Annotated in this window: 54 protein-coding genes and 3 pseudogenes (1 of these 57 cut by a window edge); 13 read left to right on the top strand and 44 right to left on the bottom strand. The window is 41.0% G+C overall.

Annotation, left to right across the window (positions count from 1 at the left end; translation table 11 throughout):
* Nucleotides 1–234 precede the first annotated feature (234 nt).
* The 3 genes from sdaAA to GD002_RS14445 all read right to left on the bottom strand — a co-directional run bounded on the left by sdaAA (nt 235) and on the right by GD002_RS14445 (nt 3,844).
* Nucleotides 235–1,797, bottom strand: a complete 1,563-nt coding sequence (gene sdaAA, locus GD002_RS18210; protein WP_153733071.1) for an L-serine ammonia-lyase, iron-sulfur-dependent, subunit alpha — start codon at nt 1,795–1,797, stop codon at nt 235–237.
* A gap of 475 nt (nt 1,798–2,272) precedes the next feature.
* Nucleotides 2,273–3,019 (bottom strand): alpha/beta family hydrolase, encoded by a 747-nt coding sequence (locus GD002_RS14450; protein WP_153733070.1) that lies wholly within the window; start codon nt 3,017–3,019, stop codon nt 2,273–2,275.
* 99 nt (nt 3,020–3,118) lie between these two features.
* The gene (locus GD002_RS14445) at nt 3,119–3,844 is read right to left on the bottom strand and encodes a Fic family protein (RefSeq protein WP_153733069.1); all 726 of its coding nucleotides are present in this window, start codon (nt 3,842–3,844) and stop codon (nt 3,119–3,121) included.
* 89 nt (nt 3,845–3,933) lie between these two features.
* Here GD002_RS14445 and GD002_RS14440 point away from each other — a divergent pair, with 89 nt between their 5' ends.
* On the top strand, nt 3,934–4,131 hold the full coding sequence (locus GD002_RS14440) for a hypothetical protein (protein WP_153733068.1): 198 nt from the start codon (nt 3,934–3,936) through the stop codon (nt 4,129–4,131).
* 136 nt (nt 4,132–4,267) lie between these two features.
* Here GD002_RS14440 and GD002_RS14435 read toward each other — a convergent pair whose 3' ends face one another.
* A complete protein-coding gene (locus tag GD002_RS14435; RefSeq protein WP_228548390.1) occupies nt 4,268–5,506 on the bottom strand; it encodes an ISL3 family transposase in 1,239 nt (412 codons plus the stop codon).
* 173 nt (nt 5,507–5,679) lie between these two features.
* Between GD002_RS14435 and GD002_RS14430 the strand changes: the two genes are divergently transcribed.
* Nucleotides 5,680–7,815: a sensor histidine kinase gene (locus GD002_RS14430; protein ID WP_153733067.1), complete on the top strand. Its 2,136-nt coding sequence runs from the start codon at nt 5,680–5,682 to the stop codon at nt 7,813–7,815.
* 7 nt (nt 7,816–7,822) lie between these two features.
* A complete protein-coding gene (locus GD002_RS14425) occupies nt 7,823–8,527 on the top strand; it encodes a response regulator transcription factor (RefSeq protein ID WP_153733066.1) in 705 nt (234 codons plus the stop codon).
* Between the two features lie 225 nt (nt 8,528–8,752).
* Here the strand turns inward: GD002_RS14425 and GD002_RS14420 are convergent, their stop codons facing one another.
* The 4 genes and pseudogenes from GD002_RS14420 to GD002_RS18200 form a co-directional block, all read right to left on the bottom strand.
* On the bottom strand, nt 8,753–8,986 hold the full coding sequence (locus tag GD002_RS14420) for a hypothetical protein (RefSeq protein WP_153733065.1): 234 nt from the start codon (nt 8,984–8,986) through the stop codon (nt 8,753–8,755).
* 88 nt (nt 8,987–9,074) lie between these two features.
* A pseudogene (locus tag GD002_RS14415) lies at nt 9,075–9,188 on the bottom strand (flagellin); the annotation flags it as partial.
* Between the two features lie 343 nt (nt 9,189–9,531).
* Nucleotides 9,532–9,714: pseudogene (locus GD002_RS18275) on the bottom strand (flagellin); the annotation flags it as partial.
* Nucleotides 9,715–11,721: 2,007 nt separating this feature from the next.
* A pseudogene (locus GD002_RS18200) lies at nt 11,722–12,135 on the bottom strand (flagellin N-terminal helical domain-containing protein); the annotation flags it as partial.
* A 31-nt stretch (nt 12,136–12,166) separates the two neighbouring features.
* Here GD002_RS18200 and GD002_RS18075 point away from each other — a divergent pair.
* On the top strand, nt 12,167–12,298 hold the full coding sequence (locus tag GD002_RS18075; RefSeq protein WP_255425165.1) for a hypothetical protein: 132 nt from the start codon (nt 12,167–12,169) through the stop codon (nt 12,296–12,298).
* Nucleotides 12,299–12,314: 16 nt separating this feature from the next.
* On the opposite strand, the gene GD002_RS14400 is transcribed toward GD002_RS18075, so the two are convergent.
* The 17 genes from GD002_RS14400 to rpsF form a co-directional block, all read right to left on the bottom strand.
* Nucleotides 12,315–12,500, bottom strand: coding sequence for a carbon storage regulator (locus GD002_RS14400; RefSeq protein ID WP_153733064.1), 186 nt, complete (start codon nt 12,498–12,500; stop codon nt 12,315–12,317).
* Nucleotides 12,501–13,318: 818 nt separating this feature from the next.
* Nucleotides 13,319–13,474 (bottom strand): carbon storage regulator, encoded by a 156-nt coding sequence (locus GD002_RS14395; protein WP_153733063.1) that lies wholly within the window; start codon nt 13,472–13,474, stop codon nt 13,319–13,321.
* Between the two features lie 113 nt (nt 13,475–13,587).
* On the bottom strand, nt 13,588–13,698 hold the full coding sequence (locus tag GD002_RS18195) for an S-layer homology domain-containing protein (RefSeq protein ID WP_153733062.1): 111 nt from the start codon (nt 13,696–13,698) through the stop codon (nt 13,588–13,590).
* A gap of 862 nt (nt 13,699–14,560) precedes the next feature.
* A complete protein-coding gene (gene rlmH, locus GD002_RS14385; protein ID WP_153733061.1) occupies nt 14,561–15,040 on the bottom strand; it encodes a 23S rRNA (pseudouridine(1915)-N(3))-methyltransferase RlmH in 480 nt (159 codons plus the stop codon).
* Nucleotides 15,041–15,442: 402 nt separating this feature from the next.
* On the bottom strand, nt 15,443–16,681 hold the full coding sequence (locus GD002_RS14380; protein WP_153733060.1) for a S1C family serine protease: 1,239 nt from the start codon (nt 16,679–16,681) through the stop codon (nt 15,443–15,445).
* A gap of 116 nt (nt 16,682–16,797) precedes the next feature.
* The gene (locus GD002_RS14375; RefSeq protein ID WP_153733059.1) at nt 16,798–17,586 is read right to left on the bottom strand and encodes an MBL fold metallo-hydrolase; all 789 of its coding nucleotides are present in this window, start codon (nt 17,584–17,586) and stop codon (nt 16,798–16,800) included.
* A gap of 11 nt (nt 17,587–17,597) precedes the next feature.
* Nucleotides 17,598–18,410, bottom strand: a complete 813-nt coding sequence (locus GD002_RS14370) for a two-component system regulatory protein YycI (protein ID WP_194841620.1) — start codon at nt 18,408–18,410, stop codon at nt 17,598–17,600.
* On the bottom strand, nt 18,397–19,725 hold the full coding sequence (locus GD002_RS14365) for a YycH family regulatory protein (protein WP_153733057.1): 1,329 nt from the start codon (nt 19,723–19,725) through the stop codon (nt 18,397–18,399). The genes GD002_RS14370 and GD002_RS14365 overlap by 14 nt, the downstream gene beginning before the upstream one ends.
* Nucleotides 19,716–21,539, bottom strand: a complete 1,824-nt coding sequence (gene walK, locus GD002_RS14360) for a cell wall metabolism sensor histidine kinase WalK (RefSeq protein ID WP_153733056.1) — start codon at nt 21,537–21,539, stop codon at nt 19,716–19,718. Before walK ends, GD002_RS14365 begins: the two co-directional genes overlap by 10 nt.
* A gap of 6 nt (nt 21,540–21,545) precedes the next feature.
* Nucleotides 21,546–22,256 carry a response regulator YycF gene (gene yycF, locus GD002_RS14355; protein WP_153733055.1) on the bottom strand — a complete coding sequence of 237 codons (711 nt, stop codon included), beginning with the start codon at nt 22,254–22,256 and terminating at the stop codon, nt 21,546–21,548.
* Between the two features lie 325 nt (nt 22,257–22,581).
* The gene (dnaB, locus tag GD002_RS14350) at nt 22,582–23,928 is read right to left on the bottom strand and encodes a replicative DNA helicase (RefSeq protein WP_408020095.1); all 1,347 of its coding nucleotides are present in this window, start codon (nt 23,926–23,928) and stop codon (nt 22,582–22,584) included.
* A gap of 24 nt (nt 23,929–23,952) precedes the next feature.
* Nucleotides 23,953–24,399, bottom strand: coding sequence for a 50S ribosomal protein L9 (rplI, locus tag GD002_RS14345; RefSeq protein ID WP_153733053.1), 447 nt, complete (start codon nt 24,397–24,399; stop codon nt 23,953–23,955).
* Nucleotides 24,399–26,372, bottom strand: a complete 1,974-nt coding sequence (locus tag GD002_RS14340) for a DHH family phosphoesterase (RefSeq protein WP_194841619.1) — start codon at nt 26,370–26,372, stop codon at nt 24,399–24,401. The genes rplI and GD002_RS14340 overlap by 1 nt, the downstream gene beginning before the upstream one ends.
* An 11-nt stretch (nt 26,373–26,383) precedes the next feature.
* A complete protein-coding gene (locus GD002_RS14335) occupies nt 26,384–27,322 on the bottom strand; it encodes a YybS family protein (RefSeq protein WP_153733052.1) in 939 nt (312 codons plus the stop codon).
* 268 nt (nt 27,323–27,590) lie between these two features.
* Entirely contained in the window at nt 27,591–27,827 is a 237-nt protein-coding gene (gene rpsR, locus GD002_RS14330; RefSeq protein ID WP_153721538.1) for a 30S ribosomal protein S18, read from the bottom strand.
* Between the two features lie 45 nt (nt 27,828–27,872).
* A complete protein-coding gene (gene ssb, locus GD002_RS14325; protein ID WP_153733051.1) occupies nt 27,873–28,385 on the bottom strand; it encodes a single-stranded DNA-binding protein in 513 nt (170 codons plus the stop codon).
* A 48-nt stretch (nt 28,386–28,433) separates the two neighbouring features.
* Nucleotides 28,434–28,721 carry a 30S ribosomal protein S6 gene (gene rpsF, locus GD002_RS14320; RefSeq protein ID WP_153733050.1) on the bottom strand — a complete coding sequence of 96 codons (288 nt, stop codon included), beginning with the start codon at nt 28,719–28,721 and terminating at the stop codon, nt 28,434–28,436.
* Between the two features lie 155 nt (nt 28,722–28,876).
* Here rpsF and GD002_RS14315 point away from each other — a divergent pair, with 155 nt between their 5' ends.
* Entirely contained in the window at nt 28,877–29,419 is a 543-nt protein-coding gene (locus GD002_RS14315; protein WP_153733049.1) for a DUF3267 domain-containing protein, read from the top strand.
* A gap of 66 nt (nt 29,420–29,485) precedes the next feature.
* On the opposite strand, the gene GD002_RS14310 is transcribed toward GD002_RS14315, so the two are convergent.
* The 8 genes from GD002_RS14310 to GD002_RS14275 form a co-directional block, all read right to left on the bottom strand.
* Nucleotides 29,486–30,613, bottom strand: a complete 1,128-nt coding sequence (locus GD002_RS14310) for an ABC transporter permease (RefSeq protein WP_153733048.1) — start codon at nt 30,611–30,613, stop codon at nt 29,486–29,488.
* 10 nt (nt 30,614–30,623) lie between these two features.
* Nucleotides 30,624–31,859, bottom strand: coding sequence for a hypothetical protein (locus tag GD002_RS14305; protein WP_153733047.1), 1,236 nt, complete (start codon nt 31,857–31,859; stop codon nt 30,624–30,626).
* Nucleotides 31,860–31,867: 8 nt separating this feature from the next.
* Nucleotides 31,868–32,746, bottom strand: a complete 879-nt coding sequence (locus tag GD002_RS14300; protein WP_153733046.1) for an ABC transporter ATP-binding protein — start codon at nt 32,744–32,746, stop codon at nt 31,868–31,870.
* A 1-nt stretch (nt 32,747) separates the two neighbouring features.
* A complete protein-coding gene (locus GD002_RS14295; RefSeq protein ID WP_153733045.1) occupies nt 32,748–33,500 on the bottom strand; it encodes a hypothetical protein in 753 nt (250 codons plus the stop codon).
* Nucleotides 33,493–34,026, bottom strand: a complete 534-nt coding sequence (locus GD002_RS14290) for an RNA polymerase sigma factor (protein ID WP_228548391.1) — start codon at nt 34,024–34,026, stop codon at nt 33,493–33,495. The genes GD002_RS14295 and GD002_RS14290 overlap by 8 nt, the downstream gene beginning before the upstream one ends.
* A 200-nt stretch (nt 34,027–34,226) precedes the next feature.
* The gene (gene ychF, locus GD002_RS14285; RefSeq protein ID WP_153733044.1) at nt 34,227–35,327 is read right to left on the bottom strand and encodes a redox-regulated ATPase YchF; all 1,101 of its coding nucleotides are present in this window, start codon (nt 35,325–35,327) and stop codon (nt 34,227–34,229) included.
* A gap of 94 nt (nt 35,328–35,421) precedes the next feature.
* On the bottom strand, nt 35,422–35,619 hold the full coding sequence (locus GD002_RS14280) for a DUF951 domain-containing protein (protein WP_153733043.1): 198 nt from the start codon (nt 35,617–35,619) through the stop codon (nt 35,422–35,424).
* The gene (locus tag GD002_RS14275; RefSeq protein ID WP_153733042.1) at nt 35,600–36,556 is read right to left on the bottom strand and encodes a mechanosensitive ion channel family protein; all 957 of its coding nucleotides are present in this window, start codon (nt 36,554–36,556) and stop codon (nt 35,600–35,602) included. Before GD002_RS14275 ends, GD002_RS14280 begins: the two co-directional genes overlap by 20 nt.
* Nucleotides 36,557–36,678: 122 nt before the next feature.
* Here GD002_RS14275 and yyaC point away from each other — a divergent pair, with 122 nt between their 5' ends.
* The gene (gene yyaC / locus GD002_RS14270) at nt 36,679–37,320 is read left to right on the top strand and encodes a spore protease YyaC (RefSeq protein ID WP_153733041.1); all 642 of its coding nucleotides are present in this window, start codon (nt 36,679–36,681) and stop codon (nt 37,318–37,320) included.
* Here yyaC and GD002_RS14265 read toward each other — a convergent pair.
* The 11 genes from GD002_RS14265 to rpmH form a co-directional block, all read right to left on the bottom strand.
* Nucleotides 37,231–37,935: a DUF554 domain-containing protein gene (locus GD002_RS14265; protein ID WP_153733040.1), complete on the bottom strand. Its 705-nt coding sequence runs from the start codon at nt 37,933–37,935 to the stop codon at nt 37,231–37,233. The two genes, yyaC and GD002_RS14265, sit on opposite strands and share 90 nt — an antisense overlap.
* Before the next feature lie 74 nt (nt 37,936–38,009).
* On the bottom strand, nt 38,010–38,840 hold the full coding sequence (locus tag GD002_RS14260) for a ParB/RepB/Spo0J family partition protein (protein ID WP_153733039.1): 831 nt from the start codon (nt 38,838–38,840) through the stop codon (nt 38,010–38,012).
* Entirely contained in the window at nt 38,833–39,594 is a 762-nt protein-coding gene (locus GD002_RS14255) for a ParA family protein (protein ID WP_153733038.1), read from the bottom strand. Before GD002_RS14255 ends, GD002_RS14260 begins: the two co-directional genes overlap by 8 nt.
* A 417-nt stretch (nt 39,595–40,011) precedes the next feature.
* Complete coding sequence (gene noc / locus GD002_RS14250) at nt 40,012–40,872, bottom strand: nucleoid occlusion protein (protein WP_153733037.1); 861 nt, start codon at nt 40,870–40,872, stop codon at nt 40,012–40,014.
* Between the two features lie 79 nt (nt 40,873–40,951).
* Complete coding sequence (gene rsmG / locus GD002_RS14245) at nt 40,952–41,671, bottom strand: 16S rRNA (guanine(527)-N(7))-methyltransferase RsmG (RefSeq protein WP_153733036.1); 720 nt, start codon at nt 41,669–41,671, stop codon at nt 40,952–40,954.
* Between the two features lie 51 nt (nt 41,672–41,722).
* Nucleotides 41,723–43,612 carry a tRNA uridine-5-carboxymethylaminomethyl(34) synthesis enzyme MnmG gene (mnmG, locus tag GD002_RS14240; RefSeq protein ID WP_153733035.1) on the bottom strand — a complete coding sequence of 630 codons (1,890 nt, stop codon included), beginning with the start codon at nt 43,610–43,612 and terminating at the stop codon, nt 41,723–41,725.
* A gap of 38 nt (nt 43,613–43,650) precedes the next feature.
* Nucleotides 43,651–45,036 carry a tRNA uridine-5-carboxymethylaminomethyl(34) synthesis GTPase MnmE gene (mnmE, locus tag GD002_RS14235; RefSeq protein WP_153733034.1) on the bottom strand — a complete coding sequence of 462 codons (1,386 nt, stop codon included), beginning with the start codon at nt 45,034–45,036 and terminating at the stop codon, nt 43,651–43,653.
* A 284-nt stretch (nt 45,037–45,320) separates the two neighbouring features.
* Nucleotides 45,321–46,199: an RNA-binding cell elongation regulator Jag/EloR gene (jag, locus tag GD002_RS14230; protein ID WP_153733033.1), complete on the bottom strand. Its 879-nt coding sequence runs from the start codon at nt 46,197–46,199 to the stop codon at nt 45,321–45,323.
* Nucleotides 46,196–46,969: a membrane protein insertase YidC gene (gene yidC / locus GD002_RS14225; RefSeq protein ID WP_153733032.1), complete on the bottom strand. Its 774-nt coding sequence runs from the start codon at nt 46,967–46,969 to the stop codon at nt 46,196–46,198. The genes jag and yidC overlap by 4 nt, the downstream gene beginning before the upstream one ends.
* A gap of 90 nt (nt 46,970–47,059) precedes the next feature.
* Nucleotides 47,060–47,398: a ribonuclease P protein component gene (gene rnpA, locus GD002_RS14220; RefSeq protein ID WP_153733031.1), complete on the bottom strand. Its 339-nt coding sequence runs from the start codon at nt 47,396–47,398 to the stop codon at nt 47,060–47,062.
* Nucleotides 47,399–47,496: 98 nt separating this feature from the next.
* On the bottom strand, nt 47,497–47,631 hold the full coding sequence (rpmH, locus tag GD002_RS14215) for a 50S ribosomal protein L34 (RefSeq protein WP_153733030.1): 135 nt from the start codon (nt 47,629–47,631) through the stop codon (nt 47,497–47,499).
* Nucleotides 47,632–48,135: 504 nt separating this feature from the next.
* On the opposite strand from rpmH, the gene dnaA reads away from it, so the two are divergent.
* The 7 genes from dnaA to GD002_RS14180 all read left to right on the top strand — a co-directional run.
* Entirely contained in the window at nt 48,136–49,485 is a 1,350-nt protein-coding gene (gene dnaA, locus GD002_RS14210) for a chromosomal replication initiator protein DnaA (RefSeq protein ID WP_153733029.1), read from the top strand.
* 171 nt (nt 49,486–49,656) lie between these two features.
* Nucleotides 49,657–50,793: a DNA polymerase III subunit beta gene (gene dnaN / locus GD002_RS14205; protein ID WP_153733028.1), complete on the top strand. Its 1,137-nt coding sequence runs from the start codon at nt 49,657–49,659 to the stop codon at nt 50,791–50,793.
* Nucleotides 50,794–50,912: 119 nt separating this feature from the next.
* Complete coding sequence (yaaA, locus tag GD002_RS14200) at nt 50,913–51,152, top strand: S4 domain-containing protein YaaA (protein WP_153733027.1); 240 nt, start codon at nt 50,913–50,915, stop codon at nt 51,150–51,152.
* A complete protein-coding gene (recF, locus tag GD002_RS14195; RefSeq protein WP_153733026.1) occupies nt 51,142–52,260 on the top strand; it encodes a DNA replication/repair protein RecF in 1,119 nt (372 codons plus the stop codon). Before yaaA ends, recF begins: the two co-directional genes overlap by 11 nt.
* A 49-nt stretch (nt 52,261–52,309) precedes the next feature.
* Nucleotides 52,310–54,232 carry a DNA topoisomerase (ATP-hydrolyzing) subunit B gene (gene gyrB, locus GD002_RS14190; RefSeq protein WP_194841618.1) on the top strand — a complete coding sequence of 641 codons (1,923 nt, stop codon included), beginning with the start codon at nt 52,310–52,312 and terminating at the stop codon, nt 54,230–54,232.
* 71 nt (nt 54,233–54,303) lie between these two features.
* Nucleotides 54,304–56,802: a DNA gyrase subunit A gene (gene gyrA / locus GD002_RS14185; RefSeq protein WP_153733024.1), complete on the top strand. Its 2,499-nt coding sequence runs from the start codon at nt 54,304–54,306 to the stop codon at nt 56,800–56,802.
* 205 nt (nt 56,803–57,007) lie between these two features.
* Nucleotides 57,008–57,626, top strand: partial view of an HD-GYP domain-containing protein gene (locus GD002_RS14180; protein ID WP_153733023.1) — the 5' portion only. It continues 431 nt past the right edge of the window; the window shows 619 of its 1,050 coding nt (coding positions 1–619); it begins with the start codon at nt 57,008–57,010; its stop codon lies beyond the right edge, outside the window.

Raw genomic sequence — 57,626 nt, 5'->3', positions numbered from 1 at the left:
TTTTTGAGATTACCATTATAGGAGAGTAGGTAACACGCGTAACCAAATCGAATTGTCTATTTCTTGCTCTATAATAATATCTATCATTTTGTAGCACCCCAATAAAATGATCCAAAATATTGGTACGGCTCGATTTCTTAAGAGTTTAATGGTGAATCTTCATATAAAGAAAATCCTATCCAAGGCTTTACTGTCTTGGATAGGATTTATTCGTTAGGAAAACATACCAGACAACTACATAGTATGAACCAGGACAATTTCATCAATTATCGGTATTTCCATTTTTAGTGAAGATAGAAACGTTTCTTCTATTTTATTGTCGATTTCACAAATCGTTATGGCATCACCATTAATTTTTGATCGTTCATTCGCCATGCGAGCGATATTATATCCATTTCCATAAAGAATTCTCGATAAGTCGGCAATCACTCCCTTTTTATCGGTATGGCGGATCACCAGTGTTGAACGTTCTCCCGAAAACTTTAGCGGATACTCATTGAATTCCTGAACTTCCACCTTTCCACCGCCTAATGAACTGGCCAATACCTTTACAGTACGTGTAGTACCTCTCAATTCAACAAGCACGGTATTCGGGTGATAACTTCCGAGTACGCGTTTCTGGAATTCGTATTGCAATCCATTTTCTTCAGCAATTTCTTTGGCATTCGGAATGCCTTCATCCATTGTAGTCAACCCTAAAACACCCGCTAGTAAAGCTAGGTCTGTCCCATGGCCTTGGTAGGTTTTAGCGAAGGAGCCCATCAGTGAGAACGTTACAGACAGTGGATTTTCATTTAATAGCTGGCGGGCAATATTGCCAATTCTAACCGCTCCAGCAGTATGTGAACTCGAAGGACCCACCATTACAGGGCCGATGATTTCATATGCACTTTGGTATTTTGCTGGCCCCGAACTACTGGCTTTGTCGCCAAAAATTTGCTCTTTTAATTTTTGCCCCGTTGGTGTTCCGGCAAGACCGCCTATCCCGGTTTCCCTTAGCGATTCAGGCATTTGCTGTCCTACTTCATGCATCACATGGATGACTTCATCTGGAAGAATGATGCTTACCACCCCGGCTAACGCCATATCTGCTGCAGCTTGCGCAGTTATTGCATGTAGACCGTTGCGTAATATACAGGGTATTTCCACTAAACCTGCAACTGGATCACAAACCAGCCCAAGTGAATTTTTCAATGCAATACCGACAGCATGTCCTACCTGTGCCGGTGTTCCGCCAGCAAGTTCAACTAATGTTCCTGCCGCCATAGCAGTTGCCGAACCGACTTCAGCTTGGCATCCGCCAGCAGCTCCTGATATCGAAGCTTTATTGGCAATGACTAAACCAAGAGCAGAGGCAGTGAAGATTGACTGGACAATCTGCTCACGGGTGAATTTTCCACTATCAAGCGCATGAACAAGTACAGCTGGCAAAATCCCTGCTGAACCAGCAGTTGGTGTCGCTACAATCCGTCCCATTGCTGCATTTACTTCTGACACTGCCAATGCATTGGCAGCAGCATTCAATGTAATAGGGTCGACAAATGAATTTCCTTTTTCCGCATACTGATAAAGCCGATTTCCATCTCCACCCGTCAAGCCAGTTCGGGACATCACAGGACTCATTGTCCCTTTGCGGACAGCCTCTTCCATAACGGTTAATTGTTCAGACATTTTTTTAATGATCGTTTCCTGAGGTTCACCTTTCTGCTCGACCTCTGTTTGAATCATCAATTCCGAAATGGTTGTGTTCTCTTGCTCCGCTAATTCAATTAATTCTTTTAGACTTGTAAAAGACATATGATCACTCCTCTTAAGAAGATGGTCCATGCGACGCACTCATATACGTCAATTTGGTTTACTTTACTCTATTCTGAAAAAAAGTTCACTATTGTTTTGCAACAGAAAACTAATTGAAATACTTCAAGAACTATATGTAATGAAACATCTAACCAATATTGAGCAGTGTTAATAACGTATGAGTGGAGAAATCAGTACTCGATTCAATCACTTATAGTAAGTACATATTATCTCATTTTTCTTACTTGTTGAAGTGTTTAATTTCCGCTTTTATTGCAAAAAAGAACAGTATAAGTATTTCACTTTTACTGTTCTTCTATTATCTAAGTTATCTATATTCTATTTAACAAGTTATATTCCTTTAGCACTTCCCTGGTATGCTTTACGACTGCTTTCTGTTTGCCATTTACTTATGATAAGGTTCACCGTAACTACTGCGAGTAAGGTTTTTCTAATTAATACCTCTAAATCTTTCCTAGTTTAAACCATCCAAAAGTTCTATAATATATTTTGATGTATCCTTCATCTGCTGTTTATTTGTTATTGAAGATTTCCCGTCACCTTTTTGATGTCCATAATCTCCAAAACCTCCATGATTTCCACCTTTTATTTCTATAAATTCTGAGTCACTTGGCACAACATTTTTAGCCTCTTTTACTTTGTTTAAATCTGCAACTTCATCACGGCTTCCCCATAGTGACAAGACTTTTATCCGTTTACTACTAAGATTTGTTTTAGTTTGGGGATAGGACGCTAACAATACTAAACCTTTTATTTTATCATTTTCAAGTGCATAATCTGATGCCATAACGCCCCCTAAAGAATGTCCTCCGATCACCCAAGTATCAATATCTTGATGATCACTTATTATACTGTGTGCTCGATTAGGTGATAAAATTGCTAGGTTAAATCTCATTTTAGCAATACTCACGGTATATCCTTTTGATGCTATTTCTTTTGCTATAGGTGCATATGCTGAAGCCTCTACCTTTGCTCCTGGATAGAAAATAAATCCTATATTTTTAGCATTAGATACTGGTTCAAATAATATATCTCCATTTTCTTCAACTTTAACTAGAGAGCTGGATTTCAAACTATCCAAAGCTAACGAACTGGCCTTATAGTATGAACTTACATAAATAAAAAATCCTGAAACTACTATTATGAGAAAAATAGCAATTCCAGTAAATATTTTAAACTTTAATGATTTCTTCTGTTTCATCTTCTATCTCCTTTCTTCTGCTCGTTATTATATTTAAATCTGGCGTATATTTTATCATACTTATGATAAGGTTCAACGTAACTAATATAAGTGCGGTTTTTATACTGCACTCAAATATAAATCTAATGATGCTTCAACTTCCTTCGCAACTAGTTCAACAAATTTCGAATAATCCTCTGTCGTATGTTCTTTATCTAAAGCATTATAATACGCTAAACGATTCTCTACACGAATATTAATTGGCGGATAGCCGGATTTCATTAGCTCTAAGTTTAATAAAAATCTTGATGTACGACCTTTTCCATCAATAAACGGATGAATGCCTACAAAAATGGCATGTAGCATTGCACCATGTACAATTGGGTGCAACTGCTGAGCTTCCTCATCATACCATAGCATTAACGCATCCAACTGTTCTTGAATTTTAAAAGGTTCCGGTGGTATATGCATTGCACCCGAAATAAACACTTGCTGATTTCGATACACACCTGCATATTCATCGACAATTCCTTTAAGTACCAATCGATGTGAATTTTTAATTTGCCATTCTGAAAATGGTTCTTCTTTTCGAACAATGTCTTCTACATAATTAATTGCATCTCGGTGGTTAATAACCTCTAGGTGCTCGCGCATGGTCTTCCCACCAACTGTAATACCCTCTAATACAACCTTTGTTTCATTGATTGTCAGTGAATTACCTACGATGGCATTTGAATTATATGTCCATTCTAAAAACAGCTTTTCTCGTAGGCTTTGCACTGTGTATTTCAATAATGGACTTTTGCCATCTAGGCGCGCTTTTTTACCATCGATTTGTTCAAACAAACTATTACTTCCTTCACATTTTTATCTTATACCGATTCTAACAAATACAATAAGTACTTACTGTGAAATCAAACTAGGGGGATGACTAAATGATTGCTTTCAATTATGGGAAATACCAGGTATATACTAAATTAATTCAATTAATCAAATTACAGGAAGCTCTAAATAATGAAAGATTGTTACACTATGGGGATTTGCTTGGCTATTATTTTTCATTGGAATGGCTAGATTCTCGTTACCTGTTCCATTCTTCTTGCTTAAAACTTGGGTTTGCACGGTCACGTTAATGAAACGTCCGGGGGTAGACGATTTTCTTACGTTCAAAAAAGAACCTCATCGTGGTGTTTGTGTTCACCGTTCTGCAAATAATTACAAAGTACATTTTCCTTTATTGGGCTCTTCACCAAAACATGTTCTTGACTATTAGTAATACTGGATCCATTCCATATTGCACTCAAGTAAAATCGACTCTTTATAATGCTCTGGATTACGTGTGAAAAAATGACGATGTTGCAGTGCTTTGATGAGGTTGTTTTTACCCTCCACAGCTGCATTTGTGAAGCGTAACTGATGGTAATTACAGATTTCATCCCGCCAATTGTACATCGTTTTTAAACAATTCTGAACTGTAGGATGATTGATGGCTTCCCCTTTTTTAAGCCAACATTGATAACCTTTTTTCGCGCGCCTATACGACGAACTACAGTCATACCAGTCAATAAACATTTCTTTCCACTCATAAACTCGGCGTAAAATAGGGGCGTATTGAAGAAGTCTTTCTAACACAGCACGTTCTTCCACAGATAGCTGGTCATTTCGTTTTCCAAGAATACGAAAGTGCTGTTTCAAATCTTTTTTCGCAAAAGGAGCCACATCTTTTTGAACAGATCTTCGAATGGTTTGAAGTGCTTCTGTGACATATCGATTTACGTGGAAGCGGTCTGCAATACGGATGGCTTCAGGGTACATACTTTTCGCAAATGTGTGATAAGCTTTCGCTAAATCCATGACAATTGCGCGTGGTTTCAATGCGCAAAGACTATATTGCGTATGAAAATACGTCTCCAATTCGTTGATTGTGCGTCCTTTGATGACATCTAAAAATGTACCATTTCGCAAATCATGTAAACCAGTGTTATACGTATGCCCTTTACGAATCGCAAAATCATCGATGCCGAGTACAAGATTCGGACAGTTTAGTGCCTTCTGTTGACAAGCCTGTTGAACCTGTAAAACCGCTACTTTCTTCCAAGCACGCACGACACGTGTAACTGTAGAAGCAGGTGTTTCAGTCACGCGCGCTGTATGTGTGATTGTCGATCTGATTGCCTGTTTAGGTAAAATAGCTTCAAACGCTTTCGTATAGCGCTTTTTAGGCGCAACAAACGAATAATCACAAACGATGGAAGTCGTACTATCTTTACACGAAAGGCGAATAGCAGGCAATTTCAAGTATACTTGACAACCAAACGCATCCAGGTGGCGCACCTTCCTCGTATAGCCGATGCCACGGCGAATCTTTTGGCATGAGTTGCAAATTGGACAGGGTTGTTTGTGTTCAATCGGCAATACCTCAATGAAAATCTGCTGCTCGACTTTTTCTGTTGTAACAATATTTAACTGTGGTAAATCCCATAAATTCTTGATAGAATGAGAATGCATCTGTATACCTCGCTTGGTTGTTTGGTCGTACTCTCAACTTTAGCGGATACAGGTGCTTTTTTGTACACTTTTTTTATTCAAGAACAGATTTTGGTGAAGAGCCCTTTATTGATGATATTATTTAGATAGTCAAATTACTTATTGCGCTCATGTAGATTGGGGTTGGGTACATAATGAGGGATATTCTCCGATTCGGCTCTTATACAATCTTGCTTCAAATAGCTGCTGCCGTTGTTGTTGGTTTGGTTGTAAGCTATGCCGTCATCTCTGCACCAGAATCCCCTAAGTTTAAAAGTGAGGAAGGTATTCTGGATTTAACGCAGGTTCATGTCAGTGAAAATCCGATAAAGTTAGAAGGGGAGTGGTCATTCTACTGGCAAGAGCTACTGTCGCCTAAGGACATACAGATACGTTCTACAAAGGGCGAAAATCATGACCACTGGATCAACATCCCAGGCTCCTGGCTAGGCTATCGGTTAGATGGTCAGCAGCTGAACGGTACAGGATTTGCGACCTTTCGGGTGGTTATCCAACTTAGCGAGCAGGATAGGAATGAGCGACTTGCTCTGCGACTTCCTACCATCTTTCATGCGTATAAATTATGGATTAATGGTGAGCTGCTGGCGGAAGTTGGTGTAGTTGGTCAGGACAGGAGTGGCGTGACCCCACAACTGGCAACGAGGCTAGTGTACTTCCAGCCCAAGAATGACATGGTGGAGCTGGTTATGCAAGTAGCCAACTTTCATCATGGGCGAGGCGGTATCACCAAGTATATAGAGTTGGGTGGCAGTGATGCATTAACGGTCAAGACAAAACTTAAAATCGCTACTGAAATGTTCATCACTACAAGCCTGCTAGTGATTGGCGTGTATCACCTGCTGTTGTTCATACTGCGACGCAAAGACAGGGCTACATTGTATTTTGGTCTGTTCACCGCGTTGTCTGGTATCCGATCCTTGGTGGTCGGCGAGCTCATGCTCACACAATTGTGGCCAGCATTTCCATGGGGATTGCAGTTCAAAATCGAGTACCTGATTCTTTGCAGCGTTGGTTATATCATGACGATGTACTTTGATAGCATTTTTCCGAATTATGTGTCGCGTTGGTTTCATCTTGTCACGCGGATCGTTACCAGTGCATTCTGTATCGTTGTTGTGGTGACCCCTGCACTTATTTATACAAAGTTATTACTTATAATCGGTGTGATGGTTATTTTCCACATGGTTTATCTGATGGTTGGGCTAGTCCGTGCGGCTGTGTTGCGTATGGAGGGAGCGCTGACCTTCCTGCTGGTTTCGGTGGTTGCTCTTGTTACTGTCATCAACGATTTTTTATATTACAACGAATGGTCGCCGATTGGAAACACATCTCCGCTTGGTCTGTTGGTGTTTACAGTTGCACAGATGATTCTACTTTCTTCAAGGTTCACGAGAGCAGCATCGAACGAGGAGAGGATTGCACGTGAGCTGCAGGATGCTAACAACAAGCTGACCGATATGAATATGAATTTGGAACATGTCGTACAGGAACGCACACATGCTTTATCCGCAGCTCATGACGATCTCCGCATTTCGTATGACCGTTTGCTTCAATCTGAGCAAGGGAGGAAGAAGCTCCTTGCCTATATTACGCATGATCTACGTATGCCGCTATCCGGCATGCTTGGTTATGTAGAAGCTGTGCAAGACAGTGTCAAGCCGGAGCGTAATGAACAGTATCTGAAGTATATCCGGGATAGCACGATAAGGATTAACCGCATGATCGAGGAGTTGTCTTTCTTGTCGCATTTGGAGACGGGACAAGTCTCGTTCCGAATGAAGCCATATTATGTGATTGACTTCTTGCATGGATTTTTTGAACAATATGAGCTAGTTGTGCGTGACGCAGGGTTGGATTTCATATTGGATATCGAGGATGCGGAAGATCAACGACCTAACTTGCCTTTTGTCGAGATAGATGAGCAAAGATTAGATCAGGCTTTGTTTAATCTGGTGTCGAACGCGATGAAGTTCACCCCAAGAGGTGGGTTGGTGCGTATTACGCTAACTGTAGATGAGGTGAATCTCACTCGCTATGCGATCATTAGCGTACAAGATTCTGGCATGGGGCTTCCCCCAGATCAGCTAGAGAAAATCTTCGATCGCAATTATAAATATGATCGACCGGGCATAGAGGGCAGTGGACTTGGACTGGCGATTTGTAGGGAAATTGTACAAGCACATGGTGGGACGGTTCGAGCGGAGAGCGACGGCAAGACGGGGTCAATCTTCCATGTATCGCTTCCTGTTATTGTAGAAGAAGGAAGGTGAAAGTGTAATGGACAAGCACAAAATTATGATTGTTGATGATGATCCCCATATATGTGAAATTGTTCAGGTGTATTGCGAGGGGGAGGGGTTCATATCCTCCTACAGTCATAGCGGGTCAGAAGCCATGAAGCTACTTGAATCTTTCAAGCCGGATTTAATTGTACTGGATGTACTGCTGGCTAATGAAAACGGCATTGATTGGTGCTTGAACGCACGTAGCTACACAAATGCTCCGATCTTGTTTCTGAGCAGCCTTGAGGAAGACGAGGTGAAAATTAACGCATTATCCTATGGCGGTGACGATTACGTGACCAAGCCGTTCAGTCCGGGAGTACTTATGGCCAAGATCAAGGCTCATCTTCGCAGAGTGTCGACGGGCAAAAGGGAACAACTGTTGGAGTTACCGGGTTTGACGCTAGATTTCTACGCACAGTCCGTCATCATGGGTAGTGAAACTATCTTTTTATCTAAAAAAGAGTTCGGTTTACTGTCCTATATGGCACAAAACGTTAATTGTATCGTCAGTGTCGATGCGTTATTTCAGCTCATCTGGGGAACGGAGAGTCTGGAGGATACAAGAACGGTTGCTGTACACATCAGTAATTTACGCAAAAAAATCGAGGCTGTCCCTGCCGATCCTGAGAGAATCGTTACGATTCGGGGGGCCGGATATATGTTGGTTGCCGGAAGTGAGTTGCCAACGCGAATATAGCATTAAGGTTGGTAATGTGACTACGGCTGCCGCTAACACATTACAGTTAGAAGGGCTAGAAGCAAGCTTCATTAAGTATAGTGTGCTGATGTTTACCATACCAAACCCTAAAACTATTTTGTTGGCTTCATCGACCTTGTTGAGTTTATTTTATTTAAGAAGCAGGGCAAGAAAGAGTTAGACGGGTATTATAAAAACTAAAGGTGACCCATTATCGGTCACCTCTTATTTATGATAGGGATGGTTATTGATTATGCGATACGCTCGATAAACCTGTTTAAATTGACGCTTCAACTTGTCAATTTCCAACTGCGTAAGCTCATGATCACGAGTGTACTCGGCAAGTTCTTTCATTTCATAAAGCTTTTCCTCTTTTTCTTCTAAGATGCCATCTTGCTTCTTACACCATTCAATCTGTTCTTCGAGAAACCTTTTCTGCTCTTGCTGATATTTGTCCATTAGTAATCCCCCATCGAACAGTTTTTTACTATTTTCTATGTAAAAAGAGACCCTAGCAATACTAGGGTCCCCAAAAAATATTCTAAAATTAACGAAGAAGTTGTAGAACCCCTTGCGGTTGTTGGTTGGCTTGCGCAAGCATTGCTTGTGCTGCTTGAGTTAAGATGTTGTTCTTCGTGAACTCCATCATTTCTTTCGCCATCGTGCGAACATTTACTTTCATAAATGACTAGACTATATCTTCACCCTTCGATTGCTCGGTAGGGGTCGGGCGCTTCGGATTCACAAGGTACTCATTCCCTGCGTTTCCTATGGGTTTCATCATCATGGCTTGCGCTGTAGATGGTATACCCTAGTCGTTGAACCTTCTCCACTCTTTCGAGACAGGAGCTTGGCTGCTGATTGCCCAATCTCACTTCTTTTCAGCCATTCACGCTTGCCATTTCTAGCTACGTTGTAGGGAAGAGAGTTTAAGGGTTTTCCAGCAATTCACCCGATCGTAATCGCTAACCGTTACCAGTTAGGACGACTGTGTTTGTTTCTGCTTAGGCAGCAGATAAAACATAATCCACGTCACGGATACGAGATTCCGCAGCCGTTAAGTTTTCAGAAGATGTTCCTAAGTTATTGATTGTGTGATCTAAACGGTTTTGGTAAGCACCAAGGTTAGAACGTTGTGCAGATACTTTTTCGATTGCATCATTGATTACAGAAATCGCTGCAGTTGCTTTGTCATGTGAAGAAATATCTAATGAGAGTTCAGTGTTTGTATTAGATGTACCATCTGTAACAACTGCTACTTCAACATAAGAAGCTACTTTACCATCAGAAGACATAATTTGTTTCTCTGAACCATCGCTAGCGATACCAAGAGAGCTAGAACGCATATCTTCTACTTCGATTGTCATGCTTTGGTTGGCATTTGCCCCTACTTGGAAGCTAGCTGTAAAATTCCCTAATGGGGAGCTTGTAGTTGATACTTCTGGTGCGACTTCAGTTGCACGTAATTCTGTTTGTTTTAATACTAGCTCACCGCTATCATCTACTGATGCTTCGTATTTTTCTTTTAAAATTGCATTTTTATTGATTGCATCAGCAAGCGCTGCTACTTGAGCTTGTGGATCGTTTGTTGCTTGAATTGCTGTACCAGCCTCATAACCAACATGTTGGTTTTTGTCAGATACTTTAATTGTTTCACCATCTAATTTAAATGTCGCACCATTTACAAGTAAGCCATCTGCCTTAATCGTGAACTCACCTGGTGTACCTTTTGCAAGAACAGCAAAGTCTGCTTGTTTAAGGTCCTTACCTGACGCTGAAATTTCAGTTAACGTTACTTGTGTACCGCTAGCAGTTGAAACATATTGACCTTTTAATGTTTCGTTTAAGCTAATTGCATCGGCAATACTTGCTGTTTGCGCTACTATATCTCCATCAGAAATGCTGAATTCACCATTACTAGCGTTCGCAGTGCCTTCTACTGCAGTGAATTTTTGACCTTTAATTTCCACTACATCTCCAACAGCAAATGGTTTATCCAAGTCGAAGTTATATTCACCTTTCACTTCAACTGTTCCGCCTACAAATGTACCTTGTGGTTTGTTTAGTGCGTTCCCAAGAATGTTCGGGTCACCATTCCAATTACCTTCTGCTGTTACTTCAAACTGGGTGAAATCAATTCCACTTGCATGAGCACTACCTAAGGCTTGAATTGCTGCTGTAATCTTTTCTACTGTGTTATTAGCTGCAGTTGTTTGATCAAGAGTAATTGTCAAGTTACCACTACCATCAGCAGCTACACCAAAAGCAGCACCTTGTGCTAAAGTTACTGTTGATAAGTTTTGACCATTTTTATTTGTAAAGTTTAGCTTTGTGTCTTGTCCAGAACCATTTGCTACTGGGTTAGATACCTTTGTACCTGTAGCTTTGGTTGCAGCTTCTGTAAGTGTAATTGTACCTGTAGTTGCAGCTGCACCACCAGTAAATCTAGCATCAGATGCAGCAATAGCAGCCGCTAAACTTGCTGCTTGGTCATCTTTATCATCAAGAGCGTCTGCAGTTGCACCAATTGAAAACTGGCCATTTGCAGCTGTAGCAGCACCTATTACAGCTGTATATGTTTTACCATTAACTGTAACTGTATCACCAGCTTCAGTGAATGCTTTTTCTAATTTAAATGTTGACACACCTACTACTTCATTTACCCCACCTACTAAAGTACCTGTTGAAGCAATTGAGCCTAATGCTTCAGAAGTATTTGCAGGTTCTTTTACTTTTATAGAAGTAACAGAACCAGCCGTTAAACCTGCACTAATCTGGTTATATAGCTCACCGCGGTTCGTTGCTAAAGACTTACCATCTGTTGTTTGTCCGATTGTAATTGTAAGCTTATTACCGGCAAGACTTGCAGTAGTAGCACCACCCGCTGTAGTACCTTGAACAATCTCAATCGTTGTACCATTTAACGTATTATTTGCCAAATCACTTTCAAATGAAATACCGTTTGCTAGGCTTACGGATGATTTCACTGCTTTTACGCTTGCTGTAGTTTCTGAAATAGCTGAAACCTTACCTGTTGCAACACTTGTAGCAGCTTGTACTGTTGCTGTAGAAGCTTTACCAACAACACTGCCGTTCACTGTGTTTACATTTGTTAATGCCCCTGTTACAATTCCTGCTTCACCCGTTTTTACTGTTGCTAATTCTGATGCTGTTTCAACAACTGGTGCATCTTTACCTTTTAATAGGCTTTGCGTGTTGAAATCTGTTGAGTTCCCGATACGGTTAATTTCAGAAGTTAGTTGGTTAATTTCTTTTTGAATTTCACCACGGTCACTTTTTGTGTTTGTATCATTTGAAGCTTGTGTAGCTAATTCACGCATACGTTGTAAGATTGAGTGTGTTTCGTTTAATGCACCCTCCGTTGTTTGGATCAGTGAGATACCGTCTTGCGCATTTTTTTGTGCCATATCCAAACCACGGATTTGTGAACGCATTTTTTCGGAGATTGCAAGACCTGCTGCGTCGTCTCCAGCTTTGTTGATTTTAAGACCTGAAGAAAGTTTTTCTAGGTTTTTTGAAGCATTTGTGTTGTTCGCACCTAATTGACGGTGTGTGTTTAATGCTGCGATATTGTGATTAATTATCATTTCTCATTACCTCCATGTGGTGTGTTTTAGGATGCCTATCCGTTTGCATCCTTGTGAAGTGCATAATCCGAACTTACAAGTCATTGATGGATTGCGCGCTAATCCAAAACAAGGATTTGTAAGTCAACTTGTTATCCTCCATGACATCACCACTCGTCCTTAAATGGCGGAGTCTAGACCTAGACCTGTTTTATCATTCCTAAGGCTAAATTGTTTTCTTCCCATAACTCTCCACGAACGATAGGAATATGCTTCGGTGCTTCAATCGCCAAGCGTAAATGGCCTTCATCGCTTTTAACGACCTTTACCATAATGTTGTTGTCAATCACTACATATTCCCCGGGCTTTCTTCCTAACACGAGCATTGACTCATCCCCTTATTTGGCTTATTAAATGTACATAAAAAAATGAGCAAACAGGTCGCTGTCCTTCTTCCTCCTGAAGAATGACGGCGACTTATTTGCTCATCCTAAGTCTCGTAATTATTTTACAAAATATTCAAGTGTCAATAAATGTTACTTAAATTGAAAAAAAGACGAATAAATAGACATCTGTTTCAAGTATTCTTCCTTGAAATTACATGCTTATTTACTCGTCCATGAGTAATCAGATATGTGATTATTTTATATATCGACAATTTACTTGAACTGTTTAGCCTTTGGAGAAATATTTTTTGAAATTGGAGGAGTATCATAATTCGAGGGCCCTACTAGGTTTGAGTTTTTTACGCATGAAAAGAGGAGTGCTTCTACAAATCTCGAAGTGTTAATATAGTTCTACTACACACCTGAGAAAAGATTATGAAGGACTCCAAAAATAGTAGTATTAAACAGGATGGCTTGTTTTCCTTAGAGAATTTTTTAGAAATGCCACTTGCTGAGGTCCATGGTACCTATTCGAAATATTAGGGGATACTCCATTCTTACGAATTGTATCTAGGAAGGCATTTCTAGGACCACCGATACAACTCAATTATGCTACCATCACTATTCATTCGAATCGTGGAGCGGATTTCGACGATTAATGGTCTTTGGAATCGATTGAAGAGAAGTGTAGAATCAGACTTGGATTATGGATTTAATCGAATTCCAAGTAGAGCACCCTATACTCGGCTCATCAAAAAATACAGGAATCCAAGGCGTTCCGAAACGAAATCTTGCATTTAAAACCGAGATACATGTGCTTATTCTTGATTAAACAATTCTCCGCGAACGATAGGGATATCTTTTGGCGCTTCAATAGCCAAGCGTAAGTGCCCTTCTTCACTTTTAACTACCTTTATAATAATTTTTTCGTTGATCACAATATATTGTCCGGGTTTCCTTCCAACGACCAGCATTAGACCCACTCCTTTACCGTGAAGGATTTTTATCTGATTTGAACATCTTTCACTATAATTATAATAATTCACTCAATTTTCACTATCACTTCTGACTTGTCATTTAACCCGAACTATCGGTTCACCAGAGCCATGAATTCTGCCCTTGTGATTGCTCCACCCGGCATAAATGAGCCATCCCCATAACCCTTAGTAAGCCCTTTGCCGATCCAATCCACTAGCATTTTCTCCGCCCAATGCCCTTAGATGTCTGACTTTGTACCCTCGCTTGCTGCGTGGGCAACAGGGAGGGGCAAAATTAGTAGCAACGCTAAAAACAAGCTGACCATTCACCTTTTCATAGAATTTCCCCTCCTAAAACAGACTAAATCATAGCGACTTTCCTCCTTGTATTTTATCACGGTATATTAGCCCATTAAGGTAACTTAAAGAAAACTTTAAGTTCGAGCTCAAGATAAAACATACGCTCGGTGGATTCAGTTCGTTCCTCTCTGAAGTACATAATGTGTGGTAGGATATAGTAAGCAAAATCATGATTCTAGATTCGTTGAGTGCAATACCATCTAGTTGGTTTTTGCGATAAACATCATCTCTTCTGTTATCGGTGTCCGTCTTCTTTACACAAGATGACTTAAAGTAATCCTTGCATTTATTAAAAGTTACTTTGATGAGCCAAGCCTTTAAATACGCTTTTTATCGAAGGGCTTTTTCTGTCACTTAAGTGTCATATAGACCTCTTGAACAATCTCATGAACACGTATGCCAGCGAACGTCTTCATACCCTTCCTCCTTCACTTCAAAATACAATTCATTTTCGTTTATTCGTGCAATAGAGAAAGGAGAGAGAACTTATCAGTAATAGATAAATCCTCTCTCCTTTCTCGTTTATTCACAAATAGAACCTTCAATCGCTTTTTATTCGGTGTACTCTTCGAAAATATACAGTTTTTTCTATTTACCTTCCATATTTTCAACTTATTCATATGAGAAAAACACCAATTGTATAGTGATTAAAAAATTAACCCTCTAATGAGCAGCGTGACCAACTTTTATCCAACCAGTTTTCGTGGGATTTTAAAACCGCACTTACTTGTGGTACGGCTCCCCCTTAATAATCCGAAACCCTCGATACACCTGCTCCACCAACACCAATTTCATCAACTGATGCGGAAATGTCATCTTGGAAAACGACAACTTCTCATCCGCCCGCTGCAACACACTTGTATGTAAGCCCAACGATCCGCCAATCACAAATACAATCTTGCTCTTCCCATACGTCATTAACGATTCTAAACTCGCAGCAAACTCTTCCGAAGTTTTCATCTTTCCGTCAATCGCAAGCGCAATCACATACGCATCTGGAGATATTTTAGCCAAAATACGCTCGGCTTCTTTCTTTTTGACGATTTCCATGTCTGCATCGCTCAATGATTCGGGCGCTTTTTCATCCGCCACTTCAATAAGCTGCATCTTGGCATAGCTATTTAGCCGTTTTGTATACTCTTCAATTCCTTGTTTCAAATACTTCTCTTTTAACTTACCCACTGACACAATTGATATATTCACAGTTTATCCACTCGCTCTCCAAAAGTTATACACAATACTTATACACATATCCACAGACACTTCTACATATTGTGTCCGATTATTTGTTCTCTACTACATATGAAACTCTCTGATTATTCTTACCTTCTTTTGTGGATAACTTATTGTCATTTTATTTCTAAAGGTCCAATTCACAAATTCCTCAATAAAATAGAACTTCTCAAAACGCATACATGCCAAGGCTTTAGACCTTACATCATTTCACTTTTCTATTCGCATATACGCTTTTTCTTTTACACAATATTATACACACTTTTTAGACTTTATCCACAAATGGATAATCCCATAAAAAAATCAGGCATCCTAGCGCATATTCGCTCGATGCCTGATGTGGATGGTAAGTTGTTCACACTGTGGATTAGATTAGAACGTATTCCCGTCTTTCAACACCATCTCTAACTCCACTGGCTTTCCATCTCGATACACTTTTACTTTCAGTTTATCCCCAATTTCTTTTTTATTGTATAAGTATTTACGAAGGCTGACCATATCTGTCACTTTCTCTTCATCCAACTGCACAATGGTATCATATTTCTCTACACCCGCTTCTTTTGCTGGTGAATTCGGCATAATTTCTGTTACGACGACACCTTCTGCTACCTCTTTAGGCAAATTCAATGTCTGTTGTTGCTGTTGAATTGGAATTTGCTGAAGATCAAGTAGCGATACGCCCATTGTGGGACGATTCACTTGCCCAGTTGTTTCTAGATGCTCAATAATCGGTAATGCGATATTAATTGGAATCGCTAATCCGATGCCTTCTACAGTCTCTTGTGAGATCTTCATAGAGTTGATGCCGATTAACTGACCTGCCATATTAATCAATGCACCGCCTGAGTTTCCTGGATTAATCGCAGCATCTGTCTGCAATACGTCCGCTTGCCAATCAATGATGCCATCTTTATTCAGATCCATCGGGATAGAACGATCTTTCCCTGAAATGACACCAACTGTTACCGATCCTGCAAATCCTAGACCTAGAGGATTTCCTATTGCAATGACCGACTCGCCTCGTTTCAATGCATCGGAATCACCGAACTCCACTATGGTATTCACATGCTTTGCGTCAATTTCTACCACCGCCAAGTCAGTCCAAAGATCACTACCGATCAGCTTTCCTTCTGTTTTAGTCCCATCGTCGAAACTGACTTCTAGCTGCTCAGCATTTTCTACAACGTGATGATTGGTCACAATATAGGCTTTGTCACCATCCTTCTTATACAATACACCTGATCCCGTACCAGCCTCTTGTGTAGAAGTTTTGGCTGACCAGAAGTCTTGGACTGTCTGGATATTCGTGATGCCGACAACAGCAGTTGCAACGTCATCTACTACATCTGTGATCTCTGTTGAGATATCCATCGGTATTTGGCTGTGCTGGGAACTGACAGGTCCAGGGCTTTTTTCAACGTTCACGTCATTCGTTGTTTGATTGCCCCCAAACATCATCACCAACCAAACAAGCAAGCCACCTACTAATCCACCTAGCAAGCCCATTACAAATCCGCTTCTTCGTTTTGGCTCCCGTTTCGTTTCTTGCGGTGTAATCGGTTGCCACTGTGTTTCTGGCGATTCCTGTGATTCTCTTCTTTCTTCATCCATTTGTGCATCCCCCTAATCAGAATGTACTCAATTACACACTATGCATTTACTTTACCCCAATCGATCAAGGTCAATGCAAAAAACCTTACTAATTTAGCAAGGCTCTTTGCAATTTTTTAGACCATGACTAGCTCTGTGGATTCTATAGCATCTGTATCACATAAATGAACAAATTCTCCTGCACGAATACCACAACTTTCAAGCGTCTGTGCCACGCTCATTCGAGCCAAATCCTTCATATTATTATCCAAGCTGAGATGGGCCAAATAAATATGCGTATCTTTTTCAGCGACCACTTCACTCATCGCAACGGCTGCGTCTTCATTGGAAACATGGCCGACATCGCTTAAAATACGGCGTTTAATGGACCATGGATATCGTCCCATTTGTAGCATACTGACGTCGTGGTTGCTTTCGAAAACGAAGCTATCCGCACCTTGAATATGCCCTTTCATTCGATCGCTGACATAGCCAGTGTCTGTAATAATAGCTAACTTGCGATCTGCTTCATTGAATGTAAAAAACATTGGATCTGCCGCATCATGTGAAACTGCAAATGATTGTATATCAAGTGTTCCAAATGTTTTTACTGTCTCCATGTCAAAATGAAATCGCTGATCTAGTGGAATCTCTCCAACAAGCCCATCCATTGCTTGCCACGTCTTTGCATTGGCATAGATAGGTGTTTTGTATTTCCGTGCGAGAACACCGATTCCTTTAATATGATCGCTATGTTCATGTGTGACGAAAATAGCATCAATTTGTTTCATGGAGCGATTGATCGATCCGAGCAAGCCTTCAATCTTCTTGCCGCTCATTCCGGCATCCACAAGAAAAGCATGCTCGTCCGTCTCTATATATAGCGAGTTGCCTGTACTGCCGCTCGCCAAAATGCTAAAACGCATGTGGAAAACTCCTATTCTGTCTGTTCTTCTAATAGATCAGGCTGGAACTCAATTACTTTCCCTTCAATTGCATTGATGAAGTAGTTTTCGATTGTTCCATCTTTCAATTTTACCTGAATGTTCCACGTTGGTGCAAATACTTGAGTTTCTGTTAATTGGACAAGGGTGGAATATCCTGACTTAACCTGTATGACGGTGGAGTCTGGTTTTAAATATCCTCGTGTAACGAGTGACCCAACTGCATCATCTGGTGACAGCAAGTCCTTTTTATGATTAAAGCTAACAAAGTCGTCAAGCATTCTCTGTTCATAATGCGTGATTTCTTCATCGTCATCCCAGTGAACGACTAACATGGCATTGGGGCTGTAAAAAATAGTCTCGTTTTTTACGCGTTGGAAAAACACCGCGCGTTGATCTTCTTCATCAATATCCCATAATACGTAACTATCACCTTCCAGAACATACTTCTCTAGGAAACCGGAAAAATCATAATCGTTTTTTTCATCCTTAATCGAGACAGATTTTTTCAGATAGGAAAGCAAACGCGACTTTTCGATTAAAACAAACGACTGGTCATTTAATTCCTTCAATTTATCTTCCGAAAAGGTAGCAATATGGGCCGATAAATAGGAGACCTCTTTTTTGATGAAAGGAATTGGATTATACGTAATATTTTCTAGTTGCAGTGTTTCTTCCACCGAACTCTTTCCGAGGACCTGCATATTCCCGACCCCCATTTGTCGGTCCAAATACAAAAAATACAGGAAAATATTTAATATAGAAAAGACAATGATAAAGATCGTTTTGGTTCTATTCCAATCCAATCTCATCACCTCCTGATGGTCCCTCTGGCATGAAGCGGAACCAATTATCTTTGATGAGGTAATACCAACAAGGTTGCAAGATGAGTAATCTTTGATTGTCATCATGAATCAGAAAATAACCAGGGGTGATTTCATCGATCAGATCGAAATCCAAGTCATCGGAATCTCTCAATGCTTCTGCCACTTCCACGCCTGACGGAAGTTCTACATCCACCGTTTCGACATTCACATCCAGCGTGTAATATGGTCTAAAGTATTGGTAAACTCGCGAATCTCCCCATTTCTGCATGATTTCATTCGTTCCGCTCTGCTCACTATAGACGGGTAATCCGTCGACATACAGCTGAAACTCCACGTGGCGAGAAATGGGATTCATATAAGAATAACGAAATTCATCTGTCCAGCCACCATGCTCATTAATGAAATCAATTGTGTTTACAAGTAACTCTGAAGGAATCGCAATTTCCTGACTTTCCGCAGCGGGCATCGTATATTTTAGCATCTTGGTCTTTGTTAGAACTTTCATGAATGCATGGTCGTCTCCATATTCTTCTTCATTGGAATCGACTTGACTGCGGCGGACTGCATTCGGATCACTGAATAATGCATCTCGAAATCGAAGTGGATTCACTTCTTCCTGATAGTACGTATGGCGCGGGATCGTAATTGGATGTTTAGATACAGTCAAGAATGGTGCATTACCCCGATCAATTTCCGCAAATTCGGCAAACGACTGACCTACATCCACAACATTACGCAAGAAGCTAGATTTATTCGGTAGATTAATTTGTGCTTGATAATGCACACCGCTCGTCTCACTTAAAAAATGGACGGTCGGCAATTGAGTGGATTGGCTCCAGTCGATAATGAGCCGATTAAATGTAGCTTCTGGAATATTGTTATCCTCAATCATTAATACATTATCATACACAAGTATGGGAACTTCTCCAGGGAAGTAAAGTGTCATCTGACTTGGCTGCCGCAATACCTTTGCAACGTCAAACTTTGACATGTCCTGATTCACGAGCTGTAGATCCTTCAGTTGCCATGTACTCATTTCAGAAAGAATTGTATTGATCTTTCTTGATTCCATAGAGCCAAGCACTTGATCTTTCAAGTTTGTAATTATTTTATAAGGTTTAATAATCTCATCAATAGTCTTCTTCTCTGCTATCGAAATATCAACGGTTTGCATTTGTTCCATTGGTTCATAGTTCGGCGAGAATGTCCAAATCGTAAAAGTGAACATGACACTCATGAGAACAAGCAACAGCAGTACAATGGATTTGATTGTTTCGATATATTTCAATCCCACTCACCATCCTCTTGTTGTTCAAATGGTAGCGTGAAGAAAATGGTGGTCCCTTTTCCTTCCTCACTTTGTGCCCAAATCTCTCCTTTATGAGCAGTAATCATTTCTTTTGCGATGGCAAGACCGAGACCTGTTCCACCAAGTGCACGAGAACGCGCTTTATCCGCTCGATAGAAACGGTCGAAAATGCGATGGACATTTGCCTTGGGTATCCCCATTCCGTCGTCTGAGATCATCACTTTGATGTAATCACCTGAAACGGTCACCCCAAAGCGCACTTCTCCACCATCAGGTGAGTATTTCAATGCATTGGAAATGATATTATCAAGCACTTGTGTCAGTTTATCCGTATCAATTTCAACGAATAAACTACTTCCGTATAAATTGCGTGTAAAGTGAACATTTTTTGATTTCGAAAACTCAAAACGCTCAATGACCGCATTAAAGAATCGGTTGAATTCTACCCATTCCGTATTTAACTCGTATTCCTTACTATCCATGCGTGATAGCTTCAACAGGTCGTTGACAAGACGAATCATCCGCTCCGTTTCACCTTGCGTCACGCGCAAAAAATTCGGCGCGATCTCTTCACTTCTCCATGCACCTTCCGCCAATGCATCCAAATAGCTACGCATGGTAGTTAATGGCGTACGTAATTCATGCGATACGTTGGAGACGAATTCACGGCGTTCCATATCGATCTTTTCTTGCTCGGTATTATCATGTAACACGACGATCAAACCATTGACAAAACCTGTTTCACGCTGTGTGACAGAGATGGTCGCACGCAAAATATACGATTGCTCTTCCGTACTGAAATCCAGTGCAATGGATTCTCGTAGCTGAATCAACTCTTCAAAGGTGTATTCCGATTCAATCCCAAGAATGCTAGAAATCGGTCGATTAATTACTAAATCTGTAGTAACTCCAAGCATCTGTAATGCCGAGTCATTGATGAGGCTGACACGTCCTTTACGATCCGTTGCGATGACACCATCAGTCATATTCTCTAGGACAGATGCTAGCTTCCGCCTCTCACTTTCGGTCGTCGAGTGCGATTCTTGCAATTGATTGGTCAAATGATTAAACGCAATCGCCAACTGTCCCAGCTCATCGGTCCCATACACTTTAACTTTCCGCATGAAGTTTCCATTCGCCATCGCTTGAGCCTGACGCCGCATATCGGAAATCGGACGGGTGAACGTACGCGCAATAAAAATCCCGACGATAATGGTGATGATCAGTGAAACGGCTGCACCACCAGCTAATATCCGGTTAATTTCTTCAATTTGCTGAAATACTGTTTCAATATTGGCTTCTACGTATAGTGACCCGATAATTTCATTACCGTTAAATATGGGCTGTGCTACCGAAAGTACACGTAAGCGAGTTTGACGATCAAGTATGATCACATCCTTAATTGTCTCGGAAGTGATCGATTTCCGAACACTATCATTGGTAGAATGCTGTCCAACCCGCATTTGGTTTTCAAATGAAGACGTTGCAAGAATGCGGTACTTTGAGTTAATGACCCGTATTTCCTTAATATCATCTGAGGTAAACTCGATGAGGACGTTTTTCAAGCTTTGTTCGAGTGTGGGATCACTATCTTTACGCTTTTTCGTAATTTCTTCCCGCACATTGAACTCCACCAAATTCATCCGGTCTACAATCGAGTTCGTAAAATTCTCTTTTAACGTTTCTTCTAGCCCACGAGCAAAATACAACCCGATAATCTGCATCGCTACGAGAATAAGCAAAACATAGATCAAGACAAACTTGACATGAATGGACCGGAAGAAACCTACTTTCTGCATAGTGGTTTACTCCTGTTCCGGATCGCGCAAGTAGTAGCCTACGCCTCGTCTTGTCACAATCCAACTAGGATGACTTGGCGTATCTTCGATTTTTTCACGCAAACGACGAATGGTCACATCGACAGTCCGAACATCGCCAAAATAATCGTAGCCCCAAACCGTTTGCAATAAATGTTCACGTGTCATCACTTGCCCAATATGTTTTGCCAAGTAATACAGCAACTCAAACTCTCGGTGTGTCAGCTCTATTGTTTCGCCACGTTTCTGTACGAAATAGGCATCCGGTTGAATCACCAGCTGACCAACCGTAATATCATTGGTTGCTTCTTCTTGATCCTCTGCCAACGTCTTCGCATGGCGTCGTAAATTTGCTTTTACTCGTGCGATTAATTCACGGGTACCAAATGGTTTGGTGACATAGTCATCCGCGCCAAGTTCCAGTCCGAGTACTTTATCAATTTCTGAATCCTTAGCTGTCAACATAATAATTGGAAAATCATATTTTTTTCGAACTTCACGACAAACTTCCATACCATCTCGTTTCGGCAACATGATATCGAGCAGCATGAGATCCGGTTGAATCTCTTCTACACGGTTAATGGCATCTTCTCCATCGTACGCGCAAAAGACCGTAAAACCCTCCTTTTTCAAATTAAATTCTATGATATCTGCGATAGGTTTTTCATCGTCTACTATGAAGATGGTTTTATTTTGCATAGTCCATTCCTTTCCCGCCTCATTGGCGATCAGTTTTATAGACAGCTAGCTAGCTATCAAACACGCTTCAGTGTGATTGCCTCTGGATTTTGAAAGTGCTTGTACATGTAACTTCTTTCAAAATCCAAGACACCCACCAGAGGCTTTATCTGATTCAGATAATATTTCTTTCCATATCCTTTAACTCTATCATGATTACATCCAAATCGCACTTTTTTCAAGTAGTTACCACTTGTTGTTATTTCCCGGGTAATATACATTCGAACGTTAGAGAAAAAACAACACTTCCTTTTCTACATGAAGAGAGAAAAGAAGTGTTGTTATGTTAATAGGATGGAGGTGCTTCATGCTGGCTCCAGTCGATATTCAGAAACTTATTGTATTCCTTCGCAAATGCCAATGTCACCGTGCCGGTCGGACCGTTACGTTGTTTAGCAATGATGATTTCAATCATGTTCTGCATTTCCGTTTCTTTGTCATAATAATCTTCACGATACAGGAACGACACAATATCGGCATCCTGCTCAATACTTCCTGATTCCCGCAAGTCAGACATCATCGGTCGCTTATCTTGCCGCTGTTCTACTCCCCGCGATAACTGGGAGAGGGCGATCACTGGGATCTTCAATTCACGTGCCAAGGCTTTCAATGAACGGGAAATCTCAGAAACTTCTTGCTGACGGTTATCACTGCCACGCCCGCTTCCCATGATGAGCTGTAGATAGTCGATCATGATCATTCCAAGTCCGTGCTCCTGCTGTAGACGCCTACATTTGGATCGGATTTCATTAATGCGGATCCCTGGACTGTCGTCAATAAAAATTCCTGCATTGGACAAGGAGCCCATTGCCATCGTTAGCTTACGCCAGTCATCCGCTTCCAAATTACCTGTCCGGAGAACTTGTGCATCGATATTGCCTTCCGCACAGAGCATCCGCATGACAAGCTGCTCAGCACCCATCTCTAGACTAAATATCGCAACATTTTCATCCGTCTTCGTAGCGACGTTTTGTGCAACATTCAAGGCAAATGCCGTCTTACCGACAGAAGGACGGGCCGCCACGATGATCAAATCATTACGCTGAAAGCCTGCCGTAATCTTATCCAAATCACGGAAACCAGTCGGTATACCTGTCACTTCACCTTTACGAGTATGCAACAATTCGATGTTATCGTACGTCTCTACTAAGACATCTTTGATATGACGGAAGTCACCGGCATTTTTCCGATTCGATACTTCCATCATCTTTTTCTCAGCTTCACCTAGAAGAGCTTCCACTTCATCTTCTCGTGTATAGCCATCTTCAACAATGCCGGTTGCTACGCGGATAAGTCGACGCAATAAAGACTTCTCTTCCACGATATTGGCATAATGTACGATATTGGCAGCAGTTGGTACAGCATTGGCAAGCTCCGTCAAATAGGAGATGCCCCCGACATCTTCAAGCTCGTTTTTCACCTTCAACTCTTCTGTGATCGTGACCAGGTCGATTGGTTGTCCTTTATCGCTTAGAACGAGCATCGTCTCAAAGATCTTCTTATGAGCGATTCGGTAAAAGTCATCTGGCAATAATATCTCTGATGCGGTAATCAGTGCTTGCGGTTCTAAAAATATGGCTCCGATGACCGACTGTTCGGCTTCATTGTTATGGGGAGGAGTACGCTCGATCATCTGGTTCAAGCTAGTATCTCCTTATCATTCTTCTGTAACATGCACTTTTAGAGTTGCTGTTACATCAGGGTGTAATTTAATTGGTACATTCGTAAAGCCAAGTGCACGGATCGCGTCTGGCAATTCCATTTTTCGGCGGTCCACTTTGATTTTGAATTGCTTTTCCAATGCTTGTCCGATTTGTTTTGATGTGATGGAACCGAATAGACGGCCACCTTCACCAGACTTGGCCTTTAGTTCAACAGTCAAATCATCAATCGTTTCTTTCAGCTTCTTCGCTTCTGCTAATTCAGCTGCCGCATCTTTCTTTTCGCGATTCTTTTGACCTTCAAGTTGACTGAGACTGCTTGCTGTAGCCTCTACTGCCATCTTATTTTTCAGCAAAAAGTTTTGTGCATAACCCGTTGAAACTTCCTTTACTTCACCTTTTTTACCTTTTCCTTTAACATCCTGCAAAAAAATCACTTTCATCATTCATTTCCCCTCTCAACGTATTGATCTACTGTATTCTTTAACATTTCTACTGCTTCTTCCACCGTCTCTACTTTCAACTGGCAAGCTGCGTTCGTCAAGTGACCGCCACCACCCAAATCTTCCATGACGACTTGGACATTCAAATCACCTAATGACCTGGCACTAATTCCAACTTTCCCATCATCACGCTGGGCCACTACAAATGAAGCAGAAATACCTTGCATCGTGAGCAAAATGTCAGCTGTCTGTGCAATGAGTACTGAACTATGAATTACCCCGTCAACTCCTTTGGCAATTGCGATATCACCATCACCAACGAACTCTACCGTCTCAATCAATTTCGAGCGTTCAATATACGTTGTAATATCTTCTTTCAGCAAACGTTGCACCATAACGGTATCTGCTCCATTGGTCCGTAAATAGGAAGCTGCCTCAAACGTCCGCGCACCGGTCCGTAACGTGAAACTTTTCGTATCTACGACAATACCCGCGAGCATTGCAGTCGATTCCAGCATCGATAGTTTTTCATTCTTTGGCTGGTATTCCAGTAACTCTGTGACCAATTCAGCCGTAGAAGACGCATACGGCTCCATATAGACGAGCATCGAGTTATTGATGAATTCCTCTCCCCGGCGATGATGATCGATCAATACAACCTTTTCCGCTTTCTCCAAAATGCGTTCATCAATGACCATACTCGGCTTATGTGTATCTACGATTACAACCAATGAACGCTCAGTCATCAATTCTAATGCTTCATCAGGCATCAGCAGATGGTCGAAAAGTTCTTCGTCTTTTTCAATTTCATCCATCAACCGATTGACACTCGCATCCAACTCATCAAAATTTACGACAACATAGCCTTCCACATTATTCATGCGTGCCATTTTTCGCACCCCAATGGATGCACCAATAGCGTCCATATCCGGCATTTTATGACCCATTACAAATACACGGTCACTACCTTGAATCAAATCACGCAATGCATGGGAGATAACGCGTGCTCGGACCCTCGTTCGTTTTTCCACAGGATTCGTCTTACCACCATAAAATTTCAACTTCCCGTCCTGGTGCTTGATTGCCACTTGGTCGCCGCCCCGTCCGAGAACCAGATCCAAACTGGATTGAGCCAGCTCGCCCAACTCTGTCAGTGACGTGGTGCCTGTTCCGACGCCAATACTCAATGTTAGTGGTGACGTATGCTTCGATGTATTCTCGCGGATTGTATCCAACAACGCAAATTTCGTCTTCTCTAACTTCTCCAATGTTCCCTCATTGAACACCGCCAAAAACCGGTCAGATGAAATCCTCTTAACGAAAATACCGTTATCTTCTGCCCATTCGTTTACTAGCGAAGTAACTAGAGAGTTCATCTGACTCCGTGTCTGATCATCCATTGTTTGCGACAATTCATCGTAATTATCTACCAAGATGATCCCGATGGTCGTTCGATCAGCATAATAAAGTGATTGAATTTTTATCCGTTCTGTTACGTCAAATAAATAGAGTAACTTCTCCTCGGGTTTATAGTACACCCTGTATGAACGGCCATTTAGCACGATCACTTCCTGCTCATGATCTTCTTTTGTGATTTGGCGAAATCCTTCATTCATTTCATATAGATCGCTTCCCACCCATGAATCTTCGGGAAAAATGGACGAAACAAACGGATTCACCCACTCGATCTGATGCTTGTCATTCAGCAAGATTATCCCAATGGGAAGTTCTAATAACGCTTCTTCTCCGACTTTTTTCATTCGGTACGATAAGGTTTCAATATATTTTTCTGTTTCTTGATAACTTTCATTTTCTATCCTCCAAGCCATGCCAAGTGCCAGTGCAAAACTTAGAGCGAAAAATAATCCGATCCAAAATTGGTAAAGCATTAGCAACACGGCACCCACTGCTCCAAGGAGAGACAAGAGTGCCAGCGGAATACGGACTGCTCGTTTTTTATAAAATAAATTCAACGTTTCATCTCCTACCCTCTCTTGTCTTTACCTATCCAAGCACGAATGTTAATGGCGACATCTAAACTACCTAGCAATACGGTAAACGGGCTTAGAAATAATGCGAGCATTGTAGCAAGTACATTAACAATTCTCGGCAATTTCATCGTTTGTAATGCAAAGTAAATCAACGCCAAACCTTGTAAGAAGAATAAGAATCTAAAGATGAGAATGGCATTCGCTTCCATCAGATATAACGTAGTTCCTTGTTCCGTTTGTGAGAAGATGGAAAAAAGCAATAATCCCACATAGACTACAAGCGTCATAAACGGTAAACGCATAGTTACAAAAGAAGCAAATTTCGGTACCTCAAAACGCAAACGCTCGGCAATTGCCAAAATCGGCATAACAAACAAATAAGCCGCTATAAAAACCGATAAGATAAATAGTGAGGGGACGATGGTTTGGTAATATGTAAATGACTCCGCCACTAGCCGTTCTACGTCTCTTGTCGTATTCCCCATCCCTGTCAGAATGGTCAACGCTTCTTCCTGAACAGCCTGAAACTGTTGCAGTAACTGATCAATCGGGTTGATCTTAAAAAACCAAACGGTACCTAGGTACATTACACTCAAAGACACGAGTAGCGTCAATCCGGTTGCCATAAATACATATAGCTTTGACTTGCTTGTCCGAACAGTGTCTCCTATCACAAATCCCACCATGCTCAACACGATGGCGGACGGTATAGAAAGCAACCCACCGATTAGTAACGTAATGAGCCATGTACATGCGGCTACTAGTAATGTAGAAAGCCGATCATAACGCAAACGATACAACGTTATGGGTAGCGGTATAAACAGCAACGTCAATACGCCAAGTAATGGCACGTACATTGTGAACGCTAATAAAATAGCGAACAGCGCTACCATCATCGCGCCATACGTAATTCTCCTTGCTTGATCTTGCATATCCTTTACGCCTCAATTCATTCGCAACTTCTTCTGTCATAGCAAAGCTACACTTACATAAGTGGACAGAGTCCTACTTGTCTCTCCTATGATTAGGATACAATCATCCTTCTAATTGTATCATGATTTGTCCTGAAAACAAAAGTAGAGACAGCACAACCTTCCAGTTAACTGGGATGAAAAGTACTTGCTACGTCATCATTACTCTTGATTGTAAAAAATAAAAAACCATCATTGACTGATTAATTCAGTCAATGATGGTTGTATATTACCGCTCTTCTGCAACGAACGGAAGAAGTGCCATAATACGTGCACGTTTGATTGCGATCGTCAATTTACGTTGGTATTTAGCGCTTGTACCTGTAACTCGACGAGGCAACATTTTTCCTCGCTCAGAGATAAACTTCTTCAACAAATCTACATCTTTATAGTCGATGTGTGTAATGTTGTTAGAAGTGAAATAGCAAACTTTACGGCGTTTGCGACCTCCACGACGTGGTGCCATAGGTGTTGTCCTCCTTTCCTGTATGCGTGCATGTGAACCGTTCTTTTAGAATGGCAAATCGTCATCCGTTACTTCAATCGGACCGCCACCTGGCTGGAATGGATCATTATCGACACGCGTCATATTTTGCTGACTCGGTTGGTAGGATTGCTGGTTGTACCCTTGGTCATGCGATGGTGCATTATTATAAGAAGGCGCTCCACCATAAGAAGGTGCAGGCTGCCGTTCTTGATTGGCTCCACGCGGTTCCAAGAATTGTGTACTGTCCGCAATAACTTCTGTCGTGTAAACACGCTTACCATCTTGTCCTTCAAAGCTGCCCGTCTGTATACGGCCATCTACTCCGGCAAGACTTCCTTTTCGTAAGTAATTCGCGATATTCTCAGCCTGTTTACGCCAAGCTACACAGCTGATAAAATCTGCTTCCCGTTCTCCTTGCTGGTTAGAGAACGCACGGTTCACTGCCAGTGTGAAACGAGTCACGGCGATACCACTCTGTGTATATTTCAGCTCAGGATCTTTCGTTAATCGACCAACTAAAACGACACGGTTTATCATTCAGAATCAAACCTCCCTCATCATAGAATAGAATATTTTTATATCAGCTTACGCATCCACACGAACAGTCATATGACGAAGAATACCTTCGTTGATGTTCGCAAGACGTGTAAATTCATCGATTGCTTCAGAACCAGCGTTTGCAGTTACTAATTGGTAGTAACCTTCACGTAAGTCGTCGATTTCGTATGCAAGACGACGCTTGCCCCACTCTTTCGACTCGATGATTTCCGCTCCGTTTGAAGTAAGGATACTATCAAAACGTTCAATCAACGCTTTTTTCGCTTCATCTTCAAGTGTTGGGCGAATGATGTACATAATCTCGTACTTTCTCATCAGTAGTCACCTCCTTATGGACTTGGGCCCTGCTTTTTCAAGCGGGCAAGGAGTAAGTAATTTTGTTATTACTCACATCAGTTGATATTACCATAACCAAGTTGGAATATCAACCCTTAGTATACTATACTGAAAGGATTAAGGAGTGATTTCACTTGGAAGAACAACAACCTGTCATTGTGGAATTAGATTTACAGAAAGTAGCGAAGGAAAGCATCTGGCTGACTGTCCTTCCGCTTTTGGTTCTCTTCCTGATCCGATTTTTGCTGGACGGCGGACTGCATCTTACATTTTCATTTTGGTATTTGCTCTATGGATTTATTGGTTATCTTATTTTAATCGTGGTACATGAGTTTTTTCATCTGCTCGGTTTTCGCATTTTTTGCAATGTACCCTGGAAGAACATGGACTATGGCGTAAATCTAAAGATGGGAATTGCCTATGCCACAGCAGATCAGCTGATGGACAATAAAGGCATTCGAAAAGCCCTGCTGCTGCCGTTTTGGATGACGGGCGTATTGCCGGCTGTCATTGCACTTTACATCGGTGACGGTGTCTTGCTGACGCTTGGAGCCTTACTGATCGGCGGAGCTGCCGGTGATTTTGCAATGTATAAAGAACTGAAGAAGTTTCCGGATGATGCAATGGTGAAAGACGATCCTGAACTGCCGAAGCTTTATATTTATCCCGTGGAATGAAAAGAGCTGTTTCCCCATTCAAAGAGGAAACAGCTTTTCATCTATACATAACAGTAATTTCTTGGTTCACTCCGAAATATCTCTGAAGTTTTCTCGCCTCATCAAATAAATCAGAAGTCCGACGCTCACAATTCCCAACAAGCCATACAGACCAGGAACAAGCCATTGTGGAGATTGCACAGAAATAATGTGGCTCAACAATATATTGAATCCCATTAGAAGCATCACAAATATCAATGGAATTTGAATACCTATCAATGTGACGAAATTGGGTACAACACTGGAAACAGACATTGCCAGCATCGTAAAAATTAATCCGATGACGTAAATCGCCAGGATGCACAGCCAAATATACTGTAAAAAAGTCGGATCATACCAAGTCAGGTTCGCAATGAATGCATTCACTCCTAAACCAAAATATGGTGAAGTGCCATTTTGTGCGTATAAGCTGAAATAGAAAGCCAGCAGCACCGTGATGACCAGACCTGCGGAAAGAATACCAGCTATCAATTTTGTTTTATACAGGCTTCTGCCGATTTTCGACGTGTATTGCAGATCGAGCAGCCGCCTTGTGCGATCTTTTAAGATGAATGGTGAAATGAGAAGTACGACGCTGAATAAAATCGTGATTCCCACATTAACGATAAACTCTTTAAAATTTTGGATGACTACTTCTGGATACGCTTGATACTTTCCTTCATTGAGCAGTTCGTCAAAACGAGTTTGTTGCAAAGTATTTGGCTCAAACCCTATCATTTCTTTCGTGTCGTGAAAGTCGATGAGCCGTGACCTCTCCTGCAGTTCCCAAAACAAATCTATTTGCTGTTCATGCATGATTTGACTGTGTAAATTTTGTCGTTCTTCATTGTCCCAGACGGAAGTTACCAATTCCTCATAATCATCTATGCCGGCCTCTGCAAACTCAGGGTGTGCTTGCAAGTACTCATTTGCTTCCTCTTTCCGTGACTCAAACTGCCGGCGGAAATCGAGCATCTCCTCTTCATCCATCTGCACACCATATTCTTCTATCATTTCTATGCCGAGACGGTATCCGTCAAGTGCTGGTCTGCCATTCGGAAAATATTCAATGTCAAAACTTATTAATAAAAAGTACAAAACAGCATTGACAAGAAGCAAAAACGTCAGCATTCTCCACGTTAAAATTTTCTTCATTTCATTCCAAATCATTCGCATCACCTATCACCTACCCTATATCCGTTTTGGTAAATCTTCTATATGCTACGAAGCAAATTCCTGCAGCAATCAGCGTCCAGCAGCTGACTGTCAGCCATTCGTAATTTCGAGAACCAGTCAGACCGCCTCCCATGAACGAGTTAGAGATCCCGAGCAATAATTGAGACAGATTATAGCCTGTAATGAAAAACAGAATAGACGATTTGGACATAAAACTCGGCAATAGCAAAACAGCCACAAAAAAGAGAGAGATTCCTGCAAAGGCGATGTAACTATTTTTCACTACGGTAGCCAACGCGAATGTCAAACAAGAAATGAGCAGCCCCCCCGCCAAGACAATGCCGGCCGCCAGCCATAAAAATGTTCCAACCGATATATCCCACCAAGCAATATAAGGAAAATTATATTCCCAGTTGAATGCACTGCTAATTGAAGTTGACCATACATGTGAATAATCAAATACGATGAAAAAGGTACCTAAGGTGATGCCGAGTAAGAAAATCATGGTAAAAAGTGCAATGGCTATGGAAGCAGAAAATTTATCTTTCATCAACTTCCTTCCACGCTTCGTGGAAAATATAAGCAGCTGTGTTTTTTGTTCAAATTCATATGCGGTAATTAAAGCTGTTGCTAAGACAATCAGTAGCAACGATTCAATGATGATATGCCTGAAAACCGTTTGAAAAAGGAAGCTATGCATGAAGTAGGCTTTGCCTGCAAAAAACCATTGCTTCTGCTCTCCATTTTTCACTAGCTCTTCAAAACGTTTATCCAGTTTCTCGTATTCCTGCAAAAGATAGAACGCTGCCGAGCCGCTGAGCCCGTACATTCTCACTTCTCCTTCTCCTGTTGCCTGAATATCAATCTCTGCATAGCTCTCATCTATTGAACGGGCTGTATTGAAATACATTTCTTTTACTGCAAGCTGCTGAATTTGATTCCATTGTTCCTGGCTATATGCTTCTTGTTCTTCTAACGACATATTTTCTAAGAGTTCATGTACGCTTTGGAATTCCAGTCCTGCACTGCGTTTCAACTGGGTCATTTCCTTCTGAATATCCTGATCCAACTGTGCAAGCGAAGTGTCTGAAATATCACGTCCATATGTATCAATCAGTTCGTTGACTATTTTCAACTCTTCTTTATGATCTGATGAACTGACGATCAGATAAATGTTATAAACAGAAAACAGGAGAAACAGTCCTAAGAAAATTGGCGATTGTATTACTTTCCTGCACTCATACAATAAAATCCTCATTGCCCTGTTCCGTTCGTTTCATCCCGGTATTCATACAGAAAGACATCTTCCAACTGCGGCTGTACAGGCAGCCAATCAACGAGTGGAGTTTCTTTATGGATAAACCGGACAATCATTTTTCCGTATTCCTGCTTTTCAGAAAGCAATACATAATTTTGACGGAAGGATTCCAACTGTTCGAATTCCATTGATGTTTCAAAAACCGCTCCATCCAATGTTCCACAAATAGTTTCTACCGAATCTTTGTAAAGAATCTGCTGGTTTTTAATCATGATAATTTCATTTGCAATGGATTCAATATCCGATACAATATGGGTGGAAACTATGACAAGCCGCGAACGAGCCAGATCGGTCAGCAAATTTCGAAACCGTGCTCTCTCTTTTGGATCAAGGCCGGCAGTCGGTTCATCCAAAATCAAGATCTTCGGATCATTGAGCAAAGCCTGTGCAATACCAACCCTCTGCACCATTCCGCCCGAAAATTTTTTCATCTTTTTATTCATGACATCGCCAAGTGCTACCTTATCAAGCAGTTCTATAATTTTAGGTAATGCTTCTTTTTTGCTTATTCCCTTCAAGGCGGATAAATAAAGTAAATACTGCTTAGGCGAATAGTTCTTATAATAGCCAAAATGCTGTGGTAAGTAGCCGAGCAGCTCCCGATAACAGCTGTCCATATCAATAATATTGTTGCCGTTATAGAGAACTTCTCCTTTTGTTGGATATAGTAAAGTCGCCAGCATTTTAATGAGCGTTGTTTTCCCTGCACCATTCGGAGCCAGCAAGCCATAGAGTCCTGTTTCAAATTCCAACTGTATATCTCGCAAGGCAGTAAAATCTCCATATTGTTTTGAAACTTCTTTTACCACTAACACGTTAAACAGCTCCTTTCATTTGTCGTAAATCAAAATATTTTTTCAGCAGGCCGCCATATACATACAAACTGCCAAGCAAAACAAGCACATAGATAACTATAGGGATTTGCACAAGCAGCTCACCGTATAATGAGCCCATGCCATAGTGGAGCAGAAGATTCGAAAAGATCCAACCAAACACCATAGCTGCAGTAGTTACAAGCGAGTGTCGCTTCATCAAAGTCCATAAAAACAGATTCGAGAAAATAAACAATGAAGTTAAGGAAATCATCAATGCCCGAATGAAATGAATATTCGGATGAACTTGTGCAACTAAAGCTATGAAGAAACTATTGACCAAGATGGACAGCACACTAAAGGCCAGCATCCTAAATGCCATAAGTTGATAAACGTTAAACTTACAAGCCATTTCGACTTCGTACGTATCCTGTTCCACTCTTGTCCAATAGCTATATAAGGAAAACCCAAGAAATAAAACAGGTGATATGAGAAACAGTCCTGTATAGACTGCCTCACTCTCTAAGTGTTGCTGAATGAAAAACAACCAGCCAAACAGCAATACTCCAATTAAGAAAATGAAACTTAATTCCTTTCGATCTGCAAATATCTGCCGCATGCTGATTTGTGAGTACATAGTATTCATCTGACGAGAAAATGTGGGTTTGGCGGCAACACTTTGTTCCACAATTTGTTTTATCTGTGATTGGACTAAATGTTCATCCAACTCGGGCACCTGAAAGTTTTCTTTATTCAAGATGATTCGCCTCCATTTTTGACCGAATCCACCGTAGTGCCGAATAATATCTGGTTTTTACTGTCGACAGCGGAAGGACTTCTATTTCTGCTATTTCCTGCAGTGTGTATTCTCCAAATAATTTGAGACGGACGACTTGCTGAGAACGGGCATCCAGTTTGTTTATGTATGCAGCCGCACGCGCATAGTCCTCTTTATATTCCAAAGAAAGTGTCATATCATATTCATCTTCGAATTGGTCATCCTCCATCGGCTGTGCGAGCTGTGCATACCGATAACTTTTCGACCGGTAATAATCTACCAGACGATTCGATGCAATCTTATACAACCACGTTCGAAACGATGCTTTTTTATCATTGTATTGATGAATGGACTGGAGCGCGCCCATAAAAATATCCTGTGTCAAATCAAGAGACAACTCGACATCCAGCGTCTGCTTATAACTAAACGCATAGATTTCTTTATAGTATTTTGCTACAAGATCATTCGCTGCAGATGCTTTTGTATTTTTTTGAAGCTGTTTAATCCACTTTTTCTCTTAATCCATTCAGACGCCACCTACTTGCTTCATTCATTCACTTTTGTTCTCTTACATATATTCGTAAACTATCCGAAAAAAGTTTGCATTTTTGGTAAATTTATTTTTCTATTGCCGTGTAAATACCTATTGGACGCAAAAAAACTGCTTCCTCATTATAAAGAGGAAACAGCTTTTCAACTTTGCAATTACACGTTAAAACGGAACAGCATTACGTCGCCGTCTTTAACGATATATTCTTTACCTTCCAAACGGACTTTGCCGGCTTCTTTTGCTGCCGCCATCGAACCGTTCTCGACTAAATCATCATACGCCACCGTTTCTGCACGGATGAATCCGCGTTCGAAATCAGTATGGATGACGCCCGCACACTGAGGGGCTTTCATTCCTTTAATGAACGTCCATGCACGCACTTCCTGCACGCCTGCTGTGAAATATGTTGCCAGGCCCAGCAGGTTATATGTCGCTTTGATCAACTGGTCAAGACCTGATTCTTTAATGCCCAGTTCTTCAAGGAACATTTCTTTCTCATCATCTTCAAGCTCTGCCATCTCTTCTTCAATCTTCGCACAGACGACAATTACTTCTGCATTGTCCTTCTCAGCAAAGTCGCGCACTTGCTGTACATACGGGTTATTGTCAGCATCTGCGATTTCATCTTCTGATACGTTCGCCACATACAGCATCGGCTTAATTGTTAACAAGTGCATGCCTTTGATGACCTGATACTCATCATCTGTCAGTTCAACAGAACGTGCAGCCAATTCGTTTTCAAAGCCTTCTTTTAGTTTCAATAAAACAGGCTCTTCAATCATCGCCGCTTTATCTTTCTGTTTCGCCATTTTGGAGACACGTGCCAATCGCTTATCGACACTTTCCATATCAGCCAGAATCAATTCCAGATTAATAATTTCAATATCATCGATCGGGCTTACTTTGCCGGCTACGTGTGTAATATTTTCATCCACGAAACAGCGGACGACCTGACAAATTGCATCTACTTCACGAATATGCGAAAGGAACTTATTACCAAGCCCTTCCCCTTTACTCGCGCCTTCTACGATTCCCGCAATATCCGTAAACTCGAATGCAGTAGGTACTGTCTTCTTCGGCACTACAAGCTCTGTCAGTTTATCTAAACGTTCATCCGGCACTTCAACGATCCCAACGTTCGGATCGATCGTACAGAACGGATAGTTTGCTGCTTCGGCTCCTGCTTTTGTTATTGCATTAAATAGTGTTGATTTTCCCACGTTCGGAAGACCTACAATCCCAGCTGTTAACGCCATTCTTCCCACACCTTTCTCATCTATCCAAAACCTTCATTATTCGTTGGTCAACCATTTCATTATAAGGACAATACTCCTGAATGTCTATTTGTTCTCAAGACTCATTCTTCAGCAGAACTTTTTTCATCTTCTTGGCAAATTCATTGCGCGGAATCATGACGCTGTGTCCGCAGCCCTCACATTTTATCCGAATATCGGCACCCATTCGAATAATCTTCCATGCATTCTTGCCACAAGGATGCGGTTTTTTCATCTCCACCACGTCATGTAAATTAAACTCTTTCTCCGCCATCTCGTGAATCCCCCTCCGACTTTTCTTGATATAACACCATTTTTGGATATGGCAGTTCAATGCCATTCTGTTCCATAAACTTCTTCAAATCCTGCCGTAGTTTCCTTCCGACTCCGAAATTGGCAACAGGCTCTGTTTCTGCCACAATGCGCAATACAATTTGAGAGGGGTCAATGCTTTGCACACCTAGCATTTCCGGTATGCCAATCACTTCCGCATAACGATCTTTAGGCAGCGTCCTCAAAAACTCCGATATCAACTTTTCCGCATAATCGATATCTGTTTCATATGACACCCCAATGTCCAGTATGGCCTTTGAATTTGTCACAGAAAAATTAATCACTTCACTAATTTGACCATTCGGCACCGTGTACACTTCGCCTCCAAATAATCCAATCTTCGTTGTTCGCAGGCCAATTTCCATGACTGTTCCTTCGGCAGTATTAATGCGCACATAATCTCCTACACCAAATTGGTCCTCGAAGATAATGAAAAATCCCGAAATAACATCTTTCACTAAACTTTGTGCTCCGAAACCAACTGCTAAACCAAGAACACCGGCACCAGCTAGAAGCCCTTTCACGTCAATTTCAAACTCTGTCAGAATCGATAGGATCGCAGAAAAGTACACAACATATTTCAGTGTGTTTTCCAAAAGCTTAATCATCGTTTGCTCACGTCGATCTGATTTTCGCATCGGGCTTTTTAGCTTAATTGCAAAAAATCTCCGGATCAGTACTTGACCTACCTTTACTAAGATACCTGCCACGACTATGATCAGAACGATTCGCAATGCGAAAAAACCTGTATCGAACCAAAAATTCGAATCAAATATTGTATTATTCGCTTGTTTTGTTGTTTCCTCTACCACTTGCTTAATCGTTTCTTCTACACCTTCCAGGTTTTCTTTCACATCTGGATTTTTTGGCACTGCCATTGAAAGAAATCCTCCTTTCGTATAAACCTCAACTGCCCAGGCTATACTGCACAGCAATACGTACTTATTAATTTACAAAAGTTCTCTAGCGTATAAAAATCATAAAGGACTGGTGTCTCCATATGTATATAGCTGAGCCTTCCTCTTATCATTACCGGGTTTCCCATAAAGAAACCGGCGTAATTTGGAAATTAAGTTCTTATTTCGCTGAACATATTCCTTTTCAACAAAAACCTATCGTCTTTTATTGCATTGGCACGGATCGTTCAACAGGAGATTCGCTTGGCCCGTTGACTGGCTCTTATTTGTCTGAACTAAGTCTCTTCCCCTATCCGGTGATCGGTACGTTGCGGGAACCACTACATGCATTAAATTTACAGCAGCGCATCGAACAAACAACGGTTTTATATCCTGATGCATTTACTGTCGCTATTGATGCATGTCTCAGTAAAAGAGACGCAGTCGGGGATCTATTGTTTCATAGCGGCCCTATTTCCCCCGGAAAAGCGGTCGGCAAGGAACTACCGCCAGTTGGAGACGTGTCAATTAAGGGGATCGTCAACATAGCTGGATTTATGGAACAGGCCGTCTTGCAGAGCACTCGATTGCACCTTCCATTTGAAATGAGTCGCATGATCGGACGAGCTTTGCAACTTGCACATCATCGACAATCTTCAAAAAGCATAAACAATCGTGACAACTATGGCAACTATACCGATTCCTGGGATAAAGTTCGCCACGCGCATCTTCGTCAGGCCGATTAAATTCAAGCCAATTGCAGCGATCATTAACCCACCGGTCGCTGTCATTTCTGAAATAAAGAATTGTAACAAATCGTCCGGAATAAATCGGCTAATGAACGTAGCCAAGAACGTAATACTTCCTTGATAAAGAAAGACAGGAATAGCCGAAAAAGCAACGCCAATTCCTAATGTAGAACTTAAAATAATTGAAGTGAAGCCGTCTAAAATCCCTTTCATCACCAAGACATTATGATCATTTCGAAGACCGCTATCAATTGCACCAATGATTGCCATAGAACCTACACAGAAAATAAGTGTACCCGTCACAAATCCTTGGGAAATGCCAGGCCCTTCCTTTCTAACTGGCAGCTTCCCTTCTAACCACTGGCCGAGCCGGTTTATCTTTTGATCCAAATCGATCCATTCGCCAATGATTGCACCTATTACAATACTAATAATGACAATGACGATTTGTGTGGTTTGGAACGTCATCTGTAAACCGATTGCTACGACTGCAAGTCCAATCCCATACATGATCGTCTCTTTCATACGGTCAGGTATGCCGTGTAAAAAACGACCAATCAATGTACCTCCCACTATCATCAAGACATTAAACAATGAACCAAATAGTATCATGCAGTCACTTCCATGTCTTCTTTAAGAATAATACCTATTTTGCTTATTCTGCAAAATAGGTATGTTTTTCATCATTAGTCATTCAAAATTTCAAGAATTCGTTCAAAATCTTCATCAGAGAAAAATTCAATTTCGATTTTCCCTTTGTTTTTCGTCTTTTTAATTGTTACATTCGTGCCGAATTGCTCACGTAGTGTAGTCTCTTGTGCGGTAATGAATAGATCTTTTTTCTTTTCCTTTTTTGTTTCACGTGGAACATCTTCATTCAATTGTTGTACTAATTTTTCTAGTTGTCGAACATTTAGGTGCTCTTTTTTTGTCTTTTCAGCAATTAATAAGATTTGTTCTTTTTTACGTAAGCCTAATAACGTTCGGCCATGCCCCATCGTCAAGTTCCCTTGAGAAATATCTTTGCGAACTTTTTCGGGTAATGCCAGCAATCGAACATGGTTGGCGATATGTGGTCTGCTCTTGCCAAGTCGAAAAGCCAATTGTTCTTGCGTCAATTCTAGATTTTCCATTAACTTCTGATAAGCCTCTGCCACTTCGATTGGTGTCAAATCCTCACGTTGTAGATTTTCCAAGATGGCCATTTCCATCGACTGTTCATCCGTTAATTCTCTAACGACTGCCGGCACTTCCTTTTTACCTGCCAACTTAGAGGCACGAAATCTTCTTTCCCCTACAACGATTTCGTACTGTGTGCCTACTTTCCGCACAATAATTGGTTGCAAAACTCCATGTTCTTTAATAGACTCACTTAATTCCAATAAAGACGCATCATCAAATTCTTTACGTGGCTGATAGGGATTTTCTGTAATGCTATTCAATCGCAGAAGCTCCACCTTTTCTAGTGACTCTCCCGGGAACAATGCGTTCAGCCCTTTACCTAGACCTTTACTCATTATGCACCACTTCCTTTGCCAGCTCTAAATAGACTTCTGCACCTTTTGATCTTGAATCGTACATAATAATTGGCTTCCCATGACTGGGCGCTTCACTTAATCTGACATTTCGCGGAATGATCGTACGGAATACTTTGTCTTGAAAATACTTCTTTACTTCTTCAATGACTTGAATACCTAAATTAGTTCGCGCGTCGAACATCGTCAGTAATACGCCATCAATATATAAATTGTCGTTTAAATGTTTTTGGACGAGCCGAATAGTGCTTAGCAGCTGACTGAGACCTTCCAATGCGTAATATTCACACTGCACAGGGATAATGATCGAATCGGCAGCTGTCAATGCATTCAACGTCAGTAGCCCAAGTGATGGTGGACAATCAATAATGATGTAATCATACTGATCTTTAATGTCTTGAATGGCGTGCTTCATTCTTACTTCACGAGAGATAGTGGAGACCAATTCAATTTCAGCCCCTGCCAGTGAAATGGTTGCAGGAATAATATCCAGATTTTCAACGTTTGTTTGGAGGATGACGTCTGTTACCGGTACATCATCGATAAGCATGCTGTAAATGCAGTCTTGCACATCTCCTTTATTAACGCCGACTCCGCTTGTAGCGTTTCCTTGAGGATCGGAGTCAATTAAAAGCACTTTTTTGCCGATATGGGCAAGGCATGCGCTTAAGTTTACAGAAGTCGTCGTTTTACCGACTCCCCCTTTTTGATTTGCTATGGCGATAATCTTACCCACTCTTGCACCTGCTTTCTTTCATAGTTCAATTATTTTAGTAGTTGTTATGCATCGTTGTTTTCCGTTGCAGGCGGACGCTTTCCGCGAGGCGTGCGGTGAGCCGCTTCCACTCCAATCAACTAGTGAGTTTCTAATAAAAGTTATTTTATATAGGACAAATTAACACTCCAAATAATGTAAGCGCCTTACAAACGATAGACAGTAGGTTCATCACGAGATCGATCCGTAAGCGCTGAAGTGAGTTAGGAAGAAGTTGATGTTAATTGTTCAACGTATGGTATTAGTCGTCTGATGTTTATACATCTTATATTCAACTGTATTTATTCACAGTCTCTATTATTTTATCATCTTCACTGGGCGAACTCTATTGATATATAACAAAACTCTTGCTAGTTGGGTAGCAAGAGTTTTGGAACGTCACTTTTTAGGTATTTTGACCGTAATCGTATAGAATTCGTCCGAGTCCACTTCTTCTGATTCTACTTCAATTCCACTCTTCGTCATCAACGAGAGAGATTGCCTAAGTGTGTTCACTGCAATTCGCACATCTTTGCTGACTGCTTTTCGATGGGGTGCTTGTTTTTTGGCAGGCTTCGCTTTTTCACTAGGATGCAGAATTTCTTGGATTCGGTTTTCGAGTTGCTTCACATTATATTGATTAGCTTTAGCTTCTTCCATCACTTCAATTTGAAGTGTCGCTTCCTTCAATGGTAATAGAGCCCGTGCATGTCGCTCAGAAATTTCTTGTCTCAAGATCGCGTCCTGGACTTCTTCGGGCAACTTCAATAACCGCATCTTGTTTGCAATTGTCGACTGACCTTTTCCCAATCGTTGAGCTAGCGCCTCCTGCGTCAATTCATGAAGCTGTAACAGATTTTCATAGGCATATGCTTCTTCAATTGCTGTTAGTTCTTCTCGTTGCAAGTTCTCGATCAATGCAATCGAAGCCGTTTCTTTATCATTCAGATTGCGAACAATTGCTGGAACTTCTGTCCAACCCAATTTACGCATTGCCCGGTATCGTCTTTCCCCTGCAATGATTTCATATTGCTCTTCATCCATTTTACGAATCACAATTGGTTGAATGACACCATGTGTGTGGATAGTTCTAGCGAGTTCTTCAATTTTTTCCTCACTAAAAATTGTCCGCGGCTGAAATTGATTCGGTCTGATCGAGTCAATCGCAATTTGTTCTACCTTTTCAAGATGATGAACGTCCTCTTCAATCGAACCCATCTTCTCTCCCCCACCAAAAAAGCGCGAAAAAGTATTTTTCAACCCCTGCACCACCTTTTCGAAACTAGTCCCTTTTACAATTCTATCTCTTTTTCTGTTCCACGTGAAACATTTTATTCATTCAGCCTGTTATAGGCGTTTTGTTTGGCACTCCGGCTTTACGTGGATATTTCTTCGGTGTTTGTTTCTCTTTTTTAATTATGAAGATATGTCGTTCACTATTTTCTACAGGCAGTAAAAATTCATGTTCTTCTTGCAATACCCCACCTAATAGTTTAACTGCTCTTGTTGCGTCTTGTAATTCCTCTGACGCAGCTGCACCCTTCATGGAGACAAAGAACCCTCCTTGTTTGGCAAGCGGTAAACATAGTTCAGACAATACAGACAAACGAGCTACCGCACGAGCAGTGACCAAATCGAATTGCTCACGATATTTGGGATCGCGGCCAAATTCTTCCGCCCTTGCATGAACAAATGCTACCTTTTCTAATTTCAATTCATTCGCTAAATGATTTAAAAAGGTAATTCGCTTGTTTAATGAATCTACAATCGTCACTTGGAGATGTGGATAACAAATCTTTAATGGGATACTTGGAAACCCAGCACCCGCTCCTACATCGCATATTGACTGGATAGATGACAAATCCACATAGAATGAACTAGTAATTGAATCATAGAAATGCTTTAAATAAACAGATGGCGCATCCGTGATCGCTGTTAAATTCATCTTTTCATTCCACTCTACGAGCACTTCAAAATAGCGTTTGAATTGTTGTTTCTGCACATCGGACAATTCAATGCCTTTTTGTTGTAACGCTTCGTAAAACTGTTCTTCCGTCATGTTCTCATTCCTTTTCAAAAAGACTGACGCATCTAAGCGCCAGCCATATACTCAACCGGATACTTTCGCAATTTTCCCTTGCTCAATATAGACAAGTAAGATAGAGATATCTGCGGGATTGACACCTGAAATACGAGATGCCTGTGCAATGGATAGTGGTTGCACTGCCTTAAGATTCGCCTTGGCTTCTTTGGCAATACCTGAAATAGCATCATAATCAATATGTTCAGGAATCCGTTTATTCTCCATTTTCTTCATTCGCTCTACTTGTTGCATGGATTTTTCGATATATCCTTCATACTTAATAAATATTTCTACTTGCTCCGCCACTTCTTCAGTAATGTCTTCAAGAGGAGGAACCACTTTTTGCAGTTCACTGTACTTCATCTCAGGACGCTTTAATAAATCCGCTGCTTTCATAGGCTCACGCAAAGCAGTGCCTCCCGCGTCTTCGATAATCGCTTGTACTTCTTCAGTCGGCTTTACTGAGGTTTTCCGCAAATGATTAATTTCCGCTTCAATTTGCGCTTTCTTCGCCATAAACTTTTGATATCGTTCTTCACTGATCATGCCATTCTGATAGCCGATTTCTGTCAAACGCATATCCGCATTATCATGACGTAGCAATAGACGATATTCTGCTCTTGATGTCAGCAATCGGTAAGGTTCACTTGTTCCTTTGGTAACCAAGTCATCCACAAGAACACCGATATATGCATCACTTCGTCTTAACACAACTTCTTCTTTTCCAAGCACGTTACATGCAGCATTAATTCCCGCCATCAATCCTTGAGCAGCCGCTTCTTCATATCCAGAAGTACCATTAATTTGGCCAGCTGTGTACAGATTCTTTATCTTCTTTGTTTCCAATGTTGGCCACAACTGGGTGGCGATAACAGAATCATATTCAATCGCATAACCTGCACGCATCATTTCTGCCTTTTCCAATCCAGGTACACTCGCGATCAAACGATGTTGCACATGTTCAGGTAAACTTGTCGATAATCCCTGTACATACACTTCACGCGTGTTACGTCCTTCTGGTTCTAAGAAAATCTGATGGCGTGACTTGTCCGCAAAACGTACAATTTTATCTTCAATGGATGGGCAATAACTAGGTCCCTTCCCTTTGATCATACCAGAATACATCGGAGACAAATGAAGATTTTCATTGATGATCTCATGTGTTTCAGGTGTTGTGTACGTTAACCAACAAGGTAGTTGATCCATGATGAATTCTGTTGTTTCATAGCTGAATGAACGAGGAACATCATCGCCTGGCTGAATCTCCGTTTTACTATAGTCAATTGTATTACTATTGATCCGCGGTGGTGTACCTGTTTTGAATCGAACTGTTTGCAAGCCCAATTCTTTTAAGTGATCTGCCAACTTAATTGATGGCATTTGATTGTTCGGACCACTTGAATACTTCAAGTCACCAATAATGATCTCACCACGTAAAAAGGTACCTGTTGTGATAATGACTGTTTTTGCGCGGAAAATGGCGCCGATTTGCGTGACTACACCCTTTACTTCGTCATCTTCAACAATCAAACGTTCCACGACAGCTTGGCGAAGTGTCAGATTTGGTTGTTCTTCCAACGTACGTTTCATTTCTTGCTGATATAATACTTTGTCGGCTTGTGCACGCAATGCGCGGACTGCCGGACCTTTTCCTGTATTTAGTAAACGCATTTGAATATGTGTTTTATCAATCACTTTCGCCATGACACCACCTAGTGCGTCAATTTCTCTCACAACAATCCCTTTTGCAGGACCTCCAAGTGATGGATTACATGGCATGAAAGCAATCATATCTAAATTCATCGTCAAAACTAAAGTCGATGCGCCCATCTTCGCTGCAGCATGCGCGGCTTCTGCACCCGCATGCCCTGCTCCAATGACGATACAATCGAACGTGCCTGCTTCAAATTGTGGCATGTTCGTTCATCCTTCCTATATATAAATTGGTAAACTTTTTATTTTCCGAGGCAAAATTTCGAGAACAACTCTTTAATCAAACTATCTTGAACGGTATCCCCAATAATTTCTCCGAGGATTTCCCATGTACGTGTTATATCTATTTGAATCATGTCAATTGGTACCCCTGTTTGAGCTGCTTGGATCGCATCTTCAATTGTATTACGAGCTTGTTTTAGCAATGCAATATGGCGTGCATTCGACACATACGTCAAATCACCCGACTCGATCGAACCTTCGAAAAATAGAGAGGCAATGGCTTCTTCCAACTCTGAAATCCCTTGCTCCTGCAAAATGGACGTTGTGATGACACGCTCTTTCCCAGCCAGTTCATAGACTCGTTGCAAATCAATCTTAGTCGGTAAATCGGTCTTATTGACGATGACCAACACATCCATTCCAGCAACCGTTTCAAATAATCGCTCATCTTCATCAGTTAAAGGTTCTGCACTATTGACCATTAATAAAATCAAGTCGGCTTCCTTTAGCACTTGTCTGGAACGTTCAACGCCAATTCGCTCTACAATATCTTCTGTTTCACGAATTCCAGCCGTATCGACAAGACGCAATGGAACTCCTCTTACATTGACATACTCTTCTATAATATCACGGGTGGTACCTGCAATGTCAGTCACAATTGCTTTATTTTCTTGAACTAAGCTATTCAGCAATGAAGACTTACCGACATTGGGTCTGCCAACAATTACTGTGGACAATCCTTCCCGCAAGATTTTCCCTTGCGACGAAGTTCGTAATAACTCATCAATCTCATCACGCACCCACTCCCCCTTCTCGATCATTAAGGGGATGGTCACTTCTTCTACATCATCGTATTCAGGATAATCAATGTTCACTTCCACTTGTGCAAGTGTTTCTAGAAGTGCTTGACGTAACTCTCCAATTAAATGTGAGAGCTTTCCTTCCATTTGATTAAGCGCTACATTCATCGCTTTATCCGTCTTGGCCCTGATCAAATCCATGACTGCTTCGGCTTGTGATAAATCTATACGACCGTTCAGAAATGCCCGTTTGGTAAACTCGCCGGGTTCCGCCAATCTCGCCCCCTCCGTCAATACAAGTTCAAGTACCCGATTGACCGAAGTGATTCCTCCGTGGCAATTGATCTCTACTATATCTTCCCGAGTGAATGTCTTCGGTCCTTTCATAATGGACACCATGACTTCTTCTACTATTTCTGCGGTGACGGGATTATGCAAATGTCCATAGTGAATCGTATGTGAGGGTTGTTCGCATAAAGGTTTGGCTGCTGGCGATCGGAATATACGATCCGCAATCTCCCACGCATCTTCACCACTTATGCGAACAATTGCAATCGCTCCCTCTCCCATTGGAGTTGATATGGCGGCTATTGTATCAAAATGCAAGTTTTTCACCTTCCTGGCTTCGTTATCCACATGTGCATATCTCTTGAGGACACAACTTTCTAACATCCTATATTATCATAAATCGACGAAATCTCCTAGCAGGCAAAATGAAAAAATGTGGATAATTTCAGGAAATGACAAATTAGGGGCTGTGGACAAATTAAAATGGTGAAAAATACAGTACGTAGAGTAACGGTGTGCAAGTATTTTTGTAGTCTCCCACTACCTCTTTTATGCGAAGTTTGGATATAAAAAACCCGCAGAATTCTTCTGCGGGCTATTACTTATTCAATTCCTTTAATCACGATGTGGCGATATGGATCTTTACCTTCTGAGAAAGTTTCTACATCCAAGCGACGAGATAATGCGTTATGGATCACTTTCCTTTCGTACGAAGGCATTGGTTCAAGTGCCACTTGACGTCTCGTACGAATTGCACGATCCGCCATACGATCTGCGAGTTGCTCAAGTGACTGTTCACGGCGTTCTCGATAATCAGCAACGTCGATGCGTACAATTTTAAATTGGTGTGTGAGTTTATTGGCAACAAGCTGTGCTAATTGCTGGATCGCATTTAACGTCTGACCTCGCTTACCTATTAAATAAGCAGCCTTTTCACTTTCCAACTGAAAATTGATGTACTTCCCTTTTGTTTCATAGGTAATAACTAAGTCGTTAATTCCCATCTCTTTCGCCATGTCTTCAATATAACGCTTTGTTTCTTCCATTGCTGCTTCTTCATTGTATTTCTTAACCTCTTGATCTTCTTCGTTCAAGTTATCTTGTGAAGCTTGAATAGTAGGTAACGATTGGTCGGAGTTTATTACTGTTTCCGACTCTAGCTCTACTTCCGTTTTTGACTCCTGAACAGCTGGTGGCACAAGCTCTGTGACGATTGGCGGCACTTCACTATCTTTGATCAAGGTTACGGATTCAGTAGATTCATTTGTTTCTTCTTTTATTGGTAAATCTGTTTCCACTTTTACTTCTTGTTCAAGAACGGTTACTAGCACTTCCGCGTCTTTCGCACCAAAACCTAGAAATCCTTTTCTACCATTTTCCAATACCTTTACTTCTACTTCATCTTTTGTTACACCTAGGTCTTGTAAAGCCGATGCGATCGCAAGCTCAACGGTTGCAGCCCTTTGTGTAAGTTGTTTCATTTCTTTTTCCCTCCTGCTTTTACAACTTCACCGTCTTTCGGTTTGTCAAACGGTTTGTAAATAAAAATATTTTGGATAAGTGAAATGATATTTCCGACAACCCAGTACAAAGCAAGCGCAGACGGCACGAATGAACCGAATACCATGATCATAAACGGCATGATGTACATCATCGTTTTCATCTGGGGATTATCCATTGCTGGCCCCGTGCGAAGGACTAGCAATTGAAATAGACCTGCGATAATAGCGAATAAAATACTTGGTGTACCGAGTGCAACGCCTAGAAAGCTACCTAATTCAATTGTTGGTGTAGCATTCATCCGATTGATGGCGTGGTAGAAGCCAATAAATATCGGCATCTGGATAATGACAGGCAGACAACCGGCAACCGGATTAATCTTTTCACTGATCATGATCTGCTGCATTTCTTCCTGATACTTCTTCTGTGTCACGGCGTCTTTAGATTTGTACTTTTCTTTCAACGCTTTCAGGCGCGGCTGGATTTCCTGCATACGCTTTGAACTTTTGGTTTGTTGGATGATTAATGGAAGCAACGCAGTACGAATGATTGCCGTCACAACAATAATTGCCAGTCCGTACGTTCCAAGCCATCCTTTAAATGTCGTAATTAATGATACGAGAGGCCAGACAATATATTCATTCCAAATCCCCGTGCTTTCTGCCGAGATCGGCTCCTTGAATTCCGAACAACCTGCCATGAACACAGCCACTACGACGAGCAATGACAGAAATACCAATTTCTTTTTCACATTTTTTCCCCCAAACAATCACAAGATGACTTCTCAATTTTTTTCAGTTTATCATGATGACTCATAACGTTCTATAGCTTACATGAAACTTCACTTAAATACCTTTGCAATTCGCATAACATGCTGCAGATTTTTTTTGGCCGTATGGAAATCGAGCGTGGCTGCTTGATTTCTCGCGATAATAACATAGTCGAGATCCTGTCTAATCTCATCTTTCATTTCCAAGAAGGATTGACGAATATACCGTTTCACTCGATTTCGTGTGACTGCATTGCCCACTTTTTTGCTGACAGATAAACCGATTCGAAACTCCTCTTGACCTTCTTTTTTATAGGTGTAGACGATAAATTGCCGATTGGCGAAAGACTTCCCTTTCTTGAAAACCGTCTGAAATTCCTTGTTCTTCTTGATTCGCTGGCTCTTCTTCATGTTTCCACCTGCTTTATTTTTCTTCAATCCATTAACTGATACCTGTTGCTTAGAATAAGCCAAATAGCAAAAAAAAGACCACTGATAAGTCAGTGGCCTTATGCTGAAAGAACTTTTCTTCCTTTACGACGACGAGCTGCTAAAATTCTACGGCCGTTTTTTGAACTCATTCTTGAACGGAAGCCGTGGACTTTACTGCGTTTACGTTTATTTGGTTGGAATGTACGTTTCATTTCGTAAGACACCTCCTGCTTGATTGTCTCTTTTCCTATTGTGACAGTCTTGAATAGTATAGCCATCCAGTAAAAGAATGTCAATGATTTTATAATCATTACCTTTTGATTGCGTACTAGATCATTATTACGCTGCTCCTTACTTATCCACAATTTTCAATAGATGCCTTCTGGATGAATTGTGAGCATGCTAAAGTTGTGGATCTTTTATTCTGGCATTTGTCGACAAGTTTTTCACATATTCAAGGATGTGGATAACCACTTTATGCACAGTTGCTGGCATTGTGAATAAATCGTTAGACTCCTTGTCATTATTCAGGTTCCCTGGTACAATTAAAAAGCTTTTATTGTGTGTATAATTTATTTTAAAATTCTTATCCACAATTGTGAATACAGTGTGGATAGTTTTTTCAACATGTTTCGATAATTTTTATCCACAAGCTTGGATACTGTGTATAAGCGTATTCAGGCTTTTCATTATCTTGTAGTAAAGGAGGCAAACGATTGGATAATTTATCGAATTTGTGGGACCAAGCATTGAAGAATATTGAAGCTCGTGTTTCAAAACCAAGTTTCGAAACTTGGCTGAAATCAACACGGCTGCTGACATATGAAAAAGAAAACGCAACAATTGCGGTCCCCAGTTCATTCGCAAAAGACTGGCTGGAAACTCATTATGTCCATTTAATTACTGGCATTCTATCTGAGTTAACAGGCGAAGATCGGATTATTGAGTTTATCGTTCCGCAAGATATGGCGGAAAATGATATCAAATTACCGAAAACACAGCCAAAAGCAGTGGAGAAAGTACCTATGCCTAATTCTGCTGGCATGCTGAATCCAAAGTATACCTTTGACACGTTTGTCATTGGTTCCGGCAACCGTTTTGCCCATGCAGCCTCACTTGCTGTTGCAGAGGCTCCTGCTAAAGCATACAACCCGCTATTTATCTATGGAGGCGTTGGTCTCGGTAAAACCCATTTGATGCACGCGATTGGACACTATGTATTGGAGCAAAACCCATCTTTGAAGGTGGTCTATTTATCATCGGAAAAATTCACGAACGAATTCATTAATTCTATCCGCGATAATAAAGCGGGCGACTTTAGAAATCAGTATCGTAATGTAGACGTGCTGTTAATTGATGATATTCAATTCTTGGCAGGAAAAGAACAAACTCAAGAAGAATTTTTCCATACGTTTAATACGCTCCATGAAGAATCCAAGCAGATCATCATTTCAAGTGATCGTCCTCCAAAAGAGATCCCTACTCTTGAGGATCGACTGCGCTCACGTTTCGAATGGGGATTGATCACGGATATTGCGCCACCTGACTTAGAGACGCGAATTGCGATCTTGCGCAAAAAAGCCAAAGCAGACGGTCTTATTGATATCTCAAATGATGTGATGTTATACATTGCTAATCAAATTGACTCAAATATTCGGGAATTGGAAGGTGCCCTTATACGTGTAGTGGCTTACTCTTCCTTGGTAAATGCGGATATTACAACTGATCTAGCAGCGGAAGCTTTAAAGGACATTATTCCGAATTCTCGTCCTCGTATCATTTCCATATTGGATATTCAAAAATCAGTTGGAGAACATTATAGTGTGCGGCTGGAGGATTTTGTAGCTAAGAAAAGAACGCGGGCAATCGCATTTCCACGTCAAATTGCTATGTTTTTATCGAGGGAATTGACGGATTCTTCCTTGCCAAAAATCGGTTCCGAATTTGGAGGTCGCGATCATTCAACCGTCATCCATGCTCATGAGAAAATCTCAAAAATGCTAGAAACAGATAAATCTTTGCAGATGGATATTCAGGAAATTAAGAAATCACTAGGACGTGCTTAATGAACTGTGGATAACTGTGGATAGACGATGCATGCTCGTCCACGTTTTATGCACATGTGGGAAACTATGAGTTTAATACATTCAAAAGACTTTTCCACATATCCACAGCCCCTATTACTATTACTACTATATTTAATTACTTAATTATTATTATATAAGCGAGGTATCGAGATGCAGTTTGAGATTATGCGTGAACAATTGCTTGATGGATTAAGCGATGTCATCAAAGCAATTAGTCAAAAAGTAACTACACCTATTTTGACGGGTATTAAACTAGAGGCCACAGAAAAAGGATTAACGATGACCGGAAGTGATTCAGATATCACGATCTCAACGTTTATTCCTGTAGAAGAGGATGGTAACCAAATTATCCGAATGATCCAGCCAGGTACACTAGTCTTACAGGCTAAAGTATTTAACGAAATTATTCGGAAGCTACCAACGAATGAAGTAATGATTGAATTGCGTGATGGATTGAAAACACATATCCGCTCTGGCCAGTCTGAATTTCATATTATTGCCCAAAGTGCAGATGAATATCCTATTTTGCCAGATATAAAAGATGCAGAGCGTTTTGAATTGCCAGCAGATTTGATGAAATCTATTATTCGAGAAACTGTATTTGCAGTCTCCCAGCAGGAAACACGCCCTGTATTGACGGGGGTTCAATGGGAAATCAAAGATGAAGAATTGTATTGTATTGCAACAGACAGCCATCGTTTGGCTCGACGTATTATTACACCCGAAGTAAAAGCGAGTGCACCTTTTAGTGTTGTCATTCCAGGCAAAAGCCTTCAGGAATTAAGCAAGATTTTGCCGGATCATTCAAGCATGGTGGAAATTTTCATTGCCAATCAGCAAGTGTTGTTTAAAATGCATAATGTATTATTCTATTCAAGACTTTTGGAAGGTAATTATCCAGACACTTCTCGTCTGATCCCGAGTGAATATAAAACATCTATTACTGTGAATGGACGTAATTTATTGCAAGCAATTGATCGTGCTTCATTGCTTGCGCGAGAAGATCGCAATAATATTGTTCATTTCTCGACAGATGGTAGTTCACATATTCAAATCTCATCTAATTCACCTGATGTTGGAAATGTTGAAGAACTAGTTGAAGCGGTACAGATTGAAGGCGAACCACTGAAAATCTCTTTTAGCTCCAAATACATGATGGACGCATTAAAAGCTATTGATGGTCAAGATCTGATGATTCACTTTACAGGAAGTATGCGGCCATTCATCTTAAAATCAATAGACAGTGATGCAATTTTACAATTGATTTTGCCAGTTCGTACTTTCTAATAGCGAAAGAAATAAAATTAGTGAAGATTGGATAGTCAACATGTTGACTATCCTTTTTACTTATAGTGAAAAGTTAGGTAAACTAGAAGGACAGACTATTTAAGAGGGATTGATACATTATGGAAAATATCAACTTCAATTCACCGTTTATTACACTAGGCCAATTATTGAAAATGACGAATGCTATCAGTTCAGGCGGTATGGCTAAGTGGTTTTTAGAGGAACACGTCGTCTATGTAAATGGTGAACCGGAACAACGACGCGGTAAAAAATTATATGATGGCGATGTTGTAAATATTCCGGGTACAGGAAAGTATAAACTGTCTGCGGATGAATCTGGACAGTCGGATGCACATTGAACGTCTTGCTTTAACAAATTATCGAAATTATGCCTCCCTAGAATTAGAATTCTCCCCTACCATGAACGTATTGATCGGTGAAAATGCCCAAGGAAAGACTAATATCATGGAAGCGATCTACGTATTGTCTATGGCCAAATCTCATCGAACCGCAAATGATCGTGAACTCATACGCTGGGAACAAGAGTGTGGTAAAATAGAAGGTGATGTCGAACGGAAATTTGGACGACTGCCTTTAGAGTTGACCATTTCTAAAAAAGGAAAGAAAGCAAGAGTCAATCACTTAGAGCAAAACCGACTGAGCATGTATGTGGGGCAGATGAACGTGGTGATGTTTGCGCCTGAGGATTTAAATATCGTGAAAGGCAGCCCGCAAATACGCAGGAGGTTTTTAGATATGGAAATTGGGCAGATTTCGAGAGTATATTTACATGATCTGGTCAATTTTCAAAAAGTATTAAAACAACGCAATGCGCTGTTAAAGGAGCATCGCGGCAAGCTGGACCTTCATGATGTGATGTTCGATATTTATACGGAACAATATATTCAAGTGGCGGTTCAAATTATTCGCAAGCGTTTCTATTTCATGGAATTACTACAAAGATGGGCACAGCCGATACATCAAGGAATTTCTCGTGGTCTTGAAACACTTGAAGTTTCATATGGAACTTTAAAAGACCTACATTCTGGGCAGACTGTAGAAGAAATGGAAACTATTTTTGCTAATCAGCTTAAAAACGTACGAAAACGCGAATTAGAACGAGGACTTACATTGGTAGGTCCGCATCGTGATGATTTGCAGTTTTTTGTCAATGGATATGATATTCAAACATTTGGGTCACAGGGGCAGCAACGAACGACTGCGCTTTCTTTGAAGCTTGCTGAAATTGAGCTAGTGAAACAGGAAGTAGGAGAAACGCCTATTTTATTGCTGGATGATGTGTTATCGGAATTGGATGATTACCGTCAGTCACACTTGCTGAATACGATGCAAGGTCAAGTGCAAACATTTGTCACCACGACAAATATTACGGGAATTGACCATGACACTATCCAACAAGCCGCCATTTTTGAGGTACATGCAGGTTCCGTGCAGCGTGAAGGTTAGGGTATCTGTAGTTTGATATGTTTTGAAAGGAAAGGTGAACACCTTGGCAATGGAAGAGAAAGAAATACAGACAGCTTATGATGCGAATCAGATACAAGTGTTGGAAGGTCTTGAAGCTGTCCGTAAACGTCCGGGTATGTATATCGGAACTACAAGTGCAAAAGGGCTTCATCATCTTGTGTGGGAAATAGTAGACAATAGTATTGACGAAGCACTAGCTGGCTATTGTGATCACATTGAAGTAACGATTGAAAAAGACAACTGGATTCGAGTGGAAGACAACGGACGAGGGATACCGGTTGGGATTCAGGAATCTACAGGTAGACCTGCTGTAGAAGTTATCATGACGGTGCTTCATGCAGGCGGTAAGTTTGGCGGCGGAGGCTATAAGGTTTCAGGTGGTTTGCACGGTGTTGGATCATCTGTTGTTAATGCGTTGTCCGAAAAGACAGAGGTATATGTGCGACGCGATAATAAATTGTTTGCAATTGAATTTTCAAGAGGACCAGTTTCGAAAGAGCTTGAAGTCATCGGTGAGTCAACTGAAACAGGTACGACAACCCGTTTTAAAGCAGATCCTGAAATCTTCACAGAAACTACTGTCTATGAATACAGCACGCTGGCTACGCGTCTGCGCGAACTGGCTTATTTAAACCGCGGTTTGCGGATTACTATTACAGATGAGCGCGAAGAAGAACCGAAAACTCAGTTGTTTCATTACGAAGGCGGTATTAAATCATACGTTCAGCACCTCAACGAAAATAAGGAACCGATCTTCGAAGATCCGATTTACATCTTAGGAGAACGGGATGGCATTGCCGTCGAAATCGCGATGCAGTATAACAGTGGTTACGCGGAAAACTTGCTTTCATTTGCAAATAATATTCACACATATGAAGGCGGGACGCACGAATCTGGATTTAAAACAGCTTTAACACGTGTCATTAATGACTATGCACGGAAAAATGGCCTGTTGAAAGAGGCAGACGGTAATTTATCCGGAGATGATGTGCGTGAAGGGCTGACTGCGATTATTTCAATCAAGCATCCTGATCCTCAATTTGAAGGACAGACGAAAACGAAGCTTGGAAACTCGGAAGTTAGCACGATTACGAATTCACTTTTCTCCGAAGCGTTGCAGCGTTTTCTAATTGAAAATCCTGTAGTCGCTAAACAAGTAGTCGAAAAAAGTACGATGGCGGCAAGAGCTCGTCTGGCGGCTAAAAATGCCCGTGAACTGACACGCCGTAAGTCAGCGCTTGAAGTATCTAGTCTGCCGGGTAAACTGTCCGACTGTTCTTCAAGAGATCCGGCTCTCAGTGAACTGTATATCGTAGAGGGTGACTCTGCTGGCGGTTCAGCTAAGAATGGCCGAGACCGTCATTTTCAGGCAATCCTGCCGTTGCGCGGGAAAATCCTAAACGTAGAAAAAGCTCGTTTGGACCGTATTCTCGGCAACGCTGAGATCCGCATGATCATTACAGCAATGGGCACAGGAATCGGTTCAGAATTTAATTTAGAGAAAGCTCGTTATCATAAGCTTGTCATTATGACAGATGCTGACGTCGACGGTGCTCACATCCGTACATTATTATTAACATTCTTCTTCCGCTTCATGCGTCCATTAATCGAAGCTGGTTATGTATATATCGCACAACCACCGCTTTATCGCGTGCGTTCAGGGAAAAAAGAGCAATATTGTTATGATGAAGAAACACTGCAAGAAATCTTAAACAGTCTACCTGCTTCACCAAAACCAGACATTACACGTTACAAAGGTCTGGGTGAAATGAATCCTGAGCAGCTTTGGGAAACTACGATGGATCCTGAGCAGCGTACGTTCTTGCAAGTTCGTTTAGAAGATGCAATGGAAGCAGATAACACTTTTGAAGAATTGATGGGCGATGAAGTAGAACCGCGCAGAAAATTCATTGAAGATAATGCGGTTTTCGTGAAAAACATTGATACCTGATCGGTCGCCAATTATTGATTGATTGGTGCCGTTGAATTTATAGATGTAAGTGGTGAAAGGAGCATGACAACATGGCAGATTTGCCACAAGGTGGAGTGCAAGAAATTAATATTAATACGGAAATGAAAACCTCATTTCTGAACTATGCAATGAGCGTTATTGTCTCCCGTGCGCTTCCTGACGTTCGGGATGGCTTGAAACCAGTACATCGACGTATTTTGTATGCTATGCATGACTTGGGCATTACAGCAGAAAAACCTCATAAAAAGTCTGCACGTATTGTTGGAGACGTAATTGGTAAATACCATCCACATGGTGATAGTGCTGTATATGACACGATGGTTCGAATGGCTCAAGATTTTAGCTATCGCTACATGCTTGTTGACGGACATGGTAACTTCGGATCTGTTGATGGTGATGGTGCTGCCGCGATGCGTTACACAGAATCTAGAATGTCCCGCATTGCAATGGAATTGCTGCGTGATATCAATAAAGATACTATCGACTTTCAAGCAAACTATGATGAACAAGAAAAAGAGCCTGCCGTCTTGCCTGGTCGCTATCCGAATTTATTGGTTAACGGAACATCAGGGATTGCTGTCGGGATGGCGACGAACATTCCTCCTCATCATCTTGGTGAAACGATTGACGCAGTGCTCGCCTTAGCTGATAACAGTGCGATTACGACGGAAGAACTTATGGAAATCATTCCAGGTCCGGATTTTCCAACGGGTGGTATGATTCTTGGTCGTAGCGGTATTCGTCGCGCCTATGAAACGGGCCGTGGTTCGCTAATTATCCGTGGAAAAGCAGAAATTGAGCAACAAGCAAACGGACGAGAAACAATTATTGTTTCTGAAATTCCATATCAAGTGAATAAAGCCAAGTTAATAGAGAAGATTGCGGAGTTGGTTCGCGATAAGAAGATTGACGGTATAACCCATTTGGCGGATGAGTCAGACCGTACAGGAATGCGGATTGTCATCGAAGTGCGTCGGGATGCTAATGCTAATGTGTTGTTAAATAATCTATACAAGCAAACTGCTTTACAGTCTAGTTTTGGGATAAATATGCTCGCGCTTGTGGACAAACAACCGAAAGTTTTATCATTGAAAGAAATCCTTTTTCATTACTTGGAACACCAGAAAGTTGTTATTCGCCGTCGTACTCAATTTGATCTAAATAAAGCGGAAGATCGCGCACATATTTTGGAAGGATTGCGTATTGCATTAGATCATATTGATCGCATTATTGCTCTAATCCGTGGTTCTAAAACTACTGCTGAAGCGAAATCCAATTTGATGGAAACATTCGAGTTATCAGAGCGCCAGGCCCAAGCCATTTTAGATATGCGTTTACAGCGACTGACTGGCTTAGAACGAGACAAGATTGAGTCTGAGTATCAAGAATTATTGACGCTTATCGCAGAATTGCGTGCAATTTTGGCAGACGAACAAAAAGTAATTGAAATTATCCGCGAAGAATTAATGGAGATTAAAGAGCGTTTTTCAGACGAGCGTCGAACTGAAATTATGCTTGGTGGTTCTGAAATGCTCGAAGATGAAGATTTAATTCCAGTTGAGAATTCAATTGTCACATTAACTCATCAAGGGTACATTAAACGTCTTCCTGCTAACACTTACCGTAGTCAAAAACGTGGCGGGCGTGGCATACAAGGTATGGGGACAAATGAAGATGATTTTGTCGAGCATTTATTGAATACATCAACGCATGACACTATTCTATTATTCACTAGCAGAGGCCGTGTGTTCCGCAAAAAAGGCTATGAGATTCCTGAATATAGTCGGACTGCAAAGGGATTACCGATCATCAACCTCATTGACTTTGAAAAAGATGAAAAAGTTACAGCGATGATCCCGATTAGTGAATTTAGGGAAGATCACTATCTGTTCTTTGCCACTAAACATGGAGTCATTAAGCGAACATCAATCGTGGGCTTTGCAAATATTCGAGCAAACGGATTGATTGCGTTAGGCTTGCGTGAAGAAGATGAACTGATCTCCGTGAAATCAACAGACGGTACTTCTGACATTGCGATTTGTACAAAACAAGGTATGCTCATTCGTTTTGCAGAACAAGACATTCGTCCGCTCGGCAGAACAGCTGCTGGAGTACGAGGAATTCGACTGCGTCAGGACGATGAAGTTATCGGTATGGATATGGTGGATGAAGGCGATGATATCTTGGTTGTCACGGAAAAAGGCTATGGTAAACGGACACCTGAAAGTGAATATCGTGCGCAGACACGTGGCGGTTACGGTCTGAAAACTATGCATATGACAGATCGAAACGGAGAAATCGTCGCCATGAAATCAGTTAATGGCGAAGAAGACCTGATGCTGATCACCATTCATGGTATTCTAATTCGTATGTCGATTGGCGACATCTCTATATTTGGTCGATCCACTCAAGGTGTACGTTTAATTCGATTGGCGGACGAAGAACGTGTCGCAACGGTCGCAAAAGTTGAAAAGAATGAAGATGAAATTGAAGAAGAATCAATAGATGTATCAGAAGAAGTATCAGTAGAAACAGAAGACAAAGAGTAAAAAAAAGTTATTGAAGAGGCGTAAAGTGCTACTTCAATAACTTTTTTATTTTTATACAGGAAAATTTACTCATTCATCTATCCATATAATTGAGAATATTATATGATATTAGATAGAGTAAAGAAGAAATTGGGTGATAACGTTGAATATCTATAAAGAAGTTAGTGAGTTAAGGCCTGGTAGTTTTCTTAAAGAAGATATCTATATGAATACCAAAAATCCAATCATGGTCAAAGATACTAAATTAACATTGGAACATTTTGATGTTCTTCGTTCATTCGGTATTTCTAGGGTGCTAATTGAATCTAAGACTCAGGGTCAATCAGAAGAGGAGTCGGTAGACAAGGTAACGGAAATAAAATTAACGCCTGAAGTAGAGAAACTGGTCAATCAAAGTTCACCTCCAAAGTCTAGAACGTTGGAATCTTTATATGATGAAACGGTTGAATCTTACCAAAAAGAGTTTTTAAGTTATAGGTCTGGTAAGAAAGTTGATGTCGCCACAATTCGTTCGATTGCGTTGCCTGTTATTCAAGCTTTCCTAGAGAATAAAGAATACGTAAGAAGACTGAATGAATTCTCTACTATTCACAATTACCTGGCACACCACTCGATTAGTGTTGGAATTTTAGCAGCATTAATTAGTGAACAGATGGGTTATCCAAAAGGTCAGGTTTTACAAATTGGTATTGCAGGTGTATTGGCAGATAGTGGCATGTCAAAAATTGATTCCAAGATCATTGATAAAGTTGCATTTCTAACTAGCGAAGAGATGAACGAGGTAAAGAAGCATGTCATTCATAGTTTTCAAATGATTCAAGATT

The organism is Sporosarcina obsidiansis (assembly GCF_009651005.1).
In the GTDB taxonomy this organism is placed as follows: domain Bacteria; phylum Bacillota; class Bacilli; order Bacillales_A; family Planococcaceae; genus Sporosarcina; species Sporosarcina obsidiansis.
Note: the sequence above shows the minus strand (reverse complement) of the source record. Positions and strands in the feature narration are given on the sequence as shown.

Coding starts and splice junctions, on each gene's coding strand:
- GD002_RS14275 (WP_153733042.1), bottom strand. CDS start 36,556: ATGGCAGTGCCAAAAAATCCAGATGTGAAAGAAAACCTGGAAGGTGTA.
- yycF (WP_153733055.1), bottom strand. CDS start 22,256: ATGCAAAATAAAACCATCTTCATAGTAGACGATGAAAAACCTATCGCA.
- rpsF (WP_153733050.1), bottom strand. CDS start 28,721: ATGAGAAAGTACGAGATTATGTACATCATTCGCCCAACACTTGAAGAT.
- sdaAA (WP_153733071.1), bottom strand. CDS start 1,797: ATGTCTTTTACAAGTCTAAAAGAATTAATTGAATTAGCGGAGCAAGAG.
- GD002_RS14335 (WP_153733052.1), bottom strand. CDS start 27,322: ATGCAAGATCAAGCAAGGAGAATTACGTATGGCGCGATGATGGTAGCG.
- mnmG (WP_153733035.1), bottom strand. CDS start 43,612: ATGCCACAATTTGAAGCAGGCACGTTCGATTGTATCGTCATTGGAGCA.
- jag (WP_153733033.1), bottom strand. CDS start 46,199: ATGAAACAACTTACACAAAGGGCTGCAACCGTTGAGCTTGCGATCGCA.
- GD002_RS14425 (WP_153733066.1), top strand. CDS start 7,823: ATGGACAAGCACAAAATTATGATTGTTGATGATGATCCCCATATATGT.
- GD002_RS18075 (WP_255425165.1), top strand. CDS start 12,167: ATGCCTATCCGTTTGCATCCTTGTGAAGTGCATAATCCGAACTTACAA.
- rpsR (WP_153721538.1), bottom strand. CDS start 27,827: ATGGCACCACGTCGTGGAGGTCGCAAACGCCGTAAAGTTTGCTATTTC.
- GD002_RS14400 (WP_153733064.1), bottom strand. CDS start 12,500: ATGCTCGTGTTAGGAAGAAAGCCCGGGGAATATGTAGTGATTGACAAC.
- gyrB (WP_194841618.1), top strand. CDS start 52,310: ATGGAAGAGAAAGAAATACAGACAGCTTATGATGCGAATCAGATACAA.
- gyrA (WP_153733024.1), top strand. CDS start 54,304: ATGGCAGATTTGCCACAAGGTGGAGTGCAAGAAATTAATATTAATACG.
- GD002_RS14280 (WP_153733043.1), bottom strand. CDS start 35,619: ATGGCGGAGAAAGAGTTTAATTTACATGACGTGGTGGAGATGAAAAAA.
- GD002_RS14440 (WP_153733068.1), top strand. CDS start 3,934: ATGATTGCTTTCAATTATGGGAAATACCAGGTATATACTAAATTAATT.
- ychF (WP_153733044.1), bottom strand. CDS start 35,327: ATGGCGTTAACAGCTGGGATTGTAGGTCTTCCGAACGTGGGAAAATCA.
- dnaN (WP_153733028.1), top strand. CDS start 49,657: ATGCAGTTTGAGATTATGCGTGAACAATTGCTTGATGGATTAAGCGAT.
- ssb (WP_153733051.1), bottom strand. CDS start 28,385: ATGATAAACCGTGTCGTTTTAGTTGGTCGATTAACGAAAGATCCTGAG.
- rsmG (WP_153733036.1), bottom strand. CDS start 41,671: ATGACGGAAGAACAGTTTTACGAAGCGTTACAACAAAAAGGCATTGAA.
- GD002_RS14380 (WP_153733060.1), bottom strand. CDS start 16,681: ATGGATGAAGAAAGAAGAGAATCACAGGAATCGCCAGAAACACAGTGG.
- GD002_RS14450 (WP_153733070.1), bottom strand. CDS start 3,019: ATGAAACAGAAGAAATCATTAAAGTTTAAAATATTTACTGGAATTGCT.
- dnaB (WP_408020095.1), bottom strand. CDS start 23,928: ATGATCGAGCGTACTCCTCCCCATAACAATGAAGCCGAACAGTCGGTC.
- recF (WP_153733026.1), top strand. CDS start 51,142: ATGCACATTGAACGTCTTGCTTTAACAAATTATCGAAATTATGCCTCC.
- GD002_RS14265 (WP_153733040.1), bottom strand. CDS start 37,935: ATGATACTATTTGGTTCATTGTTTAATGTCTTGATGATAGTGGGAGGT.
- rnpA (WP_153733031.1), bottom strand. CDS start 47,398: ATGAAGAAGAGCCAGCGAATCAAGAAGAACAAGGAATTTCAGACGGTT.
- walK (WP_153733056.1), bottom strand. CDS start 21,539: ATGCAGAAAGTAGGTTTCTTCCGGTCCATTCATGTCAAGTTTGTCTTG.
- GD002_RS14260 (WP_153733039.1), bottom strand. CDS start 38,840: ATGAGTAAAGGTCTAGGTAAAGGGCTGAACGCATTGTTCCCGGGAGAG.
- GD002_RS14430 (WP_153733067.1), top strand. CDS start 5,680: ATGAGGGATATTCTCCGATTCGGCTCTTATACAATCTTGCTTCAAATA.
- rplI (WP_153733053.1), bottom strand. CDS start 24,399: ATGAAAGTGATTTTTTTGCAGGATGTTAAAGGAAAAGGTAAAAAAGGT.
- GD002_RS14435 (WP_228548390.1), bottom strand. CDS start 5,506: ATGCATTCTCATTCTATCAAGAATTTATGGGATTTACCACAGTTAAAT.
- GD002_RS14375 (WP_153733059.1), bottom strand. CDS start 17,586: ATGCGTTTTAGCATTTTGGCGAGCGGCAGTACAGGCAACTCGCTATAT.
- GD002_RS14420 (WP_153733065.1), bottom strand. CDS start 8,986: ATGGACAAATATCAGCAAGAGCAGAAAAGGTTTCTCGAAGAACAGATT.
- yaaA (WP_153733027.1), top strand. CDS start 50,913: ATGGAAAATATCAACTTCAATTCACCGTTTATTACACTAGGCCAATTA.
- rpmH (WP_153733030.1), bottom strand. CDS start 47,631: ATGAAACGTACATTCCAACCAAATAAACGTAAACGCAGTAAAGTCCAC.
- yyaC (WP_153733041.1), top strand. CDS start 36,679: ATGTATATAGCTGAGCCTTCCTCTTATCATTACCGGGTTTCCCATAAA.
- GD002_RS14395 (WP_153733063.1), bottom strand. CDS start 13,474: ATGCTGGTCGTTGGAAGGAAACCCGGACAATATATTGTGATCAACGAA.
- GD002_RS14310 (WP_153733048.1), bottom strand. CDS start 30,613: ATGCGAATGATTTGGAATGAAATGAAGAAAATTTTAACGTGGAGAATG.
- GD002_RS18195 (WP_153733062.1), bottom strand. CDS start 13,698: ATGCTAGTGGATTGGATCGGCAAAGGGCTTACTAAGGGTTATGGGGAT.